Here is a 57,114-nt window from a genome sequence, read left to right as displayed (position 1 = left end):
GCACGTGCCAGCGTCTGGATCGGCTTCCTGACGGTCAGCTTCGCGACGATCTGCGGCACGCTGATCGGCCTTGTCAGCGGTTATGCGCGGGGCTGGGTGGATGGCATCATCATGGCCATCAACAATGCGCTTCTCGCCTTTCCCGGCATTCTGCTGGCGCTGGGCCTGCTCGCGGTGTTCGGCGCAAACCAGTATGGCATCATCTTCGCTCTAGGTATCGCTTATACGCCATCCATGGCCCGCGTGGTGCGCGGTGCCGTGCTTTCTCTGCGTGAGCGTGAATTCATCGAGGCGTCGCTGGTGATGGGCAATGGTGAAATCTACACCATGTTCCGCCACATCCTGCCCAATTGCATCGCGCCGATCACGGTTCTTGCCACTTCCATGTTTGGCTGGGCCATTCTGTCGGAAAGCGCGCTCTCCTTCCTTGGCCTTGGTGTGCCGCCGCCGGCCCCCACCTGGGGCAATATGCTGGCCGCCGGCCGACCCTTCATCCAGCAGGCCGTGTGGCTGGGTCTTTTCCCCGGTCTCTGCATCGCGCTGACGCTGCTCGGCATCAATCTTTTGGGCGATGCCCTCCGCGACAGGCTTGACCCGCGCATGAGAGGTCTCAAATGACTGATAATACACTTCTCACCGTCCGGGGCCTTTCGCTCGAAGTCGCCAGAACCGGCCATCGGGTGGTCAAGGATGTTTCCTTCGATATAGCCGCGGGCGAAATCTTCGGCATCGTCGGTGAAAGCGGTTCGGGTAAGACGCTCGCCACCCGCGCGCTCATCTCGCTTCTGCCACCGGCCATCGCTGTCACCGGCGGGTCGATCGTCTACAAGGGGCAGGATGTGATGTCTCTGCCGGTGAAGGCGCTTCGAAGTCTGCGCGGCGCAGAGATCGGTGTGGTGTTTCAGGAGCCAATGACCTCCCTCAATCCATCAATGACGATAGGCCGGCAGCTGGAAGAGGGGCTGATCCTTCACACGAAACTGTCGGGAGAAGAGCGCCGCGCGGGAATTCTCGACATGCTGAGCCGAGTCGGCATCCGCGATCCCCAAGGCGCGTTGACGGCCTATCCGCATGAGTTTTCCGGCGGTATGCGCCAGCGCATCATGCTGGCCTCGGTCATGCTGTTGAAACCCGCTTTGCTGATTGCCGACGAGCCGACGACGGCACTTGACGCTGTCATCCAGCGCGATGTCATGGAACTGATGGTGGAGCTGACACGTGCGGAAGGCACCGCCGTTTTGCTCATCAGCCATGATCTGCCGATGGTGGCGCGTTATACCAGACGCATCGTGGTCATGGAAAAAGGCGCGATTGTCGAGCAGGGCCGTACCGAGGACCTGCTGGACGCGCCGCAGCACCCATATACCAAGAAGCTGCTTTCCTCCCTGCCGTTCCGTGGCGAGCCGCGCCGTATCGACACCTCCAAAGCGCCGATGGTTTCGGCCCGCGATATCGTTGTCGATTATGCCGGCCGCAAATCCCTGCTGAAGAAAGCCAAGCCAAAGCGCGCGCTGCATGGCGTCAGCATCGATATTCATGAGGGAGAGGTCGTGGCGCTGGTTGGCGGCTCCGGTTCCGGCAAGACGACGCTTGGCCGCACCATTGCCGGGCTCGTCAAGGAAAGCGAAGGGCATATCCGCTTTCAGGGCCGCGAGCGCAACGAGGACTGGAAGGATTATCGCCTGAATTGCCAGATGGTGTTTCAGGATCCCTATTCCTCGCTTGATCCGCGCATGACCATTCAGGCGCTGGTGGAGGAGGCATTGCGCCTCGTGCCTGACCTCGATCAGGCCGCCAAGCGCAAGCGGGCGCTGGAAACACTGGAGGAAGTGGGGCTCGGCGCTGACTACGCCGCCCGTTATCCGCACGAGCTTTCCGGCGGCCAGCGCCAGCGCGTGGCGATTGCCCGCGCGATTGCCCGCCGTCCGCGGTTCCTGATCGCCGACGAACCGGTCTCGGCACTCGACGTGACGGTGCGGGCGCAGGTGCTCGATCTCTTTTCCGATCTGCAGAAACGTTACGGCTTTTCCTGCCTGTTCATCAGCCACGATCTCGGTGTGGTGGAGCAGGTGGCGGACCGTGTCGTCGTCATGCAGGACGGCCGCATCATCGAAGAGGGTGACCGCGACACGATTTTCGACAGTCCGAAGGAAGCCTATACGCGCCGGCTGCTCTCGGCCATTCCCGCCCTCGACCAGAATGAAAAGGGCGGCGTGACACTGAAATGGCGTCTGGAAGATGAAGTTTAACAGGAAGATGACAATGACTGTGGCTGCCCAATTAAATGCGATCTGTGATGCACAGCCTTTCGTGACGCGCTTCATGGTGCGCAATCTCCTGACCGGTGAAGAGATCGGCCGGGGAGAAAACGAGGAGACGCCATCGGGCAGCACCCGCAAGACGTCGATCATGATGGCAGTGCTCAAGGCCGCCAGCGAAGGGCGGATCGATCTCGACCAGCCCGTCACCTATGAAAAACGGCTGGCGGAAGAGGTGGCGAGCGGCATGTTCCGCTATATGACGCCGGGCATCGTGATTTCGCTACGCGATGCCGTCGCCGGCATGATGGTGCTGAGCGATAATGTCTGCACCAAGATGGTGCTGGAGAGGCTGACGCTGGAAGAGGTGGACGGCTATTGCAAATCGCTCGGCATGTCCAACACCCATCATCGTTTTCTCATTCCGCCATTGGCACTGGCGGCGGACCATCCGCTTAAAACCGTCACTACAACGTCGGCGGCGGACCAGGTGTTGCTGTTGCAGACCATTCTCGATGCCCAGTCCTCGCGGCAAGCGCAGGCGAAGCTCGGATGCAGTGCGCAATTGTGCGAATGGGCGATGCAGACGCTGAAGAACCAGATTTTGCGTTATGGAATTCGCTCCCGCCTGCCGTTCGAGGCCGTGGTGGCGAGCAAGAGCGGTCGCGGCAAACGTGGTCGCATGGATGCGGGCATCGTCTACAGAAACGGCGCGCCGTCCTTCATCATCACCGCTTATACCGATGAGGTGCCGCAAACCATGCCTGACGGCACGCCGGGATACACCATCGCGCTCGAAACGATCGGCCGGCTGGCGCAGGCGTGCTGGGATGGCTTTCATCAATAACAATCAACGACAACAAAGAGGGTAGAACAGTGAAAAAACTTCTTCTCGCAGGCGTTGCCCTGCTCGTAACGGCCAACATAACCGCAGCACGCGACATCACCATTGCGCAGAGCTCGGATCTGCGCAGCAACAACCCGGGGGTGAACCGCGATGGCAATACGGATGGGGTCATCCTGCATATCGTCGAGGGTCTCGTCGGCTATAACAATGCCGGTGAGGTGAAGCCGCTTCTCGCAGAAAGCGTCGAGGTTGCCCCTGATGGCCTGACCTATACGTTCAAGCTGCGCAAGGACGTGAAATTCCACAACGGCAAGCCGCTCACCGCAGAGGATGTCGTCTGGAACTGGACGCGTTACCTGAAGCCGGAAACCAAATGGGCCTGCCTCAACGATTTCGTCGAGGGCGGCGCAGCACACGTCACTGGCGTCAAGGCCACGGATGCTTCCACTGTCGAGATCACCCTGGAAAAACCATCCGGCGTTTTCCTGGGCCTCATGTCACGGCCGGAATGCGGTTATACGGGCATGATCTCACCGGAATCGGTTGCTTCCGATGGCAGTTTCGTCAAGCCGATCGGCACGGGGCCCTTTCAGTGGGACGAGTGGAAGAAGGGCGAGTATATCCGCCTCGCCAAGTTTGCCGACTACGTTTCGCCGGCAAATGACGGCAAGCCTGACGGCATGGTCGGCTCCAAGCGGCCGCTGGCCGATGGCGTCAAGTTCATGGTCATCCCTGATGCCTCGACCGTGAAGGCGGGTCTTGAATCCGGCGTGCTCGATACGGCCGAGATTTCCCCCGATCTCATTCCGGAATTCAAGACCAACGAAAAGATGCAGCTCATTGTTTCCCGCAACAACGGCAAGAACCTGTTCTACATCCAGACCCGTGACAAGGTGCTGAGCAATCCCGGCGTGCGTCGCGCCATGGCGATGGCACTCGATCTTGATGAACTGGTTGCCGCCGCATCCAACGGCACGGGCGAGGCCAACGGTTCGATGGTTTCGCAGGATTCTGTCTATTATGGTGAGACCCAGAAGAAGCGTCCGGCCTATGACGTCGAGGCCGCCAAGAAGGAGCTTGAGGCGGCCGGTTACAAGGGCGAACCAATCTCGATCATCGCCAACAAGCGTGGCAACGTGCCGAGCTTCCCGGCCGCCGTCATGGCGCAGGCGATGATGCAGCAGGCGGGCCTCAACGTGCAGATCGAGGTGCTGGACTATGCCACCCAGGTGGATCGCCGCCGCTCCGGCAATTATCAGGTGATCTCGCAGTCGGTCGCTCCGCGCCTCGACCCGGCGCTGATGTATGCCTTTTATGTCGGCAACAAGGACAAGAACGCTTCCCTGATGTGGGATGATCCGAAGGCGATCGAGCTGATGAAGGCCGCCTATGTTGAGGCCGACCAGACGAAACGCCAGAAGATTTTCGATGAGTTCCATGAGCTGATGCTGAAGGAAATGCCGGGTATCTTCCTCTATGACATGGTCGATGTCTGGGGCGCGACGAAGAAGCTGAAGGGCCAGCCTGTCTGGCAGTCGAACGCTCGCCTCTGGGAGGTCTCGGTCGACAACTGACCCACCCTTGCCCGCGCCGGCGGCTGACCCCGGCGCGGGCTTTCCATTATTAAGCGCGGTAATTTGGCGGTGCCTCTGCCGAAGCGCCTGAGCGTGCCCGAAAAGGGCGGAAATGCGAGGAAAAGCCATGAACCGTGATGCCGTGATGTCGATTGCCGCCGAAATCGAGGCGATGAAGCCTGATTTCACCACTTTGAGCGACAGCATCTGGGATTTTGCCGAACTCAAATTTGAAGAACGGCAATCTGCCGGCGTTCTGGCCGCCGCGCTTGAGGAAAATGGCTTTGCGGTTCGGCGCGGTGTGGCGGGCATGGAAACCGCCTTCATCGGCGAATTTGGCAGGGGCAAGCCCGTTATCGCCTTCCTCGGTGAATTCGATGCGCTGGCCGGCATGAGCCAGGTGGCTGATGTGGCGAAGGTGCAGCCGCGAGAGGAGGGCGCCACCGGCCATGGCTGTGGCCATAACCTGCTCGGCGTCGGCTCATTGATGGCCGCTATTGCGCTCGCCCGGCATCTGAAGGCCAATAACATGCCCGGCACCGTCCGTTATTACGGCTGCCCCGGCGAGGAGGGCGGTTCCGGTAAGACCTTCATGGTGCGTGCCGGCCTGTTTGACGATGTCGATGCTGCGCTGACCTGGCACCCGGCACCGTTCAACGGGGTACGCTCGACCAATAATCTGGCCGTGCTGGAATATTTTTACCGTTTCAAGGGTGTTGCGGCCCACGCTTCCAATGCAGCCCATCTCGGCCGCTCGGCGCTCGATGCCGTCGAACTCATGAATGTCGGCGTCAATTTCCTGCGCGAACACATGCCGCAGGATTGCCGCGTACATTATGCAATCACTGACACTGGCGGCAAGGCGGCCAATGTGGTGCAGGCCAAGGCGGAAGTCCTTTATCTGATCCGCGCCCCGGAAATGCGTCAGGCGCTTGATCTCGCCGCGCGGGTGGACAAGGTGGCGCGCGGTGCGGCACTGATGACCGAGACCGAGGTGGAGATCGTCTTTGATACCGCCTCCACCAATCTGCTGCCCAACATCGCGCTGGAAACGGCGATGCATGAAAACATGGTGGCGCTTGGCCCCGTCGCTTTCGACGAAGCGGATATCGCTTTTGCCAAACGCATCCAGGATACTTTTACTGACGAGGCGATCAAAAGCAGCATCCGGCTCTACCAGATAAAGGGTGATGTCTTTTCCAACCGTAAGATCGACGGCTCGACGCCCCTGCATCTCGGCCTGCGGGATTTCGAGGGGCATTCGCATTTTCGGGCCGGCTCCACCGATGTCGGTGACGTCAGCTGGGTGACACCGACCGCACAATGCTGGACACCCGCCTGGGCGATCGGAACCAATCCGCATACCTGGCAGGTGGTGGCACAAGGCAAAACTCCTGCCGCCCATAAGGCCATGGTGCATGCCGCCAAAACGCTTGCAGCGACAGGTCTTTCACTGATGACAACGCCGGAACTGCTCGCCAATGCCAGGAAGGAATGGCAGGAAAAGACGGAAGGCAGCAAATATGTATGCCCGATTCCCGCCGATGTCATGCCGGGCTCCCACCGGTAAGGCGCTACGCACCTCCTTTTGCCGCTGCCCGTGCCGCCATATTTCCAGAGGCGGCACGGAAGATCCCCTGACTGTTTCGAGCGGAAGAAAAGCTGATGCGCCGCCGGCCTTCTCCAAGGAGAGCCAGTGGATGCCGGTTTGGAATAAATCTTCCATCACGGCCGAGTTCTCCCGATTTCGAGCCGTAAACCATAATTTCAACGGCTTATGGACCCGGCCTCCCGGTTGGGAACGAGGCCGAGCGAGCCTCTGCATCTTCCACGGCTATGCGATCCGGAAGGCGCTTTCTCCGCAATTTCCCATCATCACAGCCTTGTGCACCACTCCGCTGCGGGGCTGCGAAGAAAACATTGACGTTCGAACCAAAAATGGAATAAATATATCGAACAGGCAGAAAATCGGTTTCATTATTCCGTTTTCTGATGTGAGGAGGTTGCGGCGGGCTTTCGGGTTCGTCTCCGGCTGGGAGAGGCGGCGCCGGACGCCACGGAGGAGAAAAACAATGAAGAAATTTATCATCGGCGCAGCTATGTCTGTGCTTCTCGGCACGGCGGCCCATGCGGAGACCGTAGGTGTCTCGATGGCGCTGTTTGACGACAACTTCCTGACCGTGCTGCGCAATGGCATGCAGGATTATTCCAAGGAGCTGAAGGGCGTCACCCTGCAGGTCGAGGATGCGCAGAACGACGTCGCCAAGCAGCAGAGCCAGATCCAGAACTTCATCGCTTCCAAGGTCGACGCGATCATCGTCAACCCTGTGGACACGGATGCGACAGCGGCCATGTCCAAGCTCGCAGCCGACGCCAAGATTCCGCTCGTTTACGTCAACCGCCAGCCGGTGAACGTCGACAGCCTGCCGGACGGACAGGCGTTTGTCGCCTCCGACGAAACGGTGGCTGGTACGCTTGAGGCGAAAGAGGTTTGCCGCCTCCTCGGTGGCAAGGGCAATGCCGTCATCATGATGGGCGAGCTCTCGAACCAGGCGGCGCGCATGCGCACGCAGTCTGCGAAGGATGTCTTGAAGACCGACGAATGCAAAGGCATTTCCGTGGTTGAAGAGCAGACTGCCAACTGGCAGCGCACGCAGGGTTCCGACCTCGTGACCAACTGGCTGTCGAGCGGCATCGAGTTCAACGCCGTCATCGCCAATAACGACGAAATGGCGATCGGCGCGATTCAGTCTCTGAAGGCTGCTGGCAAGGACATGAAGGATTATGTCGTCGCCGGTGTAGACGCCACGCAGGATGCTCTCGCCGCCATGCAGGCGGGCGATCTCGACGCCACGGTCTTCCAGGATGCGGCAGGCCAGGGCAAGGGCGCACTTGATGCCGCGCTGAAGCTCGTCAAGGGCGAGAAGGTCGAGAAGAAGGTTTACATCCCCTTCCAGCTCGTCACGCCTGAAAACGTCAAGGACTACGTGGCCAAGAACTAGTGGCCGCCTTCCGGCATCTGCGCCCGTTCAGATTGATATTGGAGGCAGATGCCGGTTCCCGACGGCGCCGAACAAGCTTCGGCGCATGAGGGGATCGTGATTGAATTCCAGTGAATTCAAAGTGTTGCAGCGCCCTGCATGTTGTGGTCGACATGGCGCTGTAAGCCTCCCCGGAGGCAAGGTGCGCCATTGGGCGAAGCCTGTTTCCGGTCAATTTTGTCTATTGTGGAGGATGAGATGGTCGTCAGTCCATCGACAATGGCCGCCGTGCGCGCCAGCGGCGCCGTGCCGAATGCGGAATACCTTCTCGCCGTCGAAGGCATACGCAAGGAATTTCCCGGCGTGGTGGCGCTCGATGATGTGCAGTTCAAGCTAAAGCGCGGCACCGTGCACGCGTTGATGGGCGAGAACGGCGCTGGAAAATCGACGCTGATGAAGATTCTGGCTGGCATCTACCAGCCAGACAGCGGCGAAATCCGCCTGAAAGGCGCCGATATTCGTCTCGATTCCCCGCTTGATGCGTTGGAAAACGGCATTGCCATGATCCATCAGGAATTGAACCTGATGGCTTACATGACGGTCGCGGAAAATATCTGGATCAGGCGGGAACCCAAGAACCGGCTGGGCCTTATCGACCATAGCGAGATGTACCGCCGTACCGAAGCCCTGCTGGATCGCCTCGGTATCGATCTCGATCCGGAAACGCGGGTCGGTGAGCTTTCCGTCGCCAGCCGTCAGATGGTCGAGATCGCCAAGGCGGTTTCCTACGATTCCGACGTTCTCATTATGGATGAGCCGACATCCGCGCTGACGGAGCGCGAGGTGGAGCATCTCTTCCGCATCATTCGCGATCTCAGGGAACGCGGTATCGGCATCGTCTACATCACCCACAAGATGAACGAGCTGTTCGAAATCGCCGACGAGTTCTCTGTTTTCCGAGACGGGAAATATATCGGCACGCATGCCTCTACCGATGTAACGCGTGACGACATCATCCGTATGATGGTGGGCCGCGAGATCACGCAGATGTTCCCGAAGGAAGAGGTTCCTATCGGCGACGTTGTCCTGTCGGTCAAAAACCTGACGCTTGATGGCGTGTTCCACGATATTTCCTTCGACGTTCGCGCCGGTGAAATTCTCGGCGTCGCGGGCCTGGTCGGTTCCGGTCGTTCCAATGTTGCAGAGACAGTCTTCGGTGTGACGCCCGCGTCTTCAGGGACGATCAGCATCGATGGCAAACCCGTTTCAGTCACCAGCCCGACGGAAGCCATTCGTCATCGCATGGCGTTTCTGACCGAGGATCGCAAGGACACGGGATGTCTGCTGATCCTGAATATTCTGGAAAATATGCAGATCGCGGTTCTGCAGGACAAATATTTCGCCAATGGTTTCGTGCAGGAAAACGCGTTGTCGGACGCCTGCGAGGAAATGTGCCGCAAGCTGAGGGTGAAAACTCCGCATCTTTACGAGCGCATCGAAAATCTTTCGGGCGGCAACCAGCAGAAAGTGTTGATCGGTCGCTGGATGCTGACCAAGCCGCGCATTCTGATCCTCGATGAGCCGACGCGCGGCATCGATGTGGGCGCCAAGGCAGAAATTCACAAGCTCGTTTGTGAGATGGCGCGCCAGGGCGTCGCCGTCATCATGATTTCCTCCGAAATGCCGGAGGTTCTGGGAATGAGCGACCGCATCATGGTCATGCATGAAGGTCGGGTGACCGGCTTCCTTGATAGAAGTGAAGCCACGCAGGTTAAGGTGATGGATCTCGCATCGCGGTGAGGCGCGCCGGGATTTCTCGAGGAGGAACAGATATGAATAGCAACGCCGCCGCCACTCCGGAGCTGGATGCCAAATCCGGACGCAAACCGCACCGGCGCATACCGCCGGAGGCCAATATTTTCTTCATTCTGATCGGCATAGCGCTGATTTACGAGATTCTCGGCTGGATATTCATCGGCCAGAGCTTCCTGATGAACCAGCAGCGACTGACCATCATGATCCTGCAGGTCTCCGTGATCGGCATCATAGCCGTAGGTGTTACGCAGGTCATCATTACCGGCGGCATCGATCTGTCCTCCGGGTCGGTCGTCGGCCTCACGGCGATGTTGTCCGCCAGCATGGCCCAGTCCTCAACCTGGCCGCGGGCACTTTATCCCGGGCTCACCGACCTGCCGTTCATCATCCCGCTTGCTGTCGGCATTCTCGCCGGCATGTTGGCCGGTTTCATCAATGGGCAGCTCATCGCCCGCACGAAAATCCCGCCCTTCATTGCCACTCTCGGCATGATGGTGACCGCGCGCGGCATTTCCAAGTGGTATACGAAGGGTCAGCCGATCTCCGGCCTGACCGACGGTTTCAATTTCATTGGCACAGGCATCTGGCCAGTCGTGGTGTTCCTGCTCGTGGCAATCATTTTCCACGTCGCGCTGCGTTACACCCGCTATGGCAAGTTCACATATGCAATCGGTGCGAATGAGCAGGCTGCACGTGTATCAGGTATCAATATCGAGGCACATCTGATCAAGGTCTATGCCATTGCCGGAATGCTCGCCGGTCTCGCCGGTGTTGTCACCGCTGCCCGCGCTCAGACCGCGCAGGCCGGCATGGGCGTGATGTATGAGCTTGACGCCATCGCCGCGGCCGTCATCGGCGGCACCTCGCTATCCGGCGGCGCCGGCCGCATCACCGGAACGGTAATCGGTACGATCATTCTCGGCGTCATGACATCGGGCTTCACCTTCCTCCGAGTGGACGCCTACTATCAGGAGATCGTCAAAGGTCTCATCATCGTGGCGGCCGTCGTCGCTGACGTCTACCGGCAGAAGAAACGCGCCAAGCGTTAAATCCTCCTCCCAGACCTTGGGGCAGGCCTTCAGACTTGCCACTTTTTTGTGCCCTCATGCGGCGAGGGGATCAGCAGCGGCTCATGCTTTGCTGTTTCGATAGTCGTGGACGGCTTTGCCGAAGGCCTCGAACAGGGCGCGGGAGGGCGCGTCCGTTTCGGCCCAGTATTCCGGATGCCATTGCACCCCGACAGCAAATCCTTTTGCGTCAATGACAGACACCGCCTCTATTGTGCCATCGGCGGCCGTCGCCTCCACCTGCAGGCGCGGCGCGGTTTCGGCAATGGCCTGCCTGTGTAGCGAGTTGATCTGGATTTCGCCCGACATGCCGAGATGCTGTGCAATGCAGGAGCCTTCGCGCACATGCACTGGCTGGCGGATGGCAAAGGCGACGTCGCGATCGTCATGTTCTGGCTTGCGGTGGTCCCATATGCCCGGCTGCTCCTGAATTTCGGACGCCAGCGTTCCGCCCAGCGCCACATTCAGTTCCTGTATTCCTCGGCAGATGGCCAGCATCGGAATGCCGCGCTCGATCGCACGGCGAATGAGCGGCAGGCTGGTGGCGTCGCGGGCCTGGTCGAACGGGCCGTCGCTCTCCCGCGCCTCCTTTCCGTAGAGGGAAGGGTGCACATTGGTGGCGGAGCCGGAGACGAGCAGGCCATCCACCCGGTCGAGAATGGCGTCCACGTCGTTTCCGTCCTCAAAGGCCGGCACGATGAAGGACATGACACCAGCCACTTTCAGGGCGGCGGAAACATACTGGTTCTGCGCGGCGTGCCAGTCGGCTCCGGTAAAATGCCTTATGTCGGCGGGGACGGCGATGATGGGTTTTGGCATGGCGGCTCCGGAACGAATCTTCGAAATATGTGCGACCGCCGGCGAACCAAGTCAAGCATGCCTTTGCCTCCTGCTGATCCGGCATGCGCCTAAAGTATAAGGCGATGCCGAGATATTTCAGTTGAATATAAAATGCGAAGAAAATTCCCGGAAACACGGCGTTTTTCCGCGATTAATTCTTGGTGCGGGTGCTTGTCAGTCGGGCGATAACCGTGCTTACTTCGCTACAATGCCTGAACAGCAAAGAGGGGAATTCAAAGCTGCAGGCAGCGTTCATATCTGGGAGGATATAGATGGATCGCCGTTCCTTTATGAAAAAAGGTGCGCTCGCGGGAGCTGCCACTGCAGCCCTTGCCGCGCCCGCCATTGCGCAGCAGAATACCAAGATCAACTGGCGCCTGACGTCGTCATTTCCGAAATCGCTTGATACGATCTATGGCGGTGCCGAGGATATCGCGAAGCACGTCGCTGCCGCCACCGACGGCAATTTTACCATCCAGCCCTTTGCCGCCGGGGAAATCGTTCCCGGCTTGCAGGCGGCCGATGCCGTATCGTCAGGCACTGTGGAAATGTGCCATACCTGCTCCTATTATTATGTCGGCAAGGATCCGACCTTCGCGATCGGGACGGCGATACCCTTTGGCCTGAATGCTCGCCTGACCAATTCGTGGTTCTATGAAGGCAACGGCAACAAACTGCTCAATGAATTCTACGCCAAACATAACCTCTACGGCATGATTTCGGGCAATACCGGCGCGCAGATGGGAGGCTGGTTCCGTAAGGAGATCAACACGGTTGACGATTTCAAAGGCGTCAAGATGCGCATTGCCGGCCTTGCCGGCAAAGTGGTTGAAAAGCTTGGTGTCGTGCCGCAGCAGATCGCCGGCGGTGATATCTATCCGGCGCTGGAAAAGGGCACCATCGACGCCGCCGAGTGGGTCGGCCCTTATGACGACCACAAGCTCGGTTTTCAGAAGGTCGCAAAGTACTATTATTATCCGGCCTTCTGGGAAGGCGGCCCGGTCATTCATTCCTTTGTCAATCTGGACAAGTGGAACAGCCTGCCCAAGAACTACCAGACGGCGCTGCAGGACGCCTGCGCCTTCGCCAATACCAGCATGATGGCGAAATACGACGCCAAAAACCCGATTGCCATCAAGCAGCTCGTTTCTGAAGGCGCGGTACTCAGACCCTTCAGCCAGGAAATTCTGGAAGCGTGCTATAAGGCGGCCCTTGAGGTATACGCCAATATTTCGGCTTCCAATCCGGACTTCAAGAAGATTTACGAGGACCAGGTCGCCTTCAAGCGCGAAGGCTATCTGTGGATGCAGCTGGCGGAGTACACCTTCGATACTTTCATGATGATCCAGCAGCGTAACGGCAAGCTCTGATTATTCAGTAACGGCGGCGGACCGGGCAAAGGCCTCGGAGATTTCGGTCTCCGGGGTTTTTGTTGTGCGGGTACCCTCATGCATTCGACAACAAAGGATTGGTTTATGATCGGGTCCTTCAGAGCACAATCGCAGGATGGGCGACCAGCCGGACTGCCGGCTGAGATCGGCGCCCCCAGCCCCGGCCATTGGTCTCAATTGTGGCCGTGACGCGATGTGGAAAACGCTGAGCGTTGCATTCGTCATCAAGAAGAACCGGACAGGCAGTATAGTGACTGCCCGGGTCCGTTTCTAAAGAGAATGAAGGAAAGGCGGGGGCGTACCCGTCTTCGCAATCACAGGCGTTTCCGCGCCCCTACAGGATGCCTGTCAAGGCCCGATCTTCGGCGGCTCGCCCAGATTTGGCATGCCCGGCATTCCTCCTGGCAAGCCGAAATTGGGCATGGTGTTGCCACCCTGATTACCGAAGGCGGGCACCTCGATCTTGATGGAGTTCAGATCGACGTCGGGAGCCTTGTCTATCCAGTAGGTGACGGATTCCGGCCAGAATATCACGATGGCGACGAGGATGAGCTGCATGCCGAGCCAGGGAATGGCGCCCATGTAGATATCCGATGTCTTGACGGTGCGCGGCGCGATGGAACGCAGGTAGAACAATGCAAATCCGAAAGGCGGGTGCATGAAGCTTGTCTGCATGTTGATGCAGATCAGCACGCCGAACCAGATGAGGTCAATGCCGAGCGACTGGGCTATCGGCGCCAGCATTGGAATGACGATGAAGGCAATTTCGAAGAAATCCAGGAAGAAGGCGAGGAAGAAGATGAAGATATTGACGAAGATCAGGAAGCCGATAGGACCGCCCGGAATGCCCGACAACATGTGCTCGATCCAAAGCGAACCATCCATGCCTTGGAAAACGAGCGAAAAGCAGGTCGCGCCGACCAGGATGAACACCACCATCGACGTGATGTGCATGGTGGAATGCATTCCCTGCTTGACGAGGTCCCAGCTGAGCCGCCGATGTGCCGCCGCCAGCGCCATCGCGCCGACAACGCCGAGCGCTCCGGCTTCCGTCGGTGTTGCCAGGCCGAGAAAGATGGTGCCGAGCACGAGGAAGATGAGCACGATGGAGGGGATCATGCCCGCCAGCACACGCAACACCAGCGCCCGGTTAAGCTCACCGCGCGCCTCCGGCGGCAAAGCCGGAAGATCCTTCGGCCGCACGATCGACATCAGCAGGATGAAGAGCATGAAGATCGCCACCTGCAGGATCGACGGACCGATCGCGCCGAGATACATGTCGCCCACGGATTTACCGAGCTGGTCGGCAAGGACGATCAGCACCAGCGAGGGCGGAATGACCTGTGTGATCGTGCCCGAGGCGGCGATGACGCCGGTGGCAAGTCGCGGATTATAGCCGTATTTCAGCATGATGGGCAGCGAGATGACGCCCATGGTGATGACCGAGGCCGCAACCGTGCCGGTGATCGCGCCCAGGATCGCGCCGACAATGATGACGGCATAGGCAAGTCCGCCCGGTATAGCGCCGAAAAGCTTCCCCGTTCCTTCGAGCAGGTCTTCCGCAAGGCCGCAACGCTCCAGAATAGCGCCCATGAAGGTGAAGAAGGGTATGGCCAGCAGAAGGTCGTTCGAAACGATGCCGAAGATGCGCAGGGGCAGGGCCTGAAGAAAAGCCGGTGAAAAATGCTCGGTGAAGATGCCGATGACGCCAAAAACGAGGCCGACGGTGGCAAGCGAGAAAGCCACCGGAAATCCGTAAAGCATGAAGATAATCATGCCGATGAACATCAGTGGCGGAAGAATACCGTATTCAAACATGGGAATATCCTGAAGGTTCAGATCGGCGCGATCATTGCAGGGGTTTTTCGTACTTCGTATCGAGCGCATAAAGCCCGTTGAGGGCGCCTATGCGCTTGATGAGTTCGGAAAACCCCTGAAGAACCAGAAGGGCGAAACCGGCGAAGATGATGAGTTTCACGGGCCAGCGGATCAGGCCGCCGGCATTGGAAGACATTTCGCCCTGATTCCAGGACAGCGTGAACATGGGCCAGGACAGCCAGGCTAGATAAAGGCAGCCGGGCAGCAGGAACAGCACAATGCCGATAATATCCACCCAGATGCGGCTGCGTGGCGAAATCGCACCATAGATGATGTCGACCCGAACATGCTCGTTCATGCGCAGCGTATAGGAAGCGCCGATCAGCACGATGAAGGCGAACATGTACCACTGGATTTCGAGCCAGCCGTTGGAGCTGTAGTTCAAGGCGTAACGGACCATCGCGTTACCGGCGCTGACGAGGCAGCAGATGAGCACGAGATAACCGGCGACCTTGCCCAGTGCCTCGCTCGCAGAATCTATCAACGCACTTATTTTTAAAAGCGATTTCATGACTTTCCCCTCTTCCCTTGCCGGGCCCTTTGCGGGTTTATGGCGGAGAGCAAAGCCCGATACCCCTGCAACGGCCGCGCCTCCACGCGCGTCCGCACCCATCGGTTCCGGAGTTCCTCCCCACAGAATCCGTGTATGGGCAGGCGGTTCGAAAAGCAACCGAAACCGCACGCAAAGAGCAAGAACGGTGGCCCTTTTCAACTATTAACGAAAGAATGTTGCCGGAAGGCAAGTATTGTCCTTGAGAGCCGGTCCGACGGATGGCGGCGTGACACTTTCGTGCGGAACGCATTGCGCTTTTCGACCACTTCATGTTACCTCTGGCACCGGAGAATCCGGCATGGCCCGTGATCGTCCGCGGGGCAGATTTCCCCGCAGGACGGGAATGACGGATGGAGCAAAGGGGAAGTGGAATGAGCGAACACCATACAGGTCCGGTCGAACTTGGCGCTGAAATGAACTACGCCGAACACGAAAAGACCTATAACGGTTTTCTGGCCTTGACCAAATACGGCACGATGATGCTGTGCGTGCTGATGCTGGCCATGGTTGCCGGTTTTTTCACATCCGCGGGCTTCCTTGGCGGTCTCGTTGTCTTTCTCGTTCTGTCGGCGGCCGGGTTCGTTCTGCTGCGCTGATCGAACCGTTTGCGGGCTGTTGCCCTTACGGGTAAGGGTTCTGCCGGACAACCGGGAAGGCCGGGCATGAAACGCCTTTTATCCTGTCTGCTTCTGTTTATTGCGGTTGCATGTCCCGTCTCCGCGCGTGATCTCTCTCCTGCCGAGCAGGAGAGGCTGCGTGCCCAGATCGAGCGTTTCAGCACCGCCCTGAATGCGCAGGATTTCGAAACGGTCGGCAAGACTGTGCCGCCGAAAATCTTCGAGTTCATCGCCAGTGGTGCGGGTGTCACCGTGGAGCAGTTGCGGAGCGCCTTGACGGCGCAGATGCAGATGGCGCTCGCGGCGGTCAAGATAACCGAATTCACCATGGACGCGCAGGCGATCAGCCTGGCTGAGACGCCGGATGGCACGCGGTATGCGCTCATTCCGACAAAAACCGTGATGGAAACCGGCGGTCAGACCATAGAGGCGAAGTCCCACACGCTGGCGCTGATCGACGGTTCGGACTGGTATTTGCTCCGGGTGAGCGATCAGCAGCAGGTGACCATCCTGCGAAAGGTCTACCCGTCCTTCGCGACGGTGGAATTCCCTGACGATTCCACGCAGACGGTGAAATAACCCGTATTGCTGGCGAGGCCGGGCCCTGGCGTCGCCAGTGCTACTCCATTTCAGGAAAACCGTCCCGGGCGGAAGGGATCGACCGAGATGGACGTTTCGTCGCCGTTTGCCATCTGGGTCACCAGTCGGGCTGTGGCTGCCGACTGGGTCAACCCCAAATGGCCGTGGCCGAAGGCGTAGATAACGGAGGGTGTCGTCCGCGCGGTGCCAATGACGGGAAGACAGTCCGGCATGGAGGGGCGGAACCCCATCCATTGCCGTCCGCCTTCCAGTTTGAGGCCGGGAAGGAAACGTTCCGCTTTTTTCAACATGGCTTCCGCGCGGCGGAAGTTCGGCTTCAGGTCCAGCCCGCCGAGTTCGACGGCGCCGCCGACGCGGATGCCAGTCGACAAGGGGGTCACAACGAAGCCGTGGTCGTTGAAATAAAGCTGGCGTGTCAGGTTGAAAGCACCGACAGGCAAGGTCGTGTTGTATCCTCGTTCCGTTTCCAGCGGCACGATGTTGCCAAGCGTCGCCGCAAGTTTTTTGGACCATGCTCCACAGGCGATCACCACTTTGTCGGCGTCGATCTTGTCGCCGTTCTCCAGCGTGACAATCGTACTTTCGCCCACTGCGTCGATACGCTGAGCTTCGCCTTTGCGAAGGCTGGCTCCGCGTGAGATCACAAGATCAAATATGGCGCGGGTGAAATCATAGGGATCGGAGACCTGCAGGCCATCCGCCGAAAACACCGCATGGCGGAACTGCGGCGCCAGGCCCGGCTGCAGCTCTTCGATTTCGTTGCGGTCAACGCGCTGGAATGCGAAGCCGGCTTTTTCCTTTTCGTCCCAATCCTTACGGGCGGCGTTGAGGCTCGCCTCGCTATCATAGATATCAAGCGTGCCGGTTTTTGAGATGAAGGGCGAGAGCTCGGGCATGGCAGCGATGTGGGCCATTTCGATGGCTGCCAGCCGGTTGATTTCCATGAGTGATTTAAGCCCATGACGGAAATTGCGTTCGGCGCTGGCGCGCCAGAAACGCCAAAGCCACGGGGCGATCTTCGGTGCATAGGCCGGTGGCACGCTGAGAGGTCCGAGCGGATCAAAAAGCCAGCGCGGGGCTTTTTTCATGATACCGGGCGCGGGAATGGGGATGATTTCCGGAAAGGCCAATATGCCGGCATTACCGGAACTCGCACCGCGGGAGATGTCGCCACGCTCAAGAAGCACGACATCACGCCCGGCATTCTGCAGATAAAGCGCTGCCATGGAACCGATAATGCCGGTGCCGACCACCAGCACGTCGCATTTCAGGGTTTTGGTCATCGGCGCTCCTGCAATACAAATCTCTCAAACCCGCCATAACAATGAATGCAGAGGGTATGAAAGGTCGCATCACGCTGCGGCGAGAGAAATATCAGCACTGTGGCAAATAAGCGGTTCTGCGGTGGGGGAGGCCGCCATGCACATCAGTGCGTTTTGCCCATCGGCTAGGTCGTGGCTTAGATAGTTATGAGCCATTATTAATCGCTATTTAACAGTGTCTGGCTAGTTTCGCGTGCAGTCAGGCCCATCCATGTTCATCCCTTCTCATTCGGAGGGGCAGTGGGTCTGCGCAGCGGTTAATTTGGGGGTTTTAAAGGCATGTCTCACTTTTCCAAACTCGGTCTGGATGCATCTGCGGTACTTGACGCCCTGAACCGTTCGCAGGCCATCATCGAATTCGATCTGACTGGGAAAATTCTGAAGGCGAACGATAATTTCTGCAAAGCGGTGGGTTATCAGCAGTCCGAAATCATCGGACGGCACCACAGCATGTTTGTCGCTCCCGAAGAGACTGCCAATGCGGAATACAAGGCGTTCTGGGCGAAACTCTCGCGCGGCGAATATGATCAGGGTCAATATCGGCGCCGGGCAAAAAACGGCGACGAAATCTGGATCGAAGCTTCCTATAATCCCGTCTTTCGTTTCGGCAAACCTTACAAGATCGTCAAGGTTGCAACCGATATCACCGTGATCAAGCGCAAGAGCATGGAAGATGACGGCAAGCTGGCCGCTCTCTCCCGCGCGCAGGCCATGATCGAATTTACACCAGATGGGAAGATCCTCAGCGCCAACGAGAATTTCCTCGCGGCGCTTGGTTACACGGCGCAGGAAATTGTAGGCAAGCATCATTCGATGTTCTGTGAGCCAGCTTATGCCCAGTCCCAGGAATATCGTGATTTCTGGCAGGAGCTGAGAAGCGGCCGTTTCTCTGCCGGGCAGTTCATGCGGCTCGGCAAGGACGGCAAACGCGTTTTCATCCAGGCGTCCTATAATCCGATACTGGATGAGCAGGGCCGTGTCTTGAAGGTGGCGAAGTTTGCCTTCGACGTGACGGACCGCATGCATGCGGTGGAGGAGCTTGGCGCGGCGCTTGAGCGGCTCTCCCAATGCAACATCCGCGTCACGCTGGACAAACCCTTCGTGGGTGAATTTGAGAGCCTGCGGCGCGATTTCAACAAGTCTATCGCGGAATTCCAGAAGACGCTGGAAAATGTTCTCGGCCAGACGGGCGATCTGACCCGCAGCAGCCAGGAAGTCAGCGAGGCTTCCGTCAATCTGGCCGAACGTTCGCGCGAACAGGCCGTAGCGCTGGAAGAAACCTCTGCGGCACTGGAGGAAATCACGGCGACGGTTCGTTCATCCACGGAAAACATGAAAGAAACGCGCAAGCTGGTTCACAGTGCACGCACATCCACCGCGGCCTCGACCGAGGTCGTTGAGCGCACGGTCAATGCCATGCAGCGCATCGAGACAGCATCGCGGGAAATCAGTCAGATCATTGGTGTTATCGATGAGATCGCCTTCCAGACCAACCTGCTGGCGCTGAATGCGGGCGTGGAAGCCGCCCGCGCGGGTGAAGCCGGCAAGGGCTTTGCCGTGGTGGCGCAGGAGGTGCGCGAGCTTGCGCAGCGTTCCGCCGGTGCCGCCAAGGAAATCAAGGCGCTGATCAACAATTCCGGCAGCGAGGTCCTTGAAGGGGTAAGGCTCGTGGGTGAAACGGGCGAAGCGCTGAAGCAGATCGACGCGCTGGTCAGGCATATTGACGGCAACGTTGACATGATCGCCAAGGCAGCGGACGAGCAGGCTGTCGGCATCAGTGAGATCAACAAGGCGGTCAACCGGCTGGACCGGATGACGCAGGAAAACGCCGCCATGAGCGCACGCACCACCGTAATCAGCACCACGCTCGCGCAGGGTGCGGATGCATTGGCCCAGCTTGTCAGCCTGTTCAAACTGAACCGCCGCACGGTTCAGCGTGAGGATGGTGCCTCTATACGGTCTGATTTTTCGACAGCCGCTCGGCACGATCAGGAGGTCGGGCGCGCAGCAGCATGAAGGGAGCCGGCTTTCGCCGGCCCCGCTTACTGCTGATCATCAATTGATGCGCATGCCCTTGATAGGGCATCTGCGCACGGTTATCCCCGCAAGGCCGGGCGCGTGACGCCGAGATGGTCGCGCAATGTGGAGCCCTCATATTCCCGGCGGAATAGGCCGCGTTCCTGCAAGAGAGGTACCACCTCGCGATTAAACTCCTCCAGCCCGCCGGGGAAGAAGGGCGGCATGACGTTGAAGCCATCGGCTGCGCCGTTCTCGAACCATTGCTGCATCCTGTCGGCAACATCGCTCGCCGTTCCCATGACGATATGGTGGCCACGGCCGGCCGCGACGCGCAACGCCAGTTCTCGGATCGTGAGCTTTTCGCGCCGTGCCAGCTCGGTCAGCAACTCGGCGCGGCTGCGCAACTGGTCGGAGATGGGAAGTTCGGGCAACGGCCCGTCGAGATCATAGTCGGCCAGGCTGTGGCCGATGCGCTCTTCGAGCAGCGGCATCGCGCTCTTGATGTCCGTCCAGCGGTTCAGTTCCTTCAGCTTTTCACTCGCCTCCTCGAAACTCCTGCCGATGATCGGCATGAAGCCGGGCATCACGGCAACGCTGGCGGGATCGCGGCCGAATTTTTCGACGCGCGCCTTGAGGCTCGTGTAGAAAGCCTGCGCTTCGGAAATCGCCTGTTGGGCGGTGAAGACGATATCGGCGGTGCGTGCGGCGAGATCCTGACCCGGTCCGGAGGAACCGGCCTGGATGAGAACCGGATGGCCCTGCGGCGAGCGCGGAATGTTGAGCGGTCCCTTGACGGTGAAATATTTGCCTTCGTGGTTGAGAACATGGACTTTCTCGGGATCGACGTAGCGGCCCGCCTGCTTATCCTTGATGAAGGCGTCGTCATCCCAGCTGTCCCAAAGGCCGCGAACGACGTTCACATATTCTTCCGCCACCGCATAACGCTCGTCATGCTCGGGGTGGTCCTTGGAGAAATTCGCTGCCGTCCGTGCGTAAGAGGTGGTGACAATGTTCCAGGCCGCTCGACCATGGCTTAAATGGTCTATGGAGGCGAAGGCGCGAGCGGTGTGATAGGGCTCACCATAGGTGGTGGAAGCGGTTGCGGCCAGCCCGATCTTCTCGGTCACCATTGCCAGCGCGGCAAGCAGGGTCAACGGCTCGAAACGTGCGATCATCGAAGGATGGGCGTCGACGCCGCTGGTCAGGCCGTCAGCCAGGAAAACCATGTCAAATTTTGCCGCTTCGGCCATTTTCGTTACGCGGGTGAGCAGATCGAGGTTTTCGCTGCCGGCCTCCGCATCGGGGTGACGCCAGCCGGAAACGTGGTGTCCGGCACCCTGCAGGAAAAGGCCGAGATGCATCTGTCTTTTGCGGGTCGTGGTGGTCATGGGAATCATGCCTTCATGTCAGTCAAGTTATATTGGCGATACCAGAAGCATTTCGAGCTTCCTGAGGTCGGCTGCGGTTTTCATGGACCGCACCAAGGCCGGGATACCGGCGAATTTTTCACTGCCGCCGGTCGCGTCGGCAAATTTTTCGGCCGGGTCATCAATGCCGGGAAGCCCGTCGACGCGGCGCGATAGCACCGTACCATCCTTCTTCGTGACATCTATCACGACGAAACGGGTGGTTGGGTCTGGCGACAGGCGGCGAGCGGTCTCGTCATGCCGGCGCGAGACTTTCGCGGAAAGGCCGAGCAGGTCGGCGCGTGCCGGGCGTTCGTCGAAATGGCTGATCCCCAGTGACCCATCCGTCAGCGCCGCAGCGAAGACATATTCGGGGCTGAAGCGCGCGTCTATGCCGGTTGCGGGCGTGGCAGGGCCGACAAGCGCGGCATCGCCGCCGGGCGGGAAGGTGATGGTGACCGCCTCGATTTCTTCCGGCTGCAGCTCATGGGTGCTGCGCAGCGCCAGCGCGCCCACGGCGACGGGGTGTGCCGCGGTACAACACGGGAAGGCCTTGAGGGTTAGGCCCGGCGAGACGATCTGCCAGGGTGCGCCCCAGCCGGAGAGAACACGCTTCGGCTGCTCGGCGCCGAAGGCGAAGGCCGAATAAAAGCCGATGGAATTTTCCAGAAAATCCGGCGCGCCCTGAAAGCCGGATCGTGCCAGCCGTGCTGCGGTGAGGCCGGCACGCGTGGCAAGCCCCGCATGGAGCGGCTTGGCGTCATAACCGAATTGCAGGCGAAGCCCGGCCGATTGCGTGGCGGCGAGGCCGAGCGCCACGGCCGTTGTCTGCGGATCGAATTTCAGCAGATGAGCGATCGCCGCCGCGGCACCCATGGGGCCAAGTGTGGCGGTGGCGTGGAAACCATTTTCGTAATGTCTGGTGCCGAGCGACAGGCCAATGCGGGCCATGGTTTCCAGCCCGACGATATAGGCGGCGATGAATGCATCGGCCGTCGAGCCTTCCTCGACCGCAACAGCCAGCAGGGCTGGAACAATGGCGACGGTGGGGTGGCCGCGCACACTGCCATGGACATCGTCGTAATCAAGCACGTGACCGGCATGGCCGTTGATAAGGGCGGCGGTGAAGGCATCCGTACGCAGATCGTGGCCGACGATGCCGGCTGCGCCTTGCGTGCCTGACGTGAAGGTGTCGATCAGGATTTTCGTGCTCCTGTCGGCAGCGCCGCCCAGCACGCAGGCAAAGAAATCGATCAGTGCCGTGCGGGCAATGGTGACCGCCTCTTCATCGTGTAGCGGATCGGAAGCGGCAATGGCTCCGGCAAGACGAAGTGTGAGTTTTTCCTCCGCGACCATGCCATCAGATCCCTTCGCCGTCATTCACGCGCGCGCCCTGTCCGCCGAGACCCTTGACGAAGGCGTTGATGCGCGGATTGGTCGACTTGTAGAATATGTGCTCCGGCGTGCCCTGATCGACGATCAGGCCGTTTTCGGTGAAGACAATTTTGTCGCTGATTTCTTCGGCAAAGCGCATTTCGTGGGTAACGAGAATGCTCGTCATGCCGTCGTTGACGAGGTCGCGGATGACGGCGAGCACTTCCCCAACCGTTTCGGGATCGAGTGCCGAGGTGACTTCATCGAACAGCACCAGCTCCGGCCGCATGGCGAGCGCGCGGGCGATCGCCACGCGCTGCTGCTGGCCGCCGGAAAGCTGGCCGGGATAGGCGTCGACCTTCTGGGACAGGCGGACCTTTTCCAGCAATTCGCGGGCATGGCGCTCCGCTTCCGTTTTTGGCGTACCAAGTATTTTGATCGGCGCGATGGTGATGTTTTCCATCACCGTCAGATGCGGGAAGAGGTTGAACTGCTGGAACACGATGCCGATCCGCTTGCGCAGCGCGATGCGCTCGGCCTCGGTCTTCAGCTGGTCGACACGGGTGCCGCCGACGGTGATCTTGCCCGATTGCGGAATGAGCAGGCCGTTGATGCAGCGCAGGATGGTGGATTTGCCGGAGCCGGAAGGGCCGATGATGGAGACGGCGTCCCCCTTGTTGACGGTGAGATCAATGCCTTTCAGGACCTGGTTGTCACCAAAAGCAAGATGGATTGCTTCGAGTTCAACAAGCGGCTGGGCGTTTTGGGCGATGGATGCGGACATGGCTTGTTCCAATCAGCGGGAAGCGAAGCGCCGCTCGAGGCGCTGCGTGAAACGGGAGACGGGATAGCAGAACAGGAAGAACGCCATCAGAACGGTGAGATAGACCACCACGGTGAAATCGTTGCGCTGCACGGCGGTGCTGGCGTCGGTCGCGGCGTGAAGAAGCTCATGCACGCCGACCAGCGAGGCGAGCGCCGTGCCCATGGTGATCGATGCGTAGAGGTTCATCCACGGCGGCAGGGAGCGTTTTATACATTGCGGCAGGATGATCCAGCGCAGGGTCTGGTTGCGCGAAAAGCCCAGCCCCTGAGCGGCTTCCCATTGCGCTGTCGGAATGGACTGGATGGCGCCGCGGGTGATTTCGGCGATATGGGCGCTGGCGGGAATGGCAAGGCCCACAACCGCCTTGATCCAATCTGGAAAAGGAATGTAGTTGCCAAAGGCCACGATCTCGAAGGGGAAGATGTAAGTCGCGGCAAAGATCAGCACCAGATGCGGGGCATTGCGGAAAATCTGCACATAGGTCAGTGCCGGTGCGCGAACCAGACGGTAGGGCGCAAGCTCCATGATGCCGAGAAGAACGCCGATAAACGTGCCGATGGCGATCGCCAGAATGCTTATCAGCACATTCATGGCGAAGCCCTTGGCGAGATAGGGCAGCCATTCCAGCAGCACTTGGCCGAGCGACGGATCGAGGACCAGCCACAGGATGACGGCAACCAGGACGCCCAGCAGCAGAATGGTGCCGAAAGGCGGCTTCTTCACCGCCCGTGTTGGAGAAACCACCGCACTCATTGACCGAACCCCGGAACCGCAAGACGCCGTTCAAGCCAGAGACCGGCCCTTGCGACGATGAAATTGATGACGCTGAAGAAAACGAGGATAACGATCATCAGCTCGACCACATTGTCGCGCTGCGTCCAGATCAGGATGGAGGCATAGGTGATCTCACCCACGGCGATTGCAGAGCCGACCGTGGTGAGCTTCACCAGATTGACGAGATTGTTGATGATGGAGGGCAGCGCTGTGCGGATCGCCAGCGGAAACTCCACATAACGCAGAATCTCGAAGGAACTGAAACCGATTGCACGCGCTGCCTCGATTGTGGTGCCGGGCACCGCCTCGATGCCGCCGCGCAGCGCTTCGGCATGGAAGGCGGCAATGTGCAGTCCCGTGACCGCAACGACCCAGAAAAACGGCGTCAGCGGATTGTTCTGCGCGCCACCCAGCGCATTGGAAATCAGCATGTTGAGCACGAGGAAACCGCACATCAGCTGTACCAGCGTCGGCGTGTTGCGCGTCAGTTCCACATAGGCGCGCACGGGACCGGCGAGCCAGGTCTTCCCGGAAGTGAGCATTGCCGCGAAAATGAAGCCGAAGACGAGGCTGAGCGGCAAGGTGACGGCAACGAGGATCAGCGTCATCTTCATGCCGTCGAGCCAGATTTGAACCTCATAGCCGCTGTTCAGAAAATCATAGTTAAGGCCAAGATGCGCGGCCAGTTCTATGAAGCGCGCTGTAAATGAATCCTGCATTGGAAATCCATGCTGTTATTGCGGGTGCCGCCACGCGGGCGGCGCCAGAATGGCCTGCCATTATAAAGCAGAAAAGAACGGCAGGTGAACCGGCCGTTCCTGATGATCATGGGAACCATCTCTATGCCATCGTCCTCACCACGTTGCGGCGTGACGGGGGATGACAGGAAAGCCCTGCGCCTGACCTTTACTGCGCGGCGGACAGCTTCTTCTGCTGTTCTTCCATATAGCCGATGCTCGGCAGACGGTTTGCCTTAGCGAATTCCAGCATCTTGCCGGAAGCGTGCAATTCCTTGACGATCTTGTCGAGAGCCGCCTGCGTGTCGCTTTCACCCTTTCGCAGCCAGATCACGGAATCCGACGGTATGAGATCTGTGGGGATGAGGATGCCGTAATCCTTCCACTCATCAGCGCGGTCCTGAAGCATCAGGCTCAGCGTGCCGTTGACGTGAACGGACACATCGCAATTGCCACCCTTCAGCGCCAGCAGCGATTCCGGCTGGCTGGGCAGAGCCTTTACCTGCGCGCCATATTGCTCGATCAGCGGCTGAGTGTAGTTGGAACCTTGAGACACGCAGGCGATCTTGCCTTTCAGGTCGGACCAGTCCTTGATGCCAGAGTCTTTTCGACCGATGGCGGCGCCGCCCTGACGGTCATAGGGGGTGGGCACGTAGTCGAGCGTTTTCGCACGTTCTTCGGTGTACTGCATGTTGGCGATAAGAATATCGACCTTCCCCTGCTGCAGGAACTGCACACGGTTTGGCGGGGTCACCGTCTCAGTCACCAGTTCAACGCCGAGACCTGCGGCGAGCGCCTTGGCGACGTCGATGTTGAGGCCCTTCTGCTCCTGCGTTTTTGGGTCAATAAAGCCGAAAGGAGCGCCGGAAAGAATGACGCCGACGGTGAGCTTGCCGCGACCCTTGATGCGGTCAAGCGTTGCATCCGCATGAGCGGTGGTTGCCAGCGAGGCGATGACAACGGTTCCGGCGATGAGTTTCGCGGCAAACTTGGGGAGGGAGAAGGCCATGGGTATTTCCTTTTGCTTGTGGCTGGAACCTACATGACGGACTTGCAGAGAGCGAGAATTGGCATTGCGCAAAAAATACTATGAATAGAAACGAGTTCCAATAATGTTGTCAGGCAGAAAAAATATCCTAATAATTTAAAATCGTAGAATCTTGTTCTTTAGGTTTTAGTGGTGTGCGGCTTGTTTCAACCAAGAGGCGAGAAGCAAGCCGCACTGCCTTTCAATTATCGTCCGGCATTATAGGCCGCGATTGCTGCCATGTTGACGATATCGCTGTCCTTGGCCCCCATCGAGGTTATCTGCACCGACTTGTCGAGGCCAACGAGAAGAGGGCCGATGACGGTCGCACCGCCCAATTCCTGCAGCATCTTGGTGGAGATGGAGGCAGAATGGATGGCGGGCATGACCAGCACATTGGCGGGGCCGGAAAGGCGCGCGAAGGGATACTGGCTCTGCATGCGGTGATGGTTCAGCGCCACATCCGCCGACATTTCGCCATCGACCTCGAAATTGACGTTGCGCTTGTCGAGAATTTTCACCGCCTCGCGCACCTTGTCGGAGCGTTCGCCGACCGGCTGGCCGAAGGTGGAATAAGCGAGCATGGCAACGCGCGGCTCGTAACCGAAACGGCGGGCGAGGCCGGCTGCCTCCTCGGCGATATCGGCAAGGTCCTCGGCATTCGGCATGTCGTGCACGGCCGTGTCGGCCACGAAGACGGTGCGGTTGCGCGAGACAACGAGGGATACGCCAATGACGCGATGGCCGGGCTTGGTGTTGATGCAACGGCGGATATCTTCCAGCGCCGTCGAATAATTGCGCGTCACGCCCGTCACCACCGCGTCCGCATCGCCCATCGCCACCATGCAGGCGGCGAAGTGGTTGCGGTCGTTGTGGATCAGGCGCTGCACGTCGCGCAGCAGGAAGCCGCCGCGCTGCAGCCGCGCATAGAGGTAATCGATATAGGCATCGATCCGGCTGGAGAGGCGGGCATTGGTAATTTCGATATTGGCGCGGTCGAGATCGATACCGGCACGCTCCGCATTGGCCTTGATGATATCGTCACGGCCGAGCAGGATGGCGGTACCAAGCCCTTGAGCGGTAAACGAAATCGCCGCGCGCATGACCTGTTCTTCTTCCGCTTCGGCAAAGACCACGCGCTTGGGCGAACGACGCACACGCTCGTAAAGGCGTTGCGTGGTCGAGGCCATCGGATCACGACGGGCCGAAAGCTCGCGGGCATAAGCGTCGAGATCGGGAATTTCGCGCTGGGCGACGCCGGTTTCGATAGCGGCTTTTGCCACGGCGACAGGAATGGCGGAGATCAGGCGCGGATCGAACGGGACCGGGATGATATATTGCGGTCCGAAACGCGGGCGGTTGCCCTGATAGGCGGCGGCCACATCGTCAGGCACGTCTTCGCGGGCCAGATCCGCCAGCGCCTGCGCGGCGGCGATCTTCATGGCATCGTTGATCTGGCGGGCACGCACATCGAGCGCGCCGCGGAAGATATAGGGGAAGCCGAGGACGTTGTTGACCTGGTTCGGATAGTCGGAACGTCCCGTCGCCATGATGGCGTCATCGCGGATGCGGGACACTTCTTCCGGGGTGATTTCCGGGTCGGGATTGGCCATTGCAAAGATAATCGGCTTCGGCGCCATGGAGCGGATCATTTCTTCGCTGAACGCGCCCTTCTGTGAGAGGCCGAACACCACGTCAGCACCCTTCATGGCTTCCGCCAGCGTGCGATTGTCGGTTTTCACCGCATGCGCGGATTTCCATTGGTTCATGCCCTCGGTGCGGCCCTGATAGATGACGCCCTTGGTATCACAGAGCGTGATGTTTTCCGGGTTGAAACCCATGGCCTTGATGAGGTCCATGCATGCGATTGCGGCCGCACCCGCACCGTTGCAGACGAGCTTGGTGGTCTTGAAGTCACGTCCGGTCAGTTCGATGGCGTTGATCAGGCCGGCGGCGGCAATAATGGCGGTGCCGTGCTGGTCGTCATGGAATACGGGAATATCCATCAATTCGCGCAGGCGGCTTTCGATGATGAAACACTCCGGCGCCTTGATGTCTTCCAGATTGATGCCGCCGAAGGAGGGGCCGAGGTAACGCACGCAATTGATGAACTCATCGGCGTCTTCGGTATCGACCTCGAGATCGATGGAATCGACATCGGCGAAACGCTTGAAGAGGACCGACTTGCCTTCCATGACCGGCTTCGAGGCCAGCGCGCCGAGATTGCCCAGCCCTAGGATCGCGGTGCCGTTGGAGATGACTGCCACCATGTTGCCGCGTGTCGTATAATCGTAAGCGGTCGCCGGATTTTCGGCGATGGCTTTCACCGGCACGGCCACGCCGGGCGAATAGGCGAGTGACAGATCCCGCTGTGTTGCCATCGGCTTCGTCGGGGTGATTTCCAGCTTGCCCGGCCTGCCTTCCGCGTGGAAATCCAGGGTTTCCTGATCCGTAACCGATGTTCTTGTGCTGGCGGGCTTGGTCGTGTCGGACATGGGCTGTGTGTGCTTTCGTGTCTATAACAATGTAAAAATATCCGCCGTTGTTATTGTATTTTTCGCGCGCCTGCCAAGCCTTGAATGTTGTTCAGTGCAGCAAATTTAAGCGGGATGAAATTTGCGGCCGATTCAATCGATTAATTCCGCGTCCTGCTTGTCAAAGGCTCAGTCTGTAGGCTCGGCGGGCCATATTCACGAAGGCTTCGACATGCAGGGCAAGCGCGCCGCGCCTGACGAACAGTACGCAGTCGGACCATGCCTCCGCGCTATCGAGTGACACGGCGGCAGTGCCCCTTGCGGAAAGCACCGTGCTTTCCGGCAGGATGGAAATGCCTGCACCGGCCTCCACGAGCGCGAGAATCGTATTGACGTTGGCGATGCGCATGCCGACTTGCGGCGTGCAGCCGGCATCTTCGAAAAGCGAAAGCGCGCTGCTGCTGAGGCCGAGGCCAATCTCGTCAACCGGCAGCAGCAGTTTTTCGTGCAGGATATCGCTGACGGAGACCTGCGGGCGATTGGCGAGTACGTGACGTTCCGGCAAAGCGACGCAAAGCCTCGAGCGGTCGAACGGCATGGTTCGCAAGGTCTGCGGCAGCGTGGGAAGAGGCGCGCGGATGAAGGCAACGTCGGTCTCGCGGGTCGTCACCTGCTCGATCAGCTGTTCCATTGTCATGCCCGGCAACAGTTCAAGCGTCACGTCTGGGTGCTCGTCACCATAGCGGGTAATGAGCGCGGGTAGTTTACGCTCGGCCATGACACTGGTGCCGTAACCGATGCGCAGCGTGCCAAGCTGGCCGCGGCGGATCTGCTGCGCCCTTTCCAGCGCACTTTTGGTGCGTGCAAGTATTTCTTCCGCCTCGATGAGCATGGACTGACCGGCCGGGGTAAGTTCCACACCGCGATTGATGCGGTGAAAGAGCTTGAAGCCCAGATTTTCCTCCAGCTGTCGAATGCGCTGGGTGACGGCGGGCTGGGCAATGCCGAGCTGCAGGGCGGCGGCACGAAAGTTCCTCGCCCTTGCCGCTTCCACGAATATCGTGAGTTGACGAATATCCATCCGGAGATTTCTTTGTTTTGTCGGGTGTGATGTGATATAAGCATAGCTTATCGAAATTGCCCAGCTTGCGCATTGTCATCTTGTCGCAGGCGACGTTATACCGCAGCCAGTGTTTCGATCGTCTTTGCCGCTTTGCAGACTTTGATGGGAGAAACCGGGGAGGATTTGTTCAAGCATCTTGCCCGCCGTCCATGGGGCCGGCGGTTACCTGCAGTGAATGGGTCACGCATGACAGTCACGACGGAAGTCTTCCCCACCATTGTTCCCCGTTCAGCCGCGCCGCCTTCGGCGCATTTTCGCTTGGCCATTGCGGCCGCAGGCTGTCCCGGCATCGCCGGACGCTGAACAATCACCGGGCTTCAGCCTTTTGCGGCAGCTCTTCTAACCGGACATTCTTTCATGGGTAATCCAGCAACTTCTTTATCGCTCCCAGCCAGATTGTGGCTGTTGGTGCTCGGCGCTGTCATCGTTGCCGCAGGCCTGTTCTTCGCCATTGGCGGCGGCCAGCTTGTGGCCCTCGGCGGCAGCCTCTATTTCGTCACGGCGGGCATCGCGCTCATCGTCTCGGGCCTGCTCATCCTGCTGCGCAAGCCTGCCGGTCCGGTTCTCTTTGGCCTTGTCTTCGTCCTCACCGGCATCTGGGCGGTGTGGGAAGCCGGCTTGCACTTCTGGCCGCTCATTTCACGCCTTCTGGCGATGGGCGTCGGTGCCATTGTCGTTGCGCTCTCCTATCCTCTCCTGCGTCGCGCGGCCGGCAAGGCTCCGGCATACGGCGCCTCTTTCGCCATTGCCGCCATTCTCGCCATCGCCACCGGCGCGGGTTTTGCCGGCATGTTCGTGCCGCACCCCACCGTCGCCTTCAATGGTGAACCGGCAGCCCTGACGCCTGTCACACCGGAAACGGAGCAGAAGAACTGGGAACATTACGGCAATACATCTGGCGGCAGCCGCTTTGTTGCTCTCGATGAAATCACGCGCGACAACGTCAAGAACCTCGAAGTCGCCTGGACCTACCACACCGGCGATACCCCGATCAGCCCCGGCGCGAATGGTGCGGAAGATCAGGAAACGCCGCTGCAGGTTGGCGACACCGTGTTCCTGTGCACGCCGCATAACAATGTCATCGCTCTTGATGCAGATACCGGCGCAGAAAAGTGGAAGACGGAAATCAACGCGAAATCTTCCGTCTGGATGCGTTGCCGCGGTCTTGCCTATTTCGACGCCAAGGCGCCGCTGAAGCAGCCGACCGCACCGGGTTCCACGCCGGTTACCCCGGCGGTGGTGGCCGAGGGCGCGCTTTGCCAGCGCCGCATTCTGATGAACACCATCAATGCGGAACTGATAGCGCTCGATGCCGACACCGGCGCGTTTTGCCCTGATTTCGGCACCAACGGCCGCGTCGACCTGAAGATCGGTCTCGGCGATGCACCGGACCCGCAATATGTGTTGACCTCCGCACCTACGCTTGCCGGCACGACTGTCGTTGTCGGCGGCCGTATCGCCGACAACGTTCAGGTCGATATGCCCGGCGGTGTGATGCGCGGTTTCGATGTGGTGACGGGCGCGCTTCGCTGGGCCTTCGACCCTGGTAACCCTGATATTACCGGACTTCCGCCCGAGGGACAGACCTACACGCGTTCCACACCCAACGTCTGGGCGTCCATGTCCTATGATCCGGAGCTGAACACCGTCTTCATGCCGGTCGGCAGCCCTTCGGTGGACTTGTACGGCGCGACTCGCACACCGCTCGACCATAAATATGGTGCTTCGATGCTGGCGCTCGATGCCACCACCGGTCGCGAAAAATGGGTCTACCAGACGGTTCATAACGACCTCTGGGACTTCGACGTGCCGATGCAGCCGAGCTTCGTCGATTTCCCGAAAGCGGATGGAACCACTGTTCCGGCACTGGTTTTCGGCACCAAGGCGGCGCAGATCTATGTTCTCGACCGGGCGACAGGCCAGCCGCTGACCAAGGTTGAAGAAGTTCCGGTCAAGCCCGCCAATATTCCGAACGAGCGCTACGCGCCGACACAGCCACGCTCGGTCGGCATGCCGCAGATCGGTGCCCAGACCCTGACGGAAGCGGACATGTGGGGCGCGACCCCGTTTGACCAGCTTCTTTGCCGCCTTGCCTTCAAGGGCATGCGTTATGAGGGCCTTTATACGGCGCCGGGCACGGACCTCTCCCTGTCGTTCCCGGGCTCGCTCGGCGGCATGAACTGGGGCGGTCTTTCGACGGACCCAACCACGAACACGATCTTCGTCAACGACATGCGCCTCGGTCTCTGGATCCAGATGCAGGAAGCGGCACCGACCAAGGCTGTCGCGAGTGGCGGCGAAAGCGTCAACACCGGCATGGGCGTCGTTCCCATGAAGGGCACGCCCTATGCGGTGAACAAGAACCGTTTCCTGTCGGCTCTCGGTATACCCTGCCAGGCCCCGCCCTATGGCACGATGACCGCTATCGACATGAAGACCCAGAAGATCAAGTGGCAGGTGCCCGTGGGCACTGTCGAGGATACCGGTCCGCTCGGCATCAAGATGGGCCTTCCGATCCCGATCGGCATGCCCACGCTCGGCGGCACGTTGGCCACTCAGGGCGGTCTCGTCTTCATCGCCGGCACGCAGGATTATTATCTGCGCGCTTTCGATACGGGGACCGGCAAGGAAGTCTGGAAGGCCCGCCTTCCGGTCGGCAGCCAGGGCGGCCCGATGAGCTACAAGTCTCCGAAGACCGGCAAGCAATATATCGTCATCTCAGCTGGCGGCGCACGCCAGTCTCCTGACCGTGGCGACTATGTCATCGCCTATGCATTGCCGCGCTGACGCTTGCGTCACGCCTCACTTGAAGCCGGCCCCGGGAGCAATCCCGGGGTTTTTATTTGCTCTGCATCGATCCGCGCGAAGAAATCGAGCGGAACCTCACCTGTCGCGTGGCGTTAGGAAAGCGTGCCGGGGCAGACACCCAGCTGTTCACCAAGCTTTCACAAGGGGGATTTATGAGCTTGCGCTTGTCCGCCCATGAACCGATGATGGCGGTATTGGGAAATATGTATATTGTCCGGCGCGCCGGGAAATTTTTTGACGTTGGAAAGGTTTTATTGTGAAGGAACAATCTCGAAAGATCACGCCGGTTCTTCTGGCCGGTGGTGCTGGCTCCAGGCTATGGCCGGTCTCGCGCGATCAGTTGCCCAAGCAGTTTCAGCCGCTGGTCGGCAATCTTTCGACCTATCAGCAGACCCTGCAGCGGGTGGGTGACGAAACGCTTTATTCCGAGCCACTCGTCATCACCAACGAGGATTTCCGTTTTTTTGCCCGCCGTCAGGCGGAAGAGATCGATCTGCCGGCCACCGTGGTGCTTGAGCCCGCCCGCCGTGACAGCGCAGCCGCCATGGCCGCCGCCGCCGTGCTGGCCGAGCGCCGTGAGCCCGGATGCCTGGTTCTGGCGCTTGCTGCCGACCATGTGGTGCTCGATGCCGACAAGTTTTCCGATGCCGTGAAACTCGGCGCCAAAGCAGCCGATCAGGGCAATATCGTCGTCTTCGGCCTGGTGCCGACGGAGCCGCGCACCTCCTATGGTTACATCAAGCCGGGCGAGGCGATTGATGGTGAAAAGGATCTGAGCAAGGTCGAGGCCTTCGTGGAGAAGCCTGACATGAAGACGGCGATCTCCTATCTCGAAAAAGGCTATCTCTGGAATTCCGGAAACTTCCTGTTCCGCTCCGACGTGATGATTGCCGAACTGGAGGCCTTTGCGCCGGAAATTCTGGCCGCGGTAACGCAGTCCGTCGAGCAATATGAAAGCGACCTCGGCTTCGTGCGTCTGCATCAGGAAAGCTTCGAAGCCTCGCCCAAGAATTCCATCGACTATGCCGTGATAGAGAAGACCAGGCGCATGGCTGTCGTGCACGGCCATTTTCGCTGGTCGGATATCGGCAGCTGGGACGCGATCTGGGAGATCGCCGACAAACACAGCAATGACAATGCGCTGGAAGGCAACGGCGTCTTCATCGATTCCGAAGGCTGCCTCATCCATTCGACGCAATTGCTGACGACGGTGGTGGGCGCGAAGGACATGGTGGTGGTGGCCACCAAGGATGCGGTTCTGGTGGTGCCGAAGAACCGGGTGCAGGACGTGAAGGGTCTGGTGGAGACGCTGAAGGACGGCGAACATGCGCCACAGACGCAGACCCACAAGCGCGTTTACCGGCCCTGGGGTTACATCGAACACATGTATGTGGACGAGCGTTATCGGGTTGGTCATATCACCGTCGATCCCGGCCACCGCATCTCGTTCCAGAAACACTATCACCGCTCGGAACACTGGATCGTCGTCAAGGGAACGGCCACCGTGACGATTGGTGACGAGACCCGGCTGCTGACGGAAAACCAGTCGGTCTATATCCCGATCGGCCAGCCGCACCGTCTTGCCAATGAGGGGCAGATCCCGCTCGAACTGGTCGAAATCCAGACCGGAGCCTATATCGGTGAGGACGATGTCATCCGCATCGAGGATGATTACAAGAGGCAATAGGCGTTACCTACGCCAAGAGAATAAGCGAAGCGGACGTCTGCCCGCTTCGCCTTTTGGTTCAAGCCGCCAGTGCATTTATACAATGTGCAAAGCCATGAGAGAGAATTGCCGCCTCCAGTCCCCGGCGCCAAAATAGCCATCCGAAGATGAGTCCGGGAATAAAATTCCCGGTCAGCACTGCAAGGACGAGTGCCGGCCGGGGCTGCGCGGCAATGGTAAACAGAAACGGCAGATGACCAGTGGCGAACAGAGCGGCAGCGATCACGATGGCGGCCCACATTATGAACGCTCGGACCTGCCCGCCTCCTGTAGAGCGCCAGAGAATCCACGCGAAAAACGACATCATGCCCCATCGGGTCAATAGCTCTTCGGTGACGCCGCCATAGAGAAGCCGGGTGGCCAGGGGAATGTCAAATCTGGTCATATTTGCCATGGTTGCTGCATCTGTGACCAAGGGCAGGATCGCCGACGAATAAACGATCATCACAATGGCAACGGCAACACCCGCAGCAAGTGCAGGAGGCACTTGTTTTCGCAGTACCGCACGCGGATCGCCGCCCGTCAGCCAGCTATCGATCAAAGGCGCATGGAGCTCGATTTTTGCGGCGAGGGCTTGGCCGGTGGCGACCGAGGCGACGGTCAGGACTGCTGGTTGGAGGAGTATCAACAGGCGCATCGCCATTGAAACCTGCTGCCCCGGTATGAGCTGCTCAAACGCGGCGAGTAAGAGCGATGCGACACCGATCAATCCCATGATCACGAGAATATGCCAGCGTTTCATTGTCTCTTGCACCTGTTTGCTTGCTGCGCAGGGTTTTTAAACCAGTGGCATTGCGTGTGGATTACGGTGCGCAAGCCCCTCTACGGTCCGCCTGTCAGGCGAATTTTGCCATCCTTCGAGACGCCGCTTAATGCAGTAACGAGATTCGTATTTTAGGCGGTTGCCTAATCAAAAATCTTCGCATACGTTCCACCTGCAACGTTTCAGTGAGGGAGGAGACTCATGCGAATGCGTGTTATTTCTGCGGCTTTTCTGGCCAGCGTGATGATTCCGGCGGGCTTTGCCGGGGCCACTGATCTCGAGGTGACCCATTGGTGGACATCGGGCGGCGAAGCCGCGGCGGTGGCCGAACTGGCCAAGGCTTTCGACGCGACCGGCAATAAATGGGTGGACGGCGCGATTGCCGGTTCGGGCGGCACGGCCCGGCCGATCATGATCAGCCGCATCACCGGCGGCGATCCGATGGGCGCTACCCAGTTCAACCACGGCCGGCAGGCGGAAGAACTGGTGCAGGCCGGCCTGATGCGGGACCTGTCCGACGTTGCCGAAAAGGGTAAGTGGAAAGAGGTCATCAAGCCGGCGAGCCTGCTCGACAGCTGCACCATCGACGGCAAGATCTATTGCGCGCCGGTCAATATCCATTCGTGGCAATGGCTGTGGCTTTCCAATGCGGCTTTCAAGAAAGCGGGCGTCGAAGTTCCGAAGAACTGGACGGAATTTGTCGCGGCAGCGCCGGCGCTGAAAAAGGCCGGTATCCAGCCGCTCGCGCTTGGCGGCCAGGCATGGCAGGCGAACGGCCTGTTCGACACGCTGACGCTTTCGATCGGCGGAAAGGACCTTTATCAGAAGGTCTATGGCGACAAGGATGCCGAAGCGGCGGCTGGTCCTGAAATGGCAAAGATTTTCGCGGCTGCCGTCGAGGCGCGCGACATGGCCAAGGGCACCAATGTTCAGGACTGGAACCAGGCCACCAACATGGTCATCACCGGCAAGGCCGGCGGCCAGATCATGGGCGACTGGGCCCAGGGTGAATTCCAGCTCGCCAACCAGAAAGCCGGCACTGATTATTCCTGCCTTCCTGGCCTTGGCCTGAGTGAATACCTGACCACGGGTGGCGACGCCTTTTATTTCCCCGTTTTGAAGGACGAGGCGAAAACCAAGGCGCAGGATGTTCTTGCCGCGACCATCGTTGATCCGAAAACGCAGGTTGCCTTCAACCTGAAGAAAGGCTCGCTGCCGATCCGCGGCGACGTCGACCTGAATGCAGCCAATGACTGCATGAAAAAGGGCCTGGCAATTCTGGCCAAGGGCAATGCGCTGACCAGCACCGACCAGCTGATTTCCGCCGATACGCAGAAACAGAAGGAAGATCTGATGGCGGAATTCTTCGCGGGCTCGATGTCGGCGGAAGACGGCCAGAAGCGTTTCGCGGACATTATCGGTTCGGCTGACTGATCGTAATCTCTTCGGATCGGGAGCGGTTCGCCGCTCCCCTACCAACGTCCGGGCTATGCCAGGATAACAGGCAATGGCCGGAGTTTCTCGCGGCGAGCCCCGTGCTCGGCCGTTGACTGTAACGTTACAGGAGAAGGTAACATGGCAGGTCAAGCGCGCTCACGGCGGCCCAACCAGCTTTTCCGCAATCTCAATTCGAAGATTGCCTCCATTCCGATGATACTGACCGCCGTGGTGATCTTTCTTGGCGGCACGGTCTGGACGGTGGTTTATTCCTTCACCAATTCCAAGCTTCTGCCGCGGGCGAACTTCATCGGTTTCGATCAATATGAGCGGCTGTGGGCCGCGCCGCGCTGGATCGTCTCAATCCAGAATCTGGCGATTTACGGCATCCTGTCGCTAATTTTCAGCCTTGTCATCGGCTTCGTGCTGGCGGCGTTGATGGATCAGAAAATACGTTTTGAAAACGCGTTCCGCACCATCTTCCTATATCCTTTCGCGCTGTCCTTCATCGTTACCGGCCTCGTCTGGCAGTGGCTGCTGAACCCGGAATTTGGCATCCAGTCCGTTGTCCGTTCGCTTGGCTGGGAAAGCTTCACGTTCGACCCGCTCTACAATTCCGAGATCGTTATCTATGGCATTCTGATCGCGGCGCTCTGGCAGGGCACGGGGCTCGTCATGTGCCTGATGCTGGCCGGTCTTCGTGGCATTGATGAAGACATCTGGAAGGCGACGCGCGTTGACGGCATTCCGATGTGGAAAACCTACACCCTCATCATCATACCGATGATGCGTCCCGTCTTCATCACCACGCTCGTCATCATCGCCAGCGGCATCGTCAAGGTCTACGACCTCGTGGTGGCGCAGACAAGCGGCGGCCCGGGAATCGCGTCCGAGGTCCCGGCAAAATATGTCTATGACTACATGTTCCAGGCGCAGAATCTGGGGCAGGGCTTTGCCGCCTCTACTATGATGCTCCTGACGGTTGCGATCATCATCATTCCATGGGCCTACCTTGAATTCGGAGGCAAGAAACGTGGCTAATCTCAGCACATTGAACACGGTTGTTGCCGCCAACGATGCGGTTTCCAATGAGCTCTCCGGCCCGCGCGGCAAGAAGCCAAGGAAAACCTTTTCCCGCCGCAACATCATTCTCTACGGCACATTGTTCGTGGCTGCTGCCTATTACCTGCTGCCGCTATACGTGATGGTTGTTACCTCGCTGAAGGGCATGCCGGAAATCCGGCTCGGCAACATTTTCGCACCGCCGGTGGAGATTACCTTCGAGCCTTGGGTCAAGGCTTGGGCAAATGCCTGTACAGGGCTGAATTGCGACGGGCTTTCGCGGGGCTTCTGGAACTCCGTACGCATCCTCGTGCCGTCGGTCGTCATTTCCATCATCGTCGCCTCCGTCAGTGGCTATGCCATGGCGAACTGGAAGTTCAAGGGATCGGAGTTGTTCTTCTCCATCCTCATCATCGGCGCCTTCATTCCCTATCAGGTGATGATTTATCCGATCGTTATCGTGCTTCGCGAACTGGGCATTTACGGCACACTGAGCGGCCTCGTCATCGTTCACACCATCTTCGGCATGCCGATCCTGACGCTGCTTTTCCGCAACTATTTCGCCTCGCTGCCGGAGGAACTCTTCAAGGCGGCGCGGATCGATGGTGCCAATTTCTGGCAGATTTATTTCCGCATCATGCTGCCCATGTCATTGCCGATCTTTGTGGTGGCGATGATCCTGCAGGTGACCGGCATCTGGAACGACTTCCTGTTCGGCGTGGTGTTCACGCGGCCGGAATATTACCCGATGACGGTGCAGCTCAATAACATCGTCAACTCCGTGCAGGGCGTGAAGGAATACAACGTCAACATGGCCGCAACCCTTTTGACCGGGGCCGTGCCGCTGATCGTCTATTTCCTCTCCGGCAGGCTTTTCGTCCGCGGCATTGCTGCAGGCGCAGTAAAAGGTTGAGCTATATGAACAAAAGCGTTTCCATCCGCGATCTTTCGCTGTCCTTCGGCGCCGTTACCGTGCTGAAAGACCTCAATCTCGATATTTACGACGGCGAATTCCTCGTGCTGCTCGGCTCTTCCGGTTGCGGCAAGTCGACCCTTCTCAACTGCATCGCCGGCCTTCTGGAGCCGACCGACGGACAGATATTCATCAAGGACCGTAACGTTACCTGGGAAGAACCGAAGGATCGTGGCATCGGCATGGTGTTTCAGTCCTATGCGCTCTATCCGCAAATGACGGTGGAAAAGAACCTTTCCTTTGGCCTTCAGGTCGCCAAAGTGCCGAAAGAGGAAATTGACCGCCGCGTCAAAAGGGCAGCCGGCATCTTGCAGATCGAGCCGCTGCTGAAACGCAAGCCGGCCGAACTTTCCGGCGGTCAACGCCAGCGCGTGGCGATCGGCCGGGCACTGGTGCGGGATGTGGATGTCTTTCTGTTCGATGAACCGCTCTCCAACCTCGATGCCAAGCTACGCTCGGAGCTTCGCGTCGAAATCAAGCGGCTGCACCAGTCGCTGAAGAACACCATGATCTATGTGACGCACGACCAGATCGAGGCGCTGACGCTGGCTGATCGCATCGCCATCATGAAAAGCGGCGTCATCCAGCAGCTGGCTGACCCTGTCACCATTTACAACAAGCCACGGAACCTGTTCGTCGCAGGCTTCATCGGCTCGCCCTCGATGAATTTCCTGCGCGGCGAGCTGATCGAAAAAGACGGCAAGGTGGTCTTCACCACCAATGGCGTGACTTTCGCACTTGACGGTTATCATGCGGAAACGCCGCTTGTCGCCGGTCGCGCAGTGGTTCTGGGCGTTCGCCCCGAACATGTGCGCGTTGATGCCGATATCGTCGGCGGGGAGGTGCACGAGGCGATCGTCGATATCGAAGAGCCGATGGGCGCCGACAATCTGATCTGGCTTAAACATGCCGGGCATACCATGTCCGTGCGCGTTGGCGGCCACAGACGGTTTTCACCCGGCACCAAGGTGCGCCTTGGCCTCGACATGACCATGGCCTCGCTGTTCGACGCGCAAAGCGAGGAACGGCTCTAAAGGGCGCTGACCACTCCCACACATTCCCAAGAACCACATCTCTATGGAGGAGACAATGACAGAACTCGGTTTTCAGCTTTACAGCGCCCGTAATTTTCAACCTTTTTCCGATATTCTGAAGAAGCTCTCAGCGGCAGGTTACAAACACGTGGAGGGTTACGGCGCCATGTATGCTTCGCTGGATGAAGCCGGCCTGAAAGGTCTGCGTGCCGAACTGGACGCCAACGGCCTGAAAATGCCCACCGGTCATTTCGGTCTCGATCTTCTTGAAGGCGATCCCAAAAAGGCGCTGAATATTGCCAGCGCTCTGGGTGTGGAAGCGATCTATTGCCCTTACCTGATGCCCGACCAGCGCCCTAACGATGCCGCCGGCTGGTTCGCCTTTGGCAAGCGCCTGCAGGAAGCCGGAAAGCCTTTTGTGGATGCCGGGCTGGTCTTCGGTTGGCATAACCACGACTTCGAGTTCAAGACGCTTGGCGATGGTTCAACGCCGCAGGAGCAGATATTTGCCGGTGGCCCCGACCTGAAATGGGAGGCGGATATCGCCTGGATTATCAGGGGCAATGCCGATCCGCTCGCCTGGATCGAAAGCTACGGCAAGCGCATCACCGCCGTGCACGTGAAGGACATCGCGCCCGCAGGGGAGAATAAGGATGAAGATGGTTGGGCCGATGTCGGCCACGGCACGGTGGACTGGAAAGGCCTCGTCGCGGCGCTGAAGACAAAGTCCGCCACGAAACATTTCGTGGTCGAACACGACAACCCGAAGGACATCGATCGACTGATTACCCGTTCTATCGCGTCGTTCAAAACCTATTAAGTCTCAGATTTCGGAGTTTCATCATGGCCAGAGATCTTGGCGTCGGCATCATCGGATGCGGCAATATCTCGTCTGCTTATTTTTCGCTGGCACCGCTCTTCAAGGGCATAAAGGTGCTGGCCTGCGCCGACCTCAACCGCAATGCAGCGGAACTGAGAGCGGAAGAATTCGGTGTTGTCGCGCAGTCCATCGAGGAATTGCTCGCCAACCCGGAAATCGACGTGGTGGTGAACCTTACAATCCCCGACGCGCACTTTCCGGTGTCAAAAGCAGCCCTTGAGGCGGGCAAGCACGTCTATTCGGAAAAGCCGCTGGTGCTTTCGCTGGAGGAAGGCGAGGAGCTACGGCGCATCGCTCGCGAGAAAAATCTCTCCGTCGGCTGCGCCCCGGATACTTTCCTCGGCGGTGCGCATCAGCTTGCCCGGCAATATATCGATGACGGCAAGGTCGGCCGCATTACGTCGGGCACATGCCATGTGATGAGCCCCGGCATGGAAATGTGGCACCCCAATCCGGGCTTCTTTTTCCTCAAGGGCGGCGGGCCGATCCTCGATCTCGGTCCGTATTACATCGCCAATCTTATCAACCTCATTGGCCCGGTGAAACGTGTCGGCGCGCTCACCTCGATGGCAAATCCGACCCGTACGGTGACCAGCCAGCCGCTGAACGGTGAGGTCATCCCTGTCGAGACCCCGACAAATATCCATGCCCTACTGGAATTCGTGAATGGTGCGACGATCACGCTTTCGGCGAGCTGGGATGTCTGGTCGCATCGTCATGCCAATATGGAACTCTATGGCACGGAAGGCTCGATCTACGTGCCGGATCCGAATTTCTTCGGCGGTGTTGTCGAAGCCAGCGGTCGCGACAAGAATATCCAGCCGCTGGAAGACTGGGCGCACCCCTTCGGCATCGCCAATCAGGAAAGCCCGAACGGTCCGCGTGCAAATTACCGCACGGCCGGTCTTGCCGATATGGCGATTGCCATTCTGGAGGGGCGCGACGCCCGCTGCTCGCTGGATCGTTCCCTGCACGGTATCGACGTGATGACGTCGATCCTGAAGTCCGGCGAAGAGGGCCGTTTCATCGAGATGACGACGACCTGCACGCAGCCGGCCGCGCTCGGCATTGAGGAGGCGCAGGCGTTGCTGCGCTGAGGACGGAAGATCATTGCTTGAAAAGCGGTGCAGGTAACTTTGCCGCTTTTCGTGATTTCAGCTAGGGCCTTCACAAATTCCCCGCTTTGCTTTAAAGCCGCCCCTGTAATCCGGTCGCAGCCCACCCGGTCAAAACAAGGGATCCCAACTTATGAAAACCATCGTCATCTGCTCCGGCGGATTGGACTCCGTTTCGCTTGCGCATAAAATCGCCGCGGAACATGAACTTTTAGCTCTCGTCTCCTTCGATTATGGCCAGCGCCACAGGAAGGAACTGGATTTTGCCGCCGATTGCGCCAGACGGCTCGGCGTGCCGCATCATGTCATCGACATCAGAACCATCGGCGCGCATCTCACCGGTTCCGCACTGACCGACGATGTGGAGGTGCCTGATGGCCACTACGCCGAAGAGACCATGCGCTCCACCGTGGTGCCGAACCGCAATGCCATCATGCTCACCATCGCTTTCGGCCTGGCTGCCGCGCAACAGGCGGAAGCAGTGGCGATTGCCGTTCATGGCGGCGATCACTTCATCTACCCGGATTGCCGGCCGGGCTTCATTGACAGCTTCAACGCCATGCAGGCGCATGCGCTTGAAGGCTATGCTGATGTGAAACTTTTTGCGCCCTACGTCACCGTTTCCAAGGCGGCCATCGTGACCGATGGCGCGAAATATGGAACGCCCTTCGGTGAAACATGGTCCTGTTACAAGGGCGGCTTGCGTCACTGCGGCCGCTGCGGCACCTGCGTGGAGCGGCGCGAAGCCTTCCATCTCGCCGGCGTCACCGATCCGACAGACTATGAGGACCCGGATTTCTGGGTGGCCGCGACCCATGCTTTTGCGGCGCAGGAGGTGCGTTGATGTTCCGCATCACCAAGGAATTTCACTTTTCCGCCTCGCACCAGTTGAAAAGCCTGCCGTCGGATCACCAGTGCAATCGGCTGCACGGGCATAATTACATCGTCGAAGTGGAACTGTCAGGCGAAGAGCTGAACGAGCACGGTTTCGTGCGCGACTATCACGAGCTCGCACCGTTGAAGCGCTATATCGACGATCATTTTGATCACCGTCACCTGAATGATGTCCTCGGCCATGACCGGGTCACGGCGGAATGCCTGGCGAAGCATTTCTATGACTGGTGCAAGGATCGTCTGCCTGAAACCAGTGCCATCCGCGTCAGCGAAACCGCCAAGACCTGGGCAGAATACCGGCCATGACGGCGGCCCGACAAAAGAGTGCAGCGAAGGACACCACGATCCGCATCAGTGAAATCTTCGGCCCGACCATTCAGGGCGAAGGTCTGCTGATCGGTCTGCCGACGGTTTTCGTTCGCACTGGCGGCTGCGACTATCGCTGTTCCTGGTGCGATACGCTGCACGCGGTCGATAGCGATTATCGCGACACGTGGAAACCGATGCCGGTCGATGCAATCTGGCAGGAGGTGCGGCGGCTTTCCGGTGGCGTACCGCTGACGGTCTCGCTGTCTGGCGGCAATCCGGCCATCCAGCCGCTTGGGTCGCTGATCGCAAAAGGGCACGGTGAAGGCTATCGTTTCGCGCTGGAAACGCAGGGCAGTATCGCCAAAGACTGGTTTGCCGATCTCGACCATCTGGTTCTGAGCTCCAAGCCGCCATCGAGCGGCATGGGAACGGACTGGCAGGCTTTCGAAGACTGTCTTGCCGCTGCCGGCGAGGGGCCGCAGGTGGCCCTGAAGATCGTGGTCTTTGACGATGCGGACTACGCCTATGCCAAAGCGGCATCCGCGCGTTTCCCGTATTTGCCGGTTTACCTCCAGCCCGGCAACCACACCCCGCCGCCGCCGGATGATGACGATGCGCGTGTCGATATCGATGGTGTAATGGAGCGGATGTTGTGGCTGGTGGATAAGGTTAGCGAAGATCGCTGGTTTTCCGCCCGCGTGCTGCCGCAGCTGCATGTGTTGTTATGGGGGAACAAGCGCGGGGTGTGAAGTTGCGCGGGAGTGAAATTCCAGGCTTTAGTTTGCGTCCTCAAGAAGCGCACAATGTATTGAGCGAGTGTAAGCCGCTTGTTTCTTCTCCCCCAGTGCGAGACGTCCGCGGCAGCGGGATGAGGGGTCAAGCTCTCCGAAATCCGGCAACGTTGCCCCCTCATCGACCCTTCTGGCCACCTTCTCCCCTCGGGGAGAAGAAACCTGCGGCAAAGTGATGCCGCAGGTTGTTCTTTCACATCAAGCCGAAACGGCCAACTCGCGCCTCTCCCGATCCGCAATGATCGACAGATCGAGTACCTTCTGCAGATTGGCGGCGTGGCGGAAGTCGGGATCGGCGACGCCGCCTTCCATCACGGCCTTGGCGAATTTTTCGTAGTTCGTCGGCACGGGATCGACATCGATCGTCTTCCAGATCGCCTTTTCCACATCCTCGCCGATGCAGGCACGCAGGCTGGAATAGTCGGGCGTGTGAATGACTTCGAGTGCGCCCTTGTCGCCGTGGATGCGCAAACGAAGTTCGTTGAGGTGGCCCGTCGCCCAGCGGCTGGCATGGATGACGCCCATGGCGCCGTTTTCCAGTTCGGCCGTCATGGTGAAGCTGTCATTTGCATCCAGATCGTAAGCGCCGATCTTGTTGCCCTCATATTTGTCGAAGGTCTTCAGCCGAGTGAAGATGCGTTGCACATCGCTGCCCGCGCCATAAGAGGCGAAGTCGAGTATGTGGATGCCGACATCGCCCAGCACGCCGTTCGAGCCGTGCTTGGTGGAAAGCCGCCACAACCACTTACTCTCTGTCATCCAGTCACCCCAGGCCTTGGAAACGAGCCAGCTCTGGAGATAGGAGGCTTCCAGATGGCGAACCTTGCCGATCTTGCCGGCCAGCACCATCTCGCGCGCCGCCTGCAAGGGGGCGACGTTGCGATAGGTGAGATTGACCATGGCAACGAGGCCGGCCTTTTCGGCCGCGTCGGCCATTTCGGCGGCATTCGCGTAGTTTTCCGCCAGCGGTTTTTCGCAGAAAACGTGCTTGCCCGCCGCGAGCAGCTTCAGGCTCGTGGGGTGATGGATGGCATCGGGCGTGACATTCGCCGCCGCATCGAATTCACCCCAGGCAATGGCGTCATCCAGCGAAGTGAAAGAGAGCGCGATGTTATGGCGCAGCGCAAAGGCCCGTGCCACCACGTCGTCCACATCCACCGCCGCAACCAGTTCGACGCCGGGGATCTGAGAGAAATATGTGGCATGGTTGTTGGCCATGCCACCGGTTCCGAGAATGAGAAGTCTCATGCCAGTATCTCCAAGCCCTTACCTGTAACCTGCTTCGCCTGCCTTATGCAGCTTGGGACCACGTTCCTCTATAGGCTCGAGCGCCTTATCGACGGGAACATTCGGCGCGTCGTGAATACTCTTCAGGGCGCCGACCGGATTATAGGCCCATTTTACAGAATTGCTGATGACCTTCTGCACATTGGCGTCGTGATAGGTCGGATAAGTTTCATGGCCGGGGCGGAAATAGAAGATATTGCCGGCACCACGACGCCAGGTGAGACCCGAACGGAAAACCTCACCGCCCTGGAACCAGGAAATGAAGACGGTCTCGAGCGGCTCCGGTACGGAAAACTGCTCGCCATACATCTCCTCGTTTTCCAGCTCGAAATGCTCGGGCAGGCCGGCGGCGATCGGGTGGCGGGGATTGATGGTCCACAGGCGTTCGCGTTCGCCCGCCTCGCGCCACTTCAGTGCGCAAGGCGTACCCATCAGGCGCTTGAACGGCTTGGAGAAGTGGCCGGAATGCAGGACGATGAGGCCCATGCCTTCCCAGACGCGCTTGGCGACGCGCTCCACAATGTCATCCTGAACTGCGCCGTGGTCCTTGTGGCCCCACCAGACGAGAACGTCGGTCTTGTCGAGGCGCTCCTGTGAAAGGCCGTGCTCCGGCTCCTGCAGCGTGGCGGTGGTGGCGTTAATCTCGGGATTTTGGTTCAGCGCATCGGCGATGGTGTTGTGCATGCCGTTTGGATAGATCGAACGCACCGTCTCATTGATGTGTTCGTGAATATTTTCGCCCCATACAACGGTGTTGATGGTCATTCTCATGCTCCTTGGTGAAAGCCGGCTACTTGGGTTGTCCCGGCGGAAGTTAGGTTCAGGCGGCGCCGCGAGCGGGGTTGCGGGCAATGGCCCGGCCCTCGGCGTCAAAACGGTGGATCTGCGCCGTATCCGGCACGATGGTGATACGCTCGCCCGCCTTGCGGCCGGTCACGCCCTCTTCACGTACGACAACAGGCTCGCCGGCGCCGATCTCGACATAGATGTAGCTGTCCGATCCAAGCATTTCCGAATGCACGATTTCTCCACTCCAACCGCTGCCGTCGCTGGCGATGGTGATATGTTCCGGCCGGACACCGATCGTTTTTGCGCCTTCTGATTCCGCATACTTGCCTGCCAGGAAGTTCATCTTCGGCGAGCCGATGAAGCCGGCGACGAAGGTGTTGACAGGACTTTCGTAAAGCTCGAGCGGCGTGCCGATCTGCTCGACCCGACCGTCGCGCAGGACGCAGATGCGGTCGGCGAGTGTCATCGCCTCCACCTGATCGTGGGTGACGTAGATCATCGTCGTGTCATGCATCGAGCGATGCAGCTTGGCGATCTCGAGACGCGTGGCCACGCGCAGCGCCGCATCGAGGTTGGAGAGCGGCTCGTCAAACAGGAAGACCTTCGGATCGCGCACGATGGCGCGGCCGATGGCGACACGCTGGCGCTGGCCGCCAGAAAGCTGCTTCGGCAGGCGCTCCAGATAGGGCGTGAGCTGCAGCATCTCCGCTGCCGCTTCGACGCGCTTCTTGCGCTGTTCTTTGTCTGCGCCAGACAACTTCATGCCGAAAGCCATGTTTTCGAACACGGTCATGTGCGGATATAGCGCGTAGGACTGGAAGACCATGGCGACGCCGCGTTTGGCGGGCGGCAGGCGGTTTACTGTCTCACCGTCGAAGGAGAGCGTGCCGCCGGTGATTTCTTCCAGCCCGCATATGAGGCGTAGCAGCGTGGACTTGCCACAGCCTGAAGGGCCGACAAAAACCATGAATTCGCCGGAGCGGATATCCATGTCGATGCCCTTGATGACATCGAAGGCGCCAAAGGATTTGCGAAGATCGCGCAATTGAATGGTGGTCATGATGTTTCTCCTAGCCTTTGACGCCGCCGGCCGTGAGGCCGGAGATGATGCGTCGCTGGAAGATCAGAACGAGGACGACGAGGGGCGCGGTAACGATGACGGACGCGGCCATGATCGTTCCCCAGGGAATTTCGAACTGTGAGCCGCCCGACAGCAGCGCGATGGCGACCGGCACCGTGCGTTGCTCGTTCGATGAGGTGAAAGTGAGCGCGAAGAGGAACTCGTTCCATGCCGCGATGAAGGCGAGGAGCCCCGTCGTGACGAGCGCAGGCCACATCAAAGGCATGAACACCTGTGTGATGATGACCCAGGGCGATGCGCCGTCAACGATGGCCGCTTCCTCGATTTCGATCGGCAGGTCGCGCATGAAGGTTGTCAGGACCCAGACCGTGAAAGGCAGGGTGAAGATCATATAAGAAAAGATCAGCGCCAAGGGCGTGTTGAAGATGCCCGCCCAGCGGATCAGTTCAAACAGGCCGGCGAGAACGGCAATCTGCGGGAACATCGAAACCGACAGAATGGTGAGCAGCAGCAATGCGCGGCCTCGGAAGCGGACGCGAGCAAGCGCATAGGACGCGGTGACCGCCAGAAACAGCGACAGGATGACGACGGATGATGCAACAAGCAACGAATTGCCGAGATTGCGCAGGAACGTGCCGTTGCCAATGACGAAACTGTAATTGGTGAGCGAAAATTCGCGCGGCCAGTAATTAACCTGGAACAACGCCGAGCCCGATTTCAGACTGGTCAGGATCGCATAATAAAACGGGAATACCGAAATCACCATGATGACGGCGACCAGCGCATAAAAGGCGGTGGTCTTCAGGATGCTGGGCAAGGTCATCGCTGGGCTCCATCGGTGTTGACACGCCCGAGCCACATATAGATGACCGTGATCGAGGCGATGATGAGGAACAGCATGGTGGAGGCAGCGGCGCCATAGGCGAACTTGTCGAAATCGAACAGATTCTCGCGCGCCAGCACCGACATGGTGCGGGTCTGGGCATTATTCGGCGTCAGGATGTAGATGAGGTCGAAAACGCGCATCGCATCCAGCATACGGAAGATGACGGCGACCATCAGGGCAGGGCGGATCATCGGCAGGGTAACGCGGAAGAACACCTTCACGGGGTGGATGCCATCCACCTTGGCCGCTTCATACATGTCCTTCGGCACCATTTGCAGACCGGCGAGAATGAGCAGCGCCATGAAGGGCGTGGTCTTCCAGATGTCGACGATAAGCACGGCGATCATCGCGGTCTCGGGGTTGGCGGTCCAGGCGATCTTGTTGGAGATCAGGCCTAGATTAAGGAACAGGTCATTCAAGATGCCGAACTGGTCGTTCAGCATCCACGCCCACATTTGCGCAGAGACGATGGTGGGAATGGCCCATGGCACAAGAATGGCAGCGCGCACGAGGCCGCGTCCCTTGAATTCGGCATTCAGCACCAGAGCGACGATGAGGCCGAGCACCGTTTCGAGGCTGACCGAGACGATGGTGAATTTCAGCGTGTTGAGAACCGCCCCCCACCATGCGGGATCTGCAAGAAGGCCTCGATAGATCGTGCGGCCGCTGCTGAGCGTGATCCAGGTGAGATAGTTCTTGAGGCCGACGAATTGTGCTCCCTCCAGATTGGTGAGCGAGGCGTCGGTGAGGCTGAACCACACGGTGCGCACGAGCGGCCAGCCCGCCACCAGCGCCAGCACGAGAAATGTGGGGGCAAGGAACAGCCAGGCGGATTTCAAGCGTTCTGACTGTAGATCGGAACCTGTGCCGGATGCCGTGACCGGTCTTTGAAGGGCGATGTCGTTCATGGGGATATCTCGCGGTTAGGGCGCGGGAGACGATCAGGCGAGACCGTTCCCGCGCGGGCCGGATTACCAGCCGTTGCCTTTGAGATCGGTCAGTTCAACCTCGAGAAGCTCAAGATTTTCAGCGGCCGTGCCGTTGCCGGAGAGCGTGTTGTGGACCGCACCCCAGAACTTGGCCGAAACCTCGTTATATTTCACCTTGGCCGAGGCGGAAGGACGCGGGACGGCGGTCTGGAAGATCGGCTTCCATGTCGGCATGAAGGGCTGCGCGGCCGCGACATCCTTGTCGTCGTAAAGCGAAGCGATCGTCGGCATGTTGGAAAGCTGAACGGCGCGCATCTTCTGGGTTTCCTTGGATGCGATAAACTTCACGAGCTCAATGGCAGCTTCCTGGTTGGCTGAATATTTGGATACGGCGAGATTCCAACCGCCGAGCGTTGAAGCCGGTGCCTCGCCCTCGGCGCCAGCCGGGAGCGGTGTTACGCCGAACTTGCCCTTGATGGCGCTGTCGTCGCCATTGCCGAGCGCGTAGGCGTAGGGCCAATTGCGCATGAAGACGGAGTTGCCGGTTTGCCAGACGCCGCGCGCTTCCTCTTCCTTGTAGGCAAGCACGCCCTGCGGCGCGATGGTGCCGACCCATCCCTTGGCAGTTTCGATGGCGGCAGCAGCCTTTTCATTGTTGACGGAGATATCGCCATTGCTTTCGACAATATGGCCGCCGCCGGCGGAAGCAATCCATTCCAGGGCATTGCAGGTGAGGCCTTCATAGGCGCTGCCCTGGAAGACAAAACCCCAGAGGTCCTTCTGGCCCGCTTCACGCTCCTTGTCCTGGATTTCCTTCGCGGTTTCGCTCAGCTCCTTCCAGGTTTTCGGCGGTTGCTTGCCGTATTTTTCGAGCAGGTCCTTGCGATAGAACAACGCGGGCGCGTCTGTGAACATCGGCATGGCGACGAGTTTGCCGTCCACGGTTTGCGATGCGACGATGGAGGGGAAATGATCTCCGATGACATCCTTGGTCGCCGCGGTCAGGTCCACGAACTGGTCGGCAAGCTGCGGCGCCCAGATAACGTCCGTCTGGTAGACATCGACATCCTTGTTACCCGCGGCAAGCCACAGCCGGTACTGGCTGAACTGCTCGCTGGAGGATGATGGCATGGTGACGAGATTGACCTTGTGGCCGGTTTGTTTTTCGAAAGCCGCAATGCGTTCTTTGAAGAATGCGACGTTCTTGCCGGTGGAATTGGCGGCGATGGAAATCTCGGCCGCCTGCGCGGAAACGGCGGCGGAAAGTACGCTGCCGCACAGGAACAAAGTCTTCATGGAAATATTCATTGTCAAACTCCTCCGTTGACGCTCCCGATTGTCCTCAAAATTGAAAGCGCTTTTGACTAAAAGGAAGCTCGCAAAAGCCGGGCAATCTGTCAATACTCTTTCTAATCGAGCGAAAATCGGGCGTTTTTGCCTGCAAATTTTCACCATTTGCCTTTCAAGATGATGGACTGTAAGGTTTCAGGTGGGAAGAAATTGAAATCGTTTTCAATTTTTGTCGACTTGAAAATTCCGCAGCGGCGACGCATGCAGGGGGCGAATTGGCAAAAAAACATGAAGCTCAAGGAATTCGCAGAAAAGGTTGGCCTATCGCCCACCACCGTTAGCAGAGCGCTGGGCGGCTATCCCGAAGTGCGTGAGGAAACGCGTCAGCGGGTCATGCAGGCTGCGCTCAAATACGGGTATTTGCCGAATGCCAACGCGGTGCGGTTGGCAACCGGCAGGGCCGGCGCTATCGGTGTCGTTATGGGCCGGTCGGGCGGAGGACATTTCTTTTCGGAATTCATGGGCGGCATGGCCACCCGGCTGGAACGGGAAGAGACCGACATTCTCGTCAGCGTGACAGTTGACAACAATCTCGATGAGGAGCTGGCTATTTTCAGCCGGCTGGCGGCGAGCGGTCGTGTGGATGGCATTATCGTGCACTCACCGCGTCCGGAGGATGAGCGTATCGCGCTGCTCAACCGGCTCGGCGTACCCTTCATCGTGCACGGGCGCTCAAAGACACCCTTCGAACATGCCTGGCTCGATATCGACAACCATGATGTGACCTATCGCCCGACGATCCATTTTCTCGAGCGCGGCCACCGGCGTATAGCCCTCATCAATGGGCCGGTCGGACGAACCTTCGTACGGGATCGTGAACAGGGTTTCCGCGAGGCGCTGGCTACCCACGGCATTACGCCCGATCCGCGCTTCATGATGAACGAGCACTTCAGCGAAGAGACCGCGTTCCGCTTCGCCCGTTCGCTGCTGGAGCAGACACCGCGCCCGACAGCCTTTGTTGCGGGTGCCATGATGACGGCACAGGGCGTCTACCGTGCTGCGACCCAGATGGGGCTGACAATCGGCAAGGATGTTTCCGTCATCGCCCATGACGATGTGTTTCCTTACCTCACGCCTGAAAGCATGATGCCGCCGCTTTCCACCACCCGCTCGCCCATGCGCATGGCGGGAATAAGGGTGACGGACCTTCTTCTGCAGATCATCGGCGGTCGCCCCGTCCGCGAGGTTCAGGAACTGTGGCCTGTGGAACTGATTTTGCGAGAATCGGTTGGCCCTGCCTGAGCTTTGGGCCATAGCTCACTGATTCCACTCCATTTTGTGAACGCCGATTGAGAACGTTCGCCTTTAGTCATCTATACGACAGCATCGTCTCATGTATAATCGGAAGGGTATCGGGTTCATGGAACAGAGACCCGGACCGGCGCGTTGAGGGACGTGTCGATGGAGGACGATGGATGTTTGAATTTCTAAAACCGCAACAGCAGCCTGTAATCGATGACGTCGAGGCGACCGGCACCTATGCCGATGCGTTGCTCAACGTAACGAGCCCGGAATTGACACGTTCCACGGCGCGCGAACACGGGCATGAAGCCCATTCACGCGATTATTGTGAAAATCGCGACATTTCCCGTAGCGCTCTCGGTTTTGCCTGAGCGATCACGAAATCTTCCTCGAAAGAAACGGAACGGACGGACCGCGCCTGCGTTTCCTTCCTACGACCCGCAGGGCGGCGCAACTTGATCCAGAGGACCTTCCCGGCTTTATGACCGATGGGCGAACTGGGTGTTGCGCCGTCTGAGTGGCGGCGTTGCAACGCAGTGTCGCGATAGATCAAGAGCAGCGACTTCCGTGAGGTCCGCCGTGCTGACATCAGGAGACCGCAATGACGACAATTCCGGTTGAGCCCTATCCGGAACCGCCGATGCCGGTTCCACCCCAGCCCGACATCCCCCCGATCAAAGAGCCGGAGCCCGATCGTTTGCCGGACGAGGTGCCCACACCCAATCCCGACGAAAACGACGAGCCCCCGAAGGTGTTTTAGGCCGGATCGGGTGACTCGAATTTTTTGCTCACAAAAGGTGAGTGCGCGAGTCCGAAACGCCAGGGATAATCGATCGCTCGGCTGATGCCGATCCGCCTGCCGATGCTGACGGCGGTTGCCGTTTTCGGCAGCTGCAGGAAAAAAGATGGCGCCTCGAGCGCGGCGCCGTCCATCTCTCCCGTGATGGCCATTGCCTGGCAAAGCCTTCCCGGGCCGGAGCATAGGAGTCTGAGTTTGTCAGTTCCCCGTCGCAGTTTCATCATGTCGATACCGGTTCGCGGTTCGATCGCGCGAAGAAGCACGGCTGAACCCGGGGAACAGACGAAGTTGGCGCACCAGTGAATGCCGTACGACCGGTAGACGTAGAGACGTCCGGCCGGCCCAAACATTGCCCGGTTGCGCGGGGTTTTCCCATTGAAACTGTGCGACGCCGGATCATCTCGATGATAAGCTTCGGTCTCGACGATGACGCCGCCGGTATTGCCGACGCGAAATTCCGCTCCGATGAGCGCGCGGGCCACATCCACTGCGTCGCGAAGGAAAAAACTCTTGTCCATTTCCGGACCAAAGACCTGATTCATCGGAACCCCTTCCACGCTATGTCGTTCTGAAGTGAGCTTTTACTCATTTCCCGCATCGGCCTTGTCGATGAATTCCAGCCGGAGGGCATGTCATGCAACTTTCGACGACTTATGTAAAACGCAATGACGGATCTATCTCCGTCGAGTTTGCCGGCAGCGAAGGCGATCACGTTTCGGTTCGCCTTGCCGATGGCCTGGAAGGGATCGACGACGCGGAAGCGATTAAACGGGCGAGCGCCGTGATGGTCCAACTCACCGCATTTGGAACGCGCCAGGGTGCCGACGCACCCTCGCAATTTTCCCGGCTTGGAACGGCTCAGAATGATGGAACGCGCGATCAGGGTGAGCGCGTGCAGGCGAGCGCCCGGACCGCGAGGGACCGTGACGTTCTGGAGGAGGAGCTGGAAGAGGGGCTGGAGGACAGCTTTCCGGCCAGTGATCCCGTCTCGGCGACCGTTACCTCCATCGCCTCGCGAAAAGGGGGGCTGTGACATTGACTGTTCGTAAAGTCGCTCTCGTCACCGGGGCCGGTTCAGGTATCGGACGCGCCGCCGCCCTTCATCTCTCCACCCAGGGTTTTTCGCTCGGGCTGCTCGGGCGCACGCAATCCGAACTGGAGGACGTTGCCTACGACATTACGGCCCGTTCCGGCGCCTCGAAAATTCTCATCGCCGACGTGTCGGATGAGGAGGCCATGCGGAGCGCCGTTGCAGCGCTGGTGGAGGATTTTGGCCGCCTTGACGTCGTGGTGGCCAATGCTGGCGTCAACGGTGTCTGGGCGCCTATCGATGAACTCAAACCCTCGGAGTGGGACGACACGATACGCATCAATCTCCGCGGCACCTATCTCACGGTTCATGCCAGCGTGCCACATCTGAAGGCGGCAGGCGGCGGTTCCATCGTCATTGTCTCCTCGATCAACGGCACGCGCACCTTCACTTCGCCCGGCGCGACCGCCTATTCGGTCACAAAGGCAGGGCAGCTTGCCATGGCCCAGCAACTGGCGCTGGAGCTTGGGCGGCACCGCATCCGTGTCAACGCAGTGTGCCCGGGTGCGATCAAAACGGCAATCGACGAGAATACGAAGATACGCGCACGGGAAAAAACCGAGGTGCCGGTTCGCTTCCCCGCGGGAGATATTCCGGTGACGGGCGGTGTGGCGGGAACGAGCGAGGATGTCGCCGAGCTGATCGGTTTTCTCGCCTCCGATGCGTCCCGCCACGTGACCGGCACACCGGTCTGGATCGACGGCGGCCAGGGGCTTCTCCGCTAGATGCTTCTCCGGCGTCATGCCCGGAGACCATCACGGGCTTGTGTCCCTATGATTAACGAAAGGGTAACGTCTGTTCACGAGACTTTGTCCATGGATGAGGTTGCCGTGTTGTGGCCACCTTCGATAGTTAAGCGTCTGCCGGAAAGGCGGGCAAATCAGGCGGGCAGAAATATCCATGGGTATGCAGGCTGTGCTGAACTTCGCGGTGGCGGGGTTGCGGCAAAAGTTCAAGACGGGGGCAAGACTGGCTGCGGTCATCGCGATCGGCGGTAGCCTTGCCGCGTGCACCTCAATGGGTCTCGACAGCGTGAAAAAAGACCCGCCGAAGCTGTCGTCCAAGATGATGGCGCAGATGTCAGTCAAAAGCATGCGTCCGGAAAGCCCGGTTCTCGTTCGCATCTTCAAGCAGGAGAGCGAGCTCGAGGTCTGGAAGATCGACAAGACCGGCAATTATGCGTTGCTGAAGACATATCCCATGTGTCGCTGGTCCGGAAAACTCGGGCCGAAGATGAAAACGGGAGACCGTCAGGCGCCGGAGGGTTTTTATCATGTCTCGGCCGGCATGTTGAACCCGAATTCGCAATATTACGTCTCATTCAATCTCGGTTACCCCAACCGGCTGGAATCCGCGCTCGGCTATACCGGCGAGGCGCTGATGGTGCACGGCGCCTGTTCGTCTTCCGGCTGCTACGCGATGACAGACGCGCAGGTGGGTGAGATCTATGCCATTGTCGCGCGTGCGCTGCAGGGTGGGCAGGACCGCTTCCAGGTCCAGGCCTATCCCTTCCGCATGACCGCAAGGAACATGGTGGCGCACCGGAACGACCCCAACATGCCCTTCTGGAAGACGCTGAAGGAAGGTTACGATTATTTCGAGGTGACGCGCCGCCAGCCCAAGGTCTCCGTCTGTGGCCGCCGTTATGTCTTCAATAGTGAATTTGCCGAAGGCGAGCCTGCCGATCCGCTGGCAGCATGCCCGCCGGCCGTCAACCAGAATGACCCGCTGGTGGCATCGAGGCTGGCCGAGGAGCAACAAAAACTTGCCGTGGCGATGAGCGAGGGAACTTCCGCCCCCCTCAGCGCGTATGTAGACGGCGGCATGCATCCGAGCTTCCGGGCCATACTGAAATCGAGCGGCGCCAAGGCAATGGCATCGCAGGTTTCCGGCACGAAGTACCCTATAAGCCGCCCCGAGGCGGCGCTGGCAGATCCCTTTGCCAGTGTGAGATGACGTAAATGAGGTTTTTCAATTGAACGAGACGATGACGACCCGGCGGGGTTTCCTGCTTGGAGCAGGCGGTTTGGCACTGGCCGGACTTGCGGGTTGCAACACCACGGCACGTGAAACTGCGAGGCCGGCCGCTCCGGCGGAAGATCCGATGTACGCGCTGATGTACGGCCCGAAACCGGACGAGCAGTTCCCGCTGCCGGAAATTCCCTATAAGCGCATTCCGCGCCAGTTCCTGCGGCAGATGGTGGCGAACCCGACCGGCGAGCGCCCCGGCGTGATCGTGGTCGATACTGCCAACCATTTCCTTTATCTGACCTATGAAAACGGGCAGGCCATGCGTTACGGCGTGGGTCTTGGCCGCGCGGGCTTCGAGTGGTCGGGCCGCGGCGTCATCCAGTTCAAGCGGCAATGGCCGCGCTGGACACCGCCAGACGAAATGATCGCCCGTCAGCCGGAGCTGGAGCCTTATAGCAGCCGCAATGGCGGCATGGAGCCGGGTCTCAAGAATCCGCTCGGTGCGCGTGCACTTTATATCTTCAAGGATGGCAAGGACACGATCTATCGTCTGCACGGCTCGCCCGAATGGTGGACAATTGGCAAATCCGTGTCTTCGGGCTGCGTTCGCCTGCTGAACCAGGACATAGTCGATCTCTACAATCGCGTGCCCGATGGGACGCCGATTGTGGTGACAGCGCTCGGTCCCGCACAGCAGCGTGTGCCGATTGGTCAGGAAGGCGTGCCTGTCGCGCAATATGGCAATGGCGCGGTCGGTGACGGCTTGTCACAGCCGATGCAGACCTACTGACCTAAGAGATCTGGGCCGCCGGCAACGGCGGCTCAACCGCGTCGGGCGGTCCGCTGTCGGTATCATTCATGGCGTTGTACCTCCCAGGTAAACGACGCAGCACGTTACCGGTGCCCCGCCGGAACAGCGGGGCTTAGCCAGGGAATGTGTTCTGGCACAGCCCTCTAGCCGACTGCGCGGCTCATGGGCAACATTTCATCGAAATGGACCGGACCGGCCATAACCAGCGGCATGCTCGCCTCAAGGCAGGCGGAGATGAATGCTTCCCGTGCCACTTCCGCGGCTTCGAGCCTGGACAGCGCGGCGCGGCATTTTTGCACGGCGCGCTTATAGCGTTCACCACGGCGAAGCGGCCATTCGTTTTCCAGAAAATCCAGGGCGTCGTAAACGCTGAGAAACGATCTCTCAAGGCCGCATTGCATGCGCACCCGAACAGGCGCTCTAAACAAAACTTCCGGGCTGTTCATCTTTACCTCCAATCTTAAACAACCAGATCAAGAAGCCTGAAAAATATTGGAGCGGCGGCGCCCCGGATCAAGATCGGACACACAAATTTTCGCTGCGCCGATAAGCGTCGGCACCTAGCGTTGTTCTTTATCCTCCCTGTGCGGACAATGCTTCATCATTTTGTCGATGGCCGCCCTATCACCTGCAAACCGTTCAAACAGTTCTGCCGCCTGCACCAAGCCCAACGCATATAGTTCCTGAATCTGTTCGATGATCGTGTCCCAGCGCGTGGTGTAGCTGGATTTCATAGCCATCGGTGATTTCCGGTAGGGTCGGGTTGCTTAGATCCAACCTGAAGGACACCACCGATGACCGACGATATGATGAACCTGCGCTCACTCGTTGAGAAGAGTGCCGACGCCGATTTGCTCCGGGATATGATCGGCTTTGCTGCCGAGAAGTTGATGGCACTGGAAGTCGGGGCGAAGACTGGCGCGGGATATGGCGAGAAGAACGGCTTTCGACTTGCCCAGCGCAACGGCTACCGCGATCGAGACTGGGAGACACGAGCAGGGACCGTCGAGCTGCGCATTCCCAAGCTTCGCACAGGCAGCTACTTCCCGAGTTTCCTGGAGCCGCGCCGGATGGCGGAGAAGGCTCTGACGGCGGTCATCAGGAGGCTTACATCCAAGGCGTTTCGACCCGATCCGTAGATGATCTCGTCAAGGCCATGGGCATGAGCGGCATCTCCAAGAGCCAGGTATCGCGGCTCTGCGAGGAGATCGACGAGAAGGTGAAGGCCTTCCTCGACCGTCCTATCGAGGGCGAGTGGCCATACCTCTGGATCGATGCCACCTATCTGAAGGTTCGTCGCGGCGGACGCATCGTCTCTGTCGCTGTCATCATCGCTGTCGGCGTCAACACCGACGGTCGACGCGAGGTGCTCGGCATGGAGATCGGCACTTCAGAAGCAGAAGCGATCTGGACTGAGTTCCTGCGCAAGCTGACCAGGCGAGGCCTGCGCGGCGTGAAGCCTTGCTGTCTCCGATGCGCATGAGGGCATCAAGGCAGCGGTGTCGAAGGTGCTGTCCGCCACATGGCAGAGGTGCCGGGTCCACTTTATGCGCAATGCGCTTGCCCATGCCGGGAAGAGCGGAC

General features: G+C 59.2%; 53 protein-coding genes and 1 pseudogene (1 of these 54 cut by a window edge). 32 read left to right on the top strand and 22 right to left on the bottom strand.

Annotated features, from left to right (window positions below; genetic code table 11):
• From AGR2A_RS17205 to AGR2A_RS17165, 8 genes are all read left to right on the top strand, one after another.
• A protein-coding gene (locus tag AGR2A_RS17205) for an ABC transporter permease (RefSeq protein WP_072493604.1) crosses the window boundary here: on the top strand, positions 1-618 show its 3' portion. The gene continues 201 nt to the left of window position 1, outside the view; the window shows 618 of its 819 coding nt (coding positions 202-819); the start codon falls outside the window, past its left edge; its stop codon occupies positions 616-618.
• Complete coding sequence (locus tag AGR2A_RS17200; protein ID WP_037091055.1) at positions 615-2,249, top strand: ABC transporter ATP-binding protein; 1,635 nt, start codon at positions 615-617, stop codon at positions 2,247-2,249. The genes AGR2A_RS17205 and AGR2A_RS17200 overlap by 4 nt, the downstream gene beginning before the upstream one ends.
• A gap of 13 nt (positions 2,250-2,262) precedes the next feature.
• Positions 2,263-3,105 carry a serine hydrolase gene (locus AGR2A_RS17195; protein WP_167378225.1) on the top strand — a complete coding sequence of 281 codons (843 nt, stop codon included), beginning with the start codon at positions 2,263-2,265 and terminating at the stop codon, positions 3,103-3,105.
• Between the two features lie 29 nt (positions 3,106-3,134).
• Positions 3,135-4,679: an ABC transporter substrate-binding protein gene (locus AGR2A_RS17190; protein ID WP_072493602.1), complete on the top strand. Its 1,545-nt coding sequence runs from the start codon at positions 3,135-3,137 to the stop codon at positions 4,677-4,679.
• A 127-nt stretch (positions 4,680-4,806) separates the two neighbouring features.
• Complete coding sequence (locus AGR2A_RS17185) at positions 4,807-6,249, top strand: M20 family metallopeptidase (RefSeq protein ID WP_080823246.1); 1,443 nt, start codon at positions 4,807-4,809, stop codon at positions 6,247-6,249.
• A gap of 502 nt (positions 6,250-6,751) precedes the next feature.
• Positions 6,752-7,681, top strand: a complete 930-nt coding sequence (locus AGR2A_RS17175; protein ID WP_004438419.1) for a sugar ABC transporter substrate-binding protein — start codon at positions 6,752-6,754, stop codon at positions 7,679-7,681.
• 237 nt (positions 7,682-7,918) lie between these two features.
• Positions 7,919-9,460: a sugar ABC transporter ATP-binding protein gene (locus AGR2A_RS17170; RefSeq protein WP_080823244.1), complete on the top strand. Its 1,542-nt coding sequence runs from the start codon at positions 7,919-7,921 to the stop codon at positions 9,458-9,460.
• 32 nt (positions 9,461-9,492) lie between these two features.
• Positions 9,493-10,524: an ABC transporter permease gene (locus AGR2A_RS17165; protein WP_022563607.1), complete on the top strand. Its 1,032-nt coding sequence runs from the start codon at positions 9,493-9,495 to the stop codon at positions 10,522-10,524.
• A gap of 81 nt (positions 10,525-10,605) precedes the next feature.
• On the opposite strand, the gene AGR2A_RS17160 is transcribed toward AGR2A_RS17165, so the two are convergent.
• On the bottom strand, positions 10,606-11,361 hold the full coding sequence (locus AGR2A_RS17160) for a gamma-glutamyl-gamma-aminobutyrate hydrolase family protein (RefSeq protein WP_004438429.1): 756 nt from the start codon (positions 11,359-11,361) through the stop codon (positions 10,606-10,608).
• A gap of 293 nt (positions 11,362-11,654) precedes the next feature.
• On the opposite strand from AGR2A_RS17160, the gene AGR2A_RS17155 reads away from it, so the two are divergent.
• Entirely contained in the window at positions 11,655-12,752 is a 1,098-nt protein-coding gene (locus tag AGR2A_RS17155) for a TRAP transporter substrate-binding protein (protein WP_003510333.1), read from the top strand.
• A gap of 369 nt (positions 12,753-13,121) precedes the next feature.
• Here AGR2A_RS17155 and AGR2A_RS17150 read toward each other — a convergent pair whose 3' ends face one another.
• Entirely contained in the window at positions 13,122-14,591 is a 1,470-nt protein-coding gene (locus tag AGR2A_RS17150; protein WP_080823243.1) for a TRAP transporter large permease, read from the bottom strand.
• A gap of 31 nt (positions 14,592-14,622) precedes the next feature.
• Complete coding sequence (locus AGR2A_RS17145; RefSeq protein ID WP_004438438.1) at positions 14,623-15,162, bottom strand: TRAP transporter small permease subunit; 540 nt, start codon at positions 15,160-15,162, stop codon at positions 14,623-14,625.
• A 413-nt stretch (positions 15,163-15,575) separates the two neighbouring features.
• On the opposite strand from AGR2A_RS17145, the gene AGR2A_RS17135 reads away from it, so the two are divergent.
• Entirely contained in the window at positions 15,576-15,800 is a 225-nt protein-coding gene (locus AGR2A_RS17135; RefSeq protein WP_004438441.1) for an aa3-type cytochrome c oxidase subunit IV, read from the top strand.
• Between the two features lie 66 nt (positions 15,801-15,866).
• Positions 15,867-16,400, top strand: coding sequence for a hypothetical protein (locus AGR2A_RS17130; protein ID WP_080823242.1), 534 nt, complete (start codon positions 15,867-15,869; stop codon positions 16,398-16,400).
• Between the two features lie 50 nt (positions 16,401-16,450).
• Here AGR2A_RS17130 and AGR2A_RS17125 read toward each other — a convergent pair whose 3' ends face one another.
• Positions 16,451-17,704 (bottom strand): NAD(P)/FAD-dependent oxidoreductase, encoded by a 1,254-nt coding sequence (locus AGR2A_RS17125; protein ID WP_080823241.1) that lies wholly within the window; start codon positions 17,702-17,704, stop codon positions 16,451-16,453.
• A gap of 318 nt (positions 17,705-18,022) precedes the next feature.
• Between AGR2A_RS17125 and AGR2A_RS17120 the strand changes: the two genes are divergently transcribed.
• A complete protein-coding gene (locus AGR2A_RS17120; RefSeq protein WP_080823240.1) occupies positions 18,023-19,759 on the top strand; it encodes a methyl-accepting chemotaxis protein in 1,737 nt (578 codons plus the stop codon).
• An 80-nt stretch (positions 19,760-19,839) separates the two neighbouring features.
• Here the strand turns inward: AGR2A_RS17120 and AGR2A_RS17115 are convergent, their stop codons facing one another.
• The 8 genes from AGR2A_RS17115 to AGR2A_RS17080 all read right to left on the bottom strand — a co-directional run bounded on the left by AGR2A_RS17115 (position 19,840) and on the right by AGR2A_RS17080 (position 29,461).
• Positions 19,840-21,159, bottom strand: coding sequence for an LLM class flavin-dependent oxidoreductase (locus AGR2A_RS17115; protein WP_042936156.1), 1,320 nt, complete (start codon positions 21,157-21,159; stop codon positions 19,840-19,842).
• Between the two features lie 18 nt (positions 21,160-21,177).
• Positions 21,178-22,524: an MmgE/PrpD family protein gene (locus tag AGR2A_RS17110; RefSeq protein WP_004438455.1), complete on the bottom strand. Its 1,347-nt coding sequence runs from the start codon at positions 22,522-22,524 to the stop codon at positions 21,178-21,180.
• A gap of 4 nt (positions 22,525-22,528) precedes the next feature.
• On the bottom strand, positions 22,529-23,326 hold the full coding sequence (locus AGR2A_RS17105) for an amino acid ABC transporter ATP-binding protein (protein WP_004438459.1): 798 nt from the start codon (positions 23,324-23,326) through the stop codon (positions 22,529-22,531).
• A gap of 12 nt (positions 23,327-23,338) precedes the next feature.
• Positions 23,339-24,121 carry an amino acid ABC transporter permease gene (locus AGR2A_RS17100; RefSeq protein ID WP_006698607.1) on the bottom strand — a complete coding sequence of 261 codons (783 nt, stop codon included), beginning with the start codon at positions 24,119-24,121 and terminating at the stop codon, positions 23,339-23,341.
• Positions 24,118-24,861, bottom strand: a complete 744-nt coding sequence (locus AGR2A_RS17095; RefSeq protein WP_035208545.1) for an amino acid ABC transporter permease — start codon at positions 24,859-24,861, stop codon at positions 24,118-24,120. Before AGR2A_RS17095 ends, AGR2A_RS17100 begins: the two co-directional genes overlap by 4 nt.
• 187 nt (positions 24,862-25,048) lie before the next feature.
• Complete coding sequence (locus AGR2A_RS17090) at positions 25,049-25,888, bottom strand: transporter substrate-binding domain-containing protein (protein WP_004438468.1); 840 nt, start codon at positions 25,886-25,888, stop codon at positions 25,049-25,051.
• Positions 25,889-26,112: 224 nt separating this feature from the next.
• A complete protein-coding gene (locus AGR2A_RS17085) occupies positions 26,113-28,401 on the bottom strand; it encodes an NADP-dependent malic enzyme (protein ID WP_080823239.1) in 2,289 nt (762 codons plus the stop codon).
• A 160-nt stretch (positions 28,402-28,561) separates the two neighbouring features.
• Complete coding sequence (locus tag AGR2A_RS17080) at positions 28,562-29,461, bottom strand: LysR family transcriptional regulator (RefSeq protein ID WP_080823238.1); 900 nt, start codon at positions 29,459-29,461, stop codon at positions 28,562-28,564.
• Positions 29,462-29,860: 399 nt separating this feature from the next.
• On the opposite strand from AGR2A_RS17080, the gene AGR2A_RS17075 reads away from it, so the two are divergent.
• The 3 genes from AGR2A_RS17075 to AGR2A_RS17065 are packed head-to-tail and all read left to right on the top strand — an operon-like array spanning position 29,861 to position 33,998.
• Positions 29,861-32,290: a glucose/quinate/shikimate family membrane-bound PQQ-dependent dehydrogenase gene (locus AGR2A_RS17075; protein WP_080823237.1), complete on the top strand. Its 2,430-nt coding sequence runs from the start codon at positions 29,861-29,863 to the stop codon at positions 32,288-32,290.
• Between the two features lie 56 nt (positions 32,291-32,346).
• On the top strand, positions 32,347-32,571 hold the full coding sequence (locus AGR2A_RS17070; protein ID WP_035208549.1) for a hypothetical protein: 225 nt from the start codon (positions 32,347-32,349) through the stop codon (positions 32,569-32,571).
• A complete protein-coding gene (locus AGR2A_RS17065; protein WP_004438481.1) occupies positions 32,568-33,998 on the top strand; it encodes a mannose-1-phosphate guanylyltransferase/mannose-6-phosphate isomerase in 1,431 nt (476 codons plus the stop codon). Before AGR2A_RS17070 ends, AGR2A_RS17065 begins: the two co-directional genes overlap by 4 nt.
• A 58-nt stretch (positions 33,999-34,056) precedes the next feature.
• Here the strand turns inward: AGR2A_RS17065 and AGR2A_RS17060 are convergent, their stop codons facing one another.
• Positions 34,057-34,779 (bottom strand): CPBP family intramembrane glutamic endopeptidase, encoded by a 723-nt coding sequence (locus tag AGR2A_RS17060; RefSeq protein WP_072493593.1) that lies wholly within the window; start codon positions 34,777-34,779, stop codon positions 34,057-34,059.
• Positions 34,780-35,001: 222 nt separating this feature from the next.
• Between AGR2A_RS17060 and AGR2A_RS17055 the strand changes: the two genes are divergently transcribed.
• The 9 genes from AGR2A_RS17055 (at position 35,002) to queE (ending at position 43,253) form a co-directional block, all read left to right on the top strand.
• On the top strand, positions 35,002-36,234 hold the full coding sequence (locus AGR2A_RS17055) for an ABC transporter substrate-binding protein (protein WP_034498262.1): 1,233 nt from the start codon (positions 35,002-35,004) through the stop codon (positions 36,232-36,234).
• Between the two features lie 141 nt (positions 36,235-36,375).
• Positions 36,376-37,278 (top strand): carbohydrate ABC transporter permease, encoded by a 903-nt coding sequence (locus AGR2A_RS17050; protein ID WP_004438488.1) that lies wholly within the window; start codon positions 36,376-36,378, stop codon positions 37,276-37,278.
• Positions 37,271-38,212: a carbohydrate ABC transporter permease gene (locus AGR2A_RS17045; protein ID WP_004438490.1), complete on the top strand. Its 942-nt coding sequence runs from the start codon at positions 37,271-37,273 to the stop codon at positions 38,210-38,212. The genes AGR2A_RS17050 and AGR2A_RS17045 overlap by 8 nt, the downstream gene beginning before the upstream one ends.
• 5 nt (positions 38,213-38,217) lie before the next feature.
• Positions 38,218-39,306 carry an ABC transporter ATP-binding protein gene (locus tag AGR2A_RS17040; protein WP_044459817.1) on the top strand — a complete coding sequence of 363 codons (1,089 nt, stop codon included), beginning with the start codon at positions 38,218-38,220 and terminating at the stop codon, positions 39,304-39,306.
• A 55-nt stretch (positions 39,307-39,361) separates the two neighbouring features.
• A complete protein-coding gene (locus tag AGR2A_RS17035) occupies positions 39,362-40,126 on the top strand; it encodes a sugar phosphate isomerase/epimerase family protein (RefSeq protein ID WP_072493592.1) in 765 nt (254 codons plus the stop codon).
• Between the two features lie 23 nt (positions 40,127-40,149).
• Positions 40,150-41,283 (top strand): Gfo/Idh/MocA family protein, encoded by a 1,134-nt coding sequence (locus AGR2A_RS17030; RefSeq protein WP_072493591.1) that lies wholly within the window; start codon positions 40,150-40,152, stop codon positions 41,281-41,283.
• 151 nt (positions 41,284-41,434) lie between these two features.
• Complete coding sequence (gene queC, locus AGR2A_RS17025) at positions 41,435-42,145, top strand: 7-cyano-7-deazaguanine synthase QueC (protein ID WP_004438501.1); 711 nt, start codon at positions 41,435-41,437, stop codon at positions 42,143-42,145.
• Positions 42,145-42,501: a 6-carboxytetrahydropterin synthase QueD gene (queD, locus tag AGR2A_RS17020; protein ID WP_004438504.1), complete on the top strand. Its 357-nt coding sequence runs from the start codon at positions 42,145-42,147 to the stop codon at positions 42,499-42,501. The genes queC and queD overlap by 1 nt, the downstream gene beginning before the upstream one ends.
• Positions 42,498-43,253: a 7-carboxy-7-deazaguanine synthase QueE gene (queE, locus tag AGR2A_RS17015; RefSeq protein WP_072493590.1), complete on the top strand. Its 756-nt coding sequence runs from the start codon at positions 42,498-42,500 to the stop codon at positions 43,251-43,253. The genes queD and queE overlap by 4 nt, the downstream gene beginning before the upstream one ends.
• A 240-nt stretch (positions 43,254-43,493) precedes the next feature.
• Here queE and AGR2A_RS17010 read toward each other — a convergent pair whose 3' ends face one another.
• The 6 genes from AGR2A_RS17010 to AGR2A_RS16985 all read right to left on the bottom strand — a co-directional run bounded on the left by AGR2A_RS17010 (position 43,494) and on the right by AGR2A_RS16985 (position 49,575).
• On the bottom strand, positions 43,494-44,543 hold the full coding sequence (locus AGR2A_RS17010) for a Gfo/Idh/MocA family protein (RefSeq protein ID WP_072493589.1): 1,050 nt from the start codon (positions 44,541-44,543) through the stop codon (positions 43,494-43,496).
• 18 nt (positions 44,544-44,561) lie between these two features.
• Positions 44,562-45,347, bottom strand: a complete 786-nt coding sequence (locus tag AGR2A_RS17005) for a ThuA domain-containing protein (protein ID WP_004438513.1) — start codon at positions 45,345-45,347, stop codon at positions 44,562-44,564.
• A 55-nt stretch (positions 45,348-45,402) separates the two neighbouring features.
• Positions 45,403-46,431, bottom strand: coding sequence for an ABC transporter ATP-binding protein (locus tag AGR2A_RS17000; protein WP_060942155.1), 1,029 nt, complete (start codon positions 46,429-46,431; stop codon positions 45,403-45,405).
• Positions 46,432-46,441: 10 nt separating this feature from the next.
• Positions 46,442-47,275, bottom strand: a complete 834-nt coding sequence (locus AGR2A_RS16995; RefSeq protein WP_004438518.1) for a carbohydrate ABC transporter permease — start codon at positions 47,273-47,275, stop codon at positions 46,442-46,444.
• Entirely contained in the window at positions 47,272-48,246 is a 975-nt protein-coding gene (locus AGR2A_RS16990) for a carbohydrate ABC transporter permease (protein WP_004438520.1), read from the bottom strand. Before AGR2A_RS16990 ends, AGR2A_RS16995 begins: the two co-directional genes overlap by 4 nt.
• Positions 48,247-48,309: 63 nt before the next feature.
• Positions 48,310-49,575, bottom strand: a complete 1,266-nt coding sequence (locus tag AGR2A_RS16985; protein ID WP_004438522.1) for an ABC transporter substrate-binding protein — start codon at positions 49,573-49,575, stop codon at positions 48,310-48,312.
• Positions 49,576-49,845: 270 nt separating this feature from the next.
• On the opposite strand from AGR2A_RS16985, the gene AGR2A_RS16980 reads away from it, so the two are divergent.
• From AGR2A_RS16980 to AGR2A_RS16970, 3 genes are all read left to right on the top strand, one after another.
• Positions 49,846-50,859, top strand: a complete 1,014-nt coding sequence (locus tag AGR2A_RS16980; protein ID WP_037091219.1) for a substrate-binding domain-containing protein — start codon at positions 49,846-49,848, stop codon at positions 50,857-50,859.
• A gap of 173 nt (positions 50,860-51,032) precedes the next feature.
• On the top strand, positions 51,033-51,230 hold the full coding sequence (locus AGR2A_RS16975) for a hypothetical protein (protein ID WP_006698591.1): 198 nt from the start codon (positions 51,033-51,035) through the stop codon (positions 51,228-51,230).
• A gap of 230 nt (positions 51,231-51,460) precedes the next feature.
• Positions 51,461-51,619 (top strand): hypothetical protein, encoded by a 159-nt coding sequence (locus tag AGR2A_RS16970; protein ID WP_004438532.1) that lies wholly within the window; start codon positions 51,461-51,463, stop codon positions 51,617-51,619.
• Here AGR2A_RS16970 and AGR2A_RS16965 read toward each other — a convergent pair.
• On the bottom strand, positions 51,616-52,200 hold the full coding sequence (locus AGR2A_RS16965; RefSeq protein ID WP_072493588.1) for a DNA-3-methyladenine glycosylase: 585 nt from the start codon (positions 52,198-52,200) through the stop codon (positions 51,616-51,618). The genes AGR2A_RS16970 and AGR2A_RS16965 overlap by 4 nt on opposite strands.
• 92 nt (positions 52,201-52,292) lie before the next feature.
• Between AGR2A_RS16965 and AGR2A_RS29630 the strand changes: the two genes are divergently transcribed.
• The 4 genes from AGR2A_RS29630 to AGR2A_RS16945 all read left to right on the top strand — a co-directional run bounded on the left by AGR2A_RS29630 (position 52,293) and on the right by AGR2A_RS16945 (position 55,509).
• Positions 52,293-52,691 carry a hypothetical protein gene (locus AGR2A_RS29630; protein ID WP_072493587.1) on the top strand — a complete coding sequence of 133 codons (399 nt, stop codon included), beginning with the start codon at positions 52,293-52,295 and terminating at the stop codon, positions 52,689-52,691.
• Positions 52,688-53,473: an SDR family oxidoreductase gene (locus AGR2A_RS16955; RefSeq protein ID WP_035211057.1), complete on the top strand. Its 786-nt coding sequence runs from the start codon at positions 52,688-52,690 to the stop codon at positions 53,471-53,473. Before AGR2A_RS29630 ends, AGR2A_RS16955 begins: the two co-directional genes overlap by 4 nt.
• A 175-nt stretch (positions 53,474-53,648) precedes the next feature.
• Positions 53,649-54,704, top strand: coding sequence for a L,D-transpeptidase family protein (locus AGR2A_RS16950; protein WP_167378224.1), 1,056 nt, complete (start codon positions 53,649-53,651; stop codon positions 54,702-54,704).
• 19 nt (positions 54,705-54,723) lie between these two features.
• Positions 54,724-55,509, top strand: coding sequence for a L,D-transpeptidase (locus AGR2A_RS16945; RefSeq protein ID WP_072493585.1), 786 nt, complete (start codon positions 54,724-54,726; stop codon positions 55,507-55,509).
• A gap of 164 nt (positions 55,510-55,673) precedes the next feature.
• On the opposite strand, the gene AGR2A_RS16940 is transcribed toward AGR2A_RS16945, so the two are convergent.
• Together AGR2A_RS16940 and AGR2A_RS29625 are read right to left on the bottom strand one after the other, a co-directional pair.
• Positions 55,674-55,976: a DUF982 domain-containing protein gene (locus AGR2A_RS16940; protein ID WP_004438551.1), complete on the bottom strand. Its 303-nt coding sequence runs from the start codon at positions 55,974-55,976 to the stop codon at positions 55,674-55,676.
• 114 nt (positions 55,977-56,090) lie between these two features.
• On the bottom strand, positions 56,091-56,270 hold the full coding sequence (locus AGR2A_RS29625; protein WP_167378210.1) for a hypothetical protein: 180 nt from the start codon (positions 56,268-56,270) through the stop codon (positions 56,091-56,093).
• A gap of 54 nt (positions 56,271-56,324) precedes the next feature.
• Here AGR2A_RS29625 and AGR2A_RS16935 point away from each other — a divergent pair.
• A pseudogene (locus AGR2A_RS16935) lies at positions 56,325-57,114 on the top strand (IS256 family transposase); the annotation flags it as partial.

Origin of the sequence: Agrobacterium genomosp. 2 str. CFBP 5494 (genome assembly GCF_900013495.1) — a bacterium.
GTDB lineage: Bacteria > Pseudomonadota > Alphaproteobacteria > Rhizobiales > Rhizobiaceae > Agrobacterium > Agrobacterium pusense.
Note: the sequence above shows the minus strand (reverse complement) of the source record. Positions and strands in the feature narration are given on the sequence as shown.

Coding starts and splice junctions, on each gene's coding strand:
- AGR2A_RS17200 (WP_037091055.1), top strand. CDS start 615: ATGACTGATAATACACTTCTCACCGTCCGGGGCCTTTCGCTCGAAGTC.
- AGR2A_RS17195 (WP_167378225.1), top strand. CDS start 2,263: ATGACTGTGGCTGCCCAATTAAATGCGATCTGTGATGCACAGCCTTTC.
- AGR2A_RS17185 (WP_080823246.1), top strand. CDS start 4,807: ATGAACCGTGATGCCGTGATGTCGATTGCCGCCGAAATCGAGGCGATG.
- AGR2A_RS17175 (WP_004438419.1), top strand. CDS start 6,752: ATGAAGAAATTTATCATCGGCGCAGCTATGTCTGTGCTTCTCGGCACG.
- AGR2A_RS17170 (WP_080823244.1), top strand. CDS start 7,919: ATGGTCGTCAGTCCATCGACAATGGCCGCCGTGCGCGCCAGCGGCGCC.
- AGR2A_RS17165 (WP_022563607.1), top strand. CDS start 9,493: ATGAATAGCAACGCCGCCGCCACTCCGGAGCTGGATGCCAAATCCGGA.
- AGR2A_RS17160 (WP_004438429.1), bottom strand. CDS start 11,361: ATGCCAAAACCCATCATCGCCGTCCCCGCCGACATAAGGCATTTTACC.
- AGR2A_RS17155 (WP_003510333.1), top strand. CDS start 11,655: ATGGATCGCCGTTCCTTTATGAAAAAAGGTGCGCTCGCGGGAGCTGCC.
- AGR2A_RS17150 (WP_080823243.1), bottom strand. CDS start 14,591: ATGTTTGAATACGGTATTCTTCCGCCACTGATGTTCATCGGCATGATT.
- AGR2A_RS17145 (WP_004438438.1), bottom strand. CDS start 15,162: ATGAAATCGCTTTTAAAAATAAGTGCGTTGATAGATTCTGCGAGCGAG.
- AGR2A_RS17135 (WP_004438441.1), top strand. CDS start 15,576: ATGAGCGAACACCATACAGGTCCGGTCGAACTTGGCGCTGAAATGAAC.
- AGR2A_RS17130 (WP_080823242.1), top strand. CDS start 15,867: ATGAAACGCCTTTTATCCTGTCTGCTTCTGTTTATTGCGGTTGCATGT.
- AGR2A_RS17125 (WP_080823241.1), bottom strand. CDS start 17,704: ATGACCAAAACCCTGAAATGCGACGTGCTGGTGGTCGGCACCGGCATT.
- AGR2A_RS17120 (WP_080823240.1), top strand. CDS start 18,023: ATGTCTCACTTTTCCAAACTCGGTCTGGATGCATCTGCGGTACTTGAC.
- AGR2A_RS17115 (WP_042936156.1), bottom strand. CDS start 21,159: ATGATTCCCATGACCACCACGACCCGCAAAAGACAGATGCATCTCGGC.
- AGR2A_RS17110 (WP_004438455.1), bottom strand. CDS start 22,524: ATGGTCGCGGAGGAAAAACTCACACTTCGTCTTGCCGGAGCCATTGCC.
- AGR2A_RS17105 (WP_004438459.1), bottom strand. CDS start 23,326: ATGTCCGCATCCATCGCCCAAAACGCCCAGCCGCTTGTTGAACTCGAA.
- AGR2A_RS17100 (WP_006698607.1), bottom strand. CDS start 24,121: ATGAGTGCGGTGGTTTCTCCAACACGGGCGGTGAAGAAGCCGCCTTTC.
- AGR2A_RS17095 (WP_035208545.1), bottom strand. CDS start 24,861: ATGCAGGATTCATTTACAGCGCGCTTCATAGAACTGGCCGCGCATCTT.
- AGR2A_RS17090 (WP_004438468.1), bottom strand. CDS start 25,888: ATGGCCTTCTCCCTCCCCAAGTTTGCCGCGAAACTCATCGCCGGAACC.
- AGR2A_RS17085 (WP_080823239.1), bottom strand. CDS start 28,401: ATGTCCGACACGACCAAGCCCGCCAGCACAAGAACATCGGTTACGGAT.
- AGR2A_RS17080 (WP_080823238.1), bottom strand. CDS start 29,461: ATGGATATTCGTCAACTCACGATATTCGTGGAAGCGGCAAGGGCGAGG.
- AGR2A_RS17075 (WP_080823237.1), top strand. CDS start 29,861: ATGGGTAATCCAGCAACTTCTTTATCGCTCCCAGCCAGATTGTGGCTG.
- AGR2A_RS17060 (WP_072493593.1), bottom strand. CDS start 34,779: ATGAAACGCTGGCATATTCTCGTGATCATGGGATTGATCGGTGTCGCA.
- AGR2A_RS17055 (WP_034498262.1), top strand. CDS start 35,002: ATGCGAATGCGTGTTATTTCTGCGGCTTTTCTGGCCAGCGTGATGATT.
- AGR2A_RS17050 (WP_004438488.1), top strand. CDS start 36,376: ATGGCAGGTCAAGCGCGCTCACGGCGGCCCAACCAGCTTTTCCGCAAT.
- AGR2A_RS17040 (WP_044459817.1), top strand. CDS start 38,218: ATGAACAAAAGCGTTTCCATCCGCGATCTTTCGCTGTCCTTCGGCGCC.
- AGR2A_RS17035 (WP_072493592.1), top strand. CDS start 39,362: ATGACAGAACTCGGTTTTCAGCTTTACAGCGCCCGTAATTTTCAACCT.
- AGR2A_RS17030 (WP_072493591.1), top strand. CDS start 40,150: ATGGCCAGAGATCTTGGCGTCGGCATCATCGGATGCGGCAATATCTCG.
- queC (WP_004438501.1), top strand. CDS start 41,435: ATGAAAACCATCGTCATCTGCTCCGGCGGATTGGACTCCGTTTCGCTT.
- queD (WP_004438504.1), top strand. CDS start 42,145: ATGTTCCGCATCACCAAGGAATTTCACTTTTCCGCCTCGCACCAGTTG.
- queE (WP_072493590.1), top strand. CDS start 42,498: ATGACGGCGGCCCGACAAAAGAGTGCAGCGAAGGACACCACGATCCGC.
- AGR2A_RS17010 (WP_072493589.1), bottom strand. CDS start 44,543: ATGAGACTTCTCATTCTCGGAACCGGTGGCATGGCCAACAACCATGCC.
- AGR2A_RS17005 (WP_004438513.1), bottom strand. CDS start 45,347: ATGACCATCAACACCGTTGTATGGGGCGAAAATATTCACGAACACATC.
- AGR2A_RS17000 (WP_060942155.1), bottom strand. CDS start 46,431: ATGACCACCATTCAATTGCGCGATCTTCGCAAATCCTTTGGCGCCTTC.
- AGR2A_RS16995 (WP_004438518.1), bottom strand. CDS start 47,275: ATGACCTTGCCCAGCATCCTGAAGACCACCGCCTTTTATGCGCTGGTC.
- AGR2A_RS16990 (WP_004438520.1), bottom strand. CDS start 48,246: ATGAACGACATCGCCCTTCAAAGACCGGTCACGGCATCCGGCACAGGT.
- AGR2A_RS16985 (WP_004438522.1), bottom strand. CDS start 49,575: ATGAATATTTCCATGAAGACTTTGTTCCTGTGCGGCAGCGTACTTTCC.
- AGR2A_RS16980 (WP_037091219.1), top strand. CDS start 49,846: ATGAAGCTCAAGGAATTCGCAGAAAAGGTTGGCCTATCGCCCACCACC.
- AGR2A_RS16975 (WP_006698591.1), top strand. CDS start 51,033: ATGTTTGAATTTCTAAAACCGCAACAGCAGCCTGTAATCGATGACGTC.
- AGR2A_RS16970 (WP_004438532.1), top strand. CDS start 51,461: ATGACGACAATTCCGGTTGAGCCCTATCCGGAACCGCCGATGCCGGTT.
- AGR2A_RS16965 (WP_072493588.1), bottom strand. CDS start 52,200: ATGAATCAGGTCTTTGGTCCGGAAATGGACAAGAGTTTTTTCCTTCGC.
- AGR2A_RS29630 (WP_072493587.1), top strand. CDS start 52,293: ATGCAACTTTCGACGACTTATGTAAAACGCAATGACGGATCTATCTCC.
- AGR2A_RS16950 (WP_167378224.1), top strand. CDS start 53,649: ATGGGTATGCAGGCTGTGCTGAACTTCGCGGTGGCGGGGTTGCGGCAA.
- AGR2A_RS16940 (WP_004438551.1), bottom strand. CDS start 55,976: ATGAACAGCCCGGAAGTTTTGTTTAGAGCGCCTGTTCGGGTGCGCATG.
- AGR2A_RS29625 (WP_167378210.1), bottom strand. CDS start 56,270: ATGGCTATGAAATCCAGCTACACCACGCGCTGGGACACGATCATCGAA.